Below are 57,671 nucleotides of genomic sequence, written 5' to 3'. Positions count from 1 at the left end.
GGTCGGCGTACTTGACCGTGGTGGAGCTGTCGCTGCTGCTGGGCGAGGCCCCGTCGGTGTTCGTCTCGGTCAGCTGGACCAGCTGGTGCTTGGCGTCCACCCAGAAGTCGCTGATCACGGTGGCGCCGCCGTCGCTGGCGACCGCCAGGGCCGCCTTGCGCTGCGCGTCGGTGAGGTTCGGGAGCTTGGCGACCAGGTCGGCGGCCTGCGCCGAGCTGCGGTAGTGCTGGGTGTCGGTGCCGCCCAGCTTCTCCGCCCCGACCTTGGTGAGGGTGCTGCTCTGCGAGCCGATGGTGAGCTCGTCGGCCGGGTTGATCAGCACGGCCAGCGCGGTGAACGGGTCGGCGAGCTGGCTGTCCGCGCTGTCCAGCTTCACCCAGTGCTTGCCGCTCAGCTCGGCGGCCTGGCTGTCGCCGACCCCGAGGTAGGAGCCGCCGTCCACCAGGCGGAACTTGATCGTCTTGCCGGACTCCTGCTCGGCGAGGTCCAGCGCCTGCAGGCCGCTCCAGCCGTAGACGCCACTGCCGCTGCCCGCGCTGCCGTCGTTGGAGCTGAGGGTGATGTCGGCGCTGGCCGCCTTCTGCATCACCGCGGCGGCCGCGATCAGCTCGGCCTTCGGGCCGAGGTCGGGCAGCGCGGGCACGCCCGCGGCGGCGCCACCGGGCTTGGTACCGGTGGCGGCGGCCGGCTTGGCGCTGCTGCCGCAGGCTGCCAGCGAACCCGCCAGCAGGGCCGGCACGGCCAGCGTCGCCGCGATCCGCACGATTCGCACGATTCCCCCTTTTGTACTTCTCTCCGATGACCTGCGGACTCTAACCGACCATGAGGACAGGCTGAAAAGGGGTTTCGGTTCCGCCCGGGAACGGGTCAGGGCCCGCGCTCCTTGCGGAGCACGGGCCCTGACGGTGCGTCAGACCGGTGACGGCTGGACCGGTGAAGGTCGGACCGTGACGGCTGGACCGGTGAAGGTCGGACCGACGAGGTGCTTGCGGGCTGGTCCTGACGACTCGCTCGCAAGCTCGCTCGACGTCAGACCGACGAGGTGCTAGCGGGCTGGTCCTGACGACTCGCTCGCAAGCTCGCTCGACGTCAGACCGACGCCGGGTCCTCCTCGGTGAGGAGGTTGCGCGTGCGGTTCGGGTCCACCAGGATGCCGGGGCCCATGGTGGTGGAGACCGCGGTCTTCTTGATGTAGCGGCCCTTGGCGGCGGACGGCTTGGCCCGCAGGACCTCGTCCAGCGCCGCGGCGTAGTTCTCGACCAGCTGCTCGTCGGTGAAGGAGGTCTTCCCGATGATGAAGTGCAGGTTCGAGTGCTTGTCGACGCGGAACTCGATCTTGCCGCCCTTGATGTCCGTGACAGCCTTCGCCACGTCCGGGGTGACGGTGCCGGTCTTCGGGTTCGGCATCAGACCACGGGGACCGAGCACGCGGCCCAGGCGGCCGACCTTGCCCATGAGGTCCGGGGTGGCGACGACGGCGTCGAAGTCCAGACGACCCTTGGCGACCTCGTCGATCAGCTCGTCGGAGCCGACGATGTCGGCGCCCGCAGCCTCCGCAGCCGCGGCACGGTCACCGGTCGCGAAGACCAGGACCCGGGCGGTCTTACCGGTACCGTGCGGCAGGTTGACGGTGCTGCGGACCATCTGGTCGGCCTTGCGCGGGTCGACACCCAGGCGCATGGCAACCTCGACGGTCGCGTCGAACTTGGTGGTGGAGGTCTCCCGGGCGAGGCGGATGGCCTCGAGCGGGGCGTACAGGCGGTCGCGGTCGACCTTGAGGTCCGCGGCCTTGAGAGCCTTGCTGCGCTTCACTGCTGCTCCTGAGTTCTTGGAGTCGTGGTGTCCCGGGCCGCGCTGGGCCCTACCACTGAAAGGCGGAAGAAGGGGTTCAGCCCTCGACCGTGATGCCCATGGACCGGGCGGTGCCCGCGATGATCTTCTCCGCGGCGTCCAGGTCGTTGGCGTTCAGGTCGGGGAGCTTCGTCGTGGCGATCTCGCGCACCTGGGCCGAGGTCAGCTTGGCGACCTTGGTCTTGTGCGGCTCGCCGGAGCCCTTCTCGACGCCCGCGGCCTTCAGGATGAGGCGCGCGGCCGGCGGGGTCTTGGTGATGAAGGTGAAGCTGCGGTCGTCGTAGACCGTGATCTCCACCGGCACGACCATGCCACGCTGCGACTCGGTCGCGGCGTTGTAGGCCTTGCAGAATTCCATGATGTTGACGCCGTGCTGACCCAGCGCGGGGCCGACCGGCGGGGCCGGGTTGGCCGCACCGGCGTTGATCTGGAGCTTGATAAGCCCCGTGACCTTCTTCTTCTTGGGAGGCATGTCTCTCCGGGTCCTTCCTTCGATGGACGTGCGCACGACTCCGGGGCGACACCCGGGTACGCGTACACACAGCGGACCAGGCTAACGCGGATGCGGCGCCTGGCCAAAACGGGTTGGGGGTGGGGCCGCGGCCCCACCCCCAACCCGAAGACTGGGATCAGTTCTTCTGGATCTGGTCGAACGACAGCTCGACCGGGGTCTCGCGGCCGAAGATCTCGACCAGACCCTTGACCTTCTTCGAGTCGGGGTTGATCTCGTTGATGGTCGCCTGCAGGGTCGCGAAGGGGCCGTCGGTGACGGTGACCGAGTCGCCGACCTCGAAGTCGAGCACCTGGATCTCGCTCGGCTTGATCGGCGAGGGCTTGCCGGCCTCCTTGGCGGCGGCGCGCTCGACGTCGGGGGCGAGCATCTTGACGACCTCGTCCAGGGTCAGCGGGTACGGGTCGTAGGCGTTGCCGACGAAGCCGGTGACACCCGGGGTGTTGCGCACCACGCCCCAGGACTCGGCGGTCAGGTCGAGGCGGACCAGCACGTAGCCGGGGAGCTTGTTCTGCCGGATCGTCTTGCGGTCGCCGTTCTTGATCTGGACGACCTCCTCCTGCGGCACCTCGGCCTGGAAGATGTACTCCTCGACGTTCAGCGAGACGGCGCGCTGCTCCAGGTTCTGCTTCACCCGGTTCTCGTAGCCCGCGTAGGTGTGGATCACGTACCACTCGCCGGGCAGGGTGCGCAGCTCCTCGCGGAACTTGGCGACCGGGTCGACCTCCTCGGCCGGCTCCTCGGCGGCCTCGGCGTCGTCCTCATCGGTGGCCTCGTCGGCGCTGTCGGCGTCGGCCTCGCCCTCGGCGGCCTCGTCAGCGTCGTCGGCGTCGTCGGCGGCCTGCGCGATCTCGGCCTGGGCCTCGGCGAAGGCCTCGTCGGCCTCGGCCTGGGCGTCGTCCACCTCGTGCAGCGCGGCTTCCTCGGCGGGCAGGCCGGCCTCGGCGTCCGCCTCCTCGACCTCGTCCTCGTCGCTGTCGACCGCGTCGGTGATCTGCTCGGCGTCCTCGGAGAAGTCTGCGCCCTCCGCGTCGGCGGCCTCGACGTCGGCAGCCTCGGCCGCGTCCAACTCGGCGGCGACATCCGCCTCGCGGATGGGCTCGTCGGCGTCGTACAGGGGGGACTCAGACACGGTGGCTGCTTCTTTCCTGGAGGGGTGGAGATGGTACGGCTCCGGGTCGCGCAGGCCGCGGGCCCGGTGCGCGGACGCGCGGCGGCTGCGACCCGAAGTCCCAACAGTACCGACTCAACGGTAGCGGGCTCGTCCGCGCGGCGGCGACAGCTCGACCCGGGCGGTCCCCCGTTGGTGCTCGTCTGGGGACCGACCCGGGTCGGGGGGTGAAGCTGTGCGGCTACGGCTCAGCCGAAGATCCAGAAACTGCCCTTGGCGAAGCCCCAGTCGAGGGTGGCGACCAGGCCGATCATGACCACCACGAAGACCACCACGACGCTGGTGTAGTTCATCAGCTCGCTCTTGGTCGGCCAGACGACCTTGCGGAGCTCGGCGATGATCTGCCGGTAGTACAGCGCGGTGCGGGCGAAGAGGCCCTGCTTGGCGCGCTTGCCGGACGTCTTGCCACCCTCGCCGGCTGCCTTGTTGGCACGCTTGCGCTCGCGGCGCGAGAGGACCTTGCCCTCATCGACCTCAGTGCCCTCGACAGCGTCCTCGATCAGCGCCGCGTCCTCGGCGCTCTCGGGATTGCCGCTCTCAGGCGTTGCGGTGGAGCCCGTGGTCTCCGTCACTCGTCCTCACCTGAATCCGGGTCCTGCCGAAGGTCACTGGCGTGCCATGGGAGCACGGGCGATCCGGCGCAGTGCTGGCAAAAAAGTCTTGCTGGAACAACCTGGAAGAACCAGAGAAAACATGGCGCCCGCTCCGCATCAAGCCCGCTCGCTCTTGTGGAGCGAACGGGCTGGACGAGGATCAAGCAGCAGGGCACGAGGGACTTGAACCCCCAACCGCCGGTTTTGGAGACCGGTGCTCTACCAATTGAGCTAGTGCCCTTCGGCGCCTGGCGGTGCCGGAGTCGACGCTTAACCTACCCCATCTCCGAGCCCGCATGTTGAACGCTGCGGGTCTTCACGGTGGCGGGCGCTGCCGTCGATCAGTGAGTGTACGGGTTCAGCGGCGTTTGGTCGAACCTCTTCACCGGGCGGACGTGACGCGCACGGATCGTGAAACGCCGGGGCGCCGGGTCCGCGGCTTCTGCGACCATGCAGGTATGAGCGACTCCACCCCCGCCAACGTCAGCCCCGTCGATCGCCGGGTGTCCGCCCGCATCGGCGCCATCGCCGAGTCCGCCACCCTCGCCGTCGATGCCAAGGCCAAGGCCCTCAAGGCGGCCGGCCGCCCGGTGATCGGCTTCGGGGCCGGTGAGCCCGACTTCCCCACCCCGGACTACATCGTCGAGGCCGCGGTCGAGGCCTGCCGGGACCCGAAGAACCACCGGTACACCCCGGCCGGCGGGCTGCCCGAGCTCAAGGCGGCCATCGCGGCGAAGACCCTGCGGGACTCCGGCTACCAGGTCGACGCCTCGCAGGTGCTGGTGACCAACGGCGGCAAGCAGGCCATCTACGAGGCCTTCGCCGCCATCCTCGACCCGGGTGACGAGGTCATCGTCCCGGCCCCGTACTGGACCACCTACCCCGAGTCGATCCAGCTGGCCGGCGGCGTGCCGGTCGAGGTGGTGGCCGACGAGACCACCGACTACAAGGTCTCGGTCGAGCAGCTGGAGGCGGCCAGGACCGCGAACACCAAGGTGGTGCTCTTCGTCTCGCCGTCCAACCCGACCGGCTCGGTCTACACCGAGCCCGAGGCCGAGGCGATCGGCCGCTGGGCGCTGGAGCACGGCCTGTGGGTGCTGACCGACGAGATCTACCAGCACCTGGTCTACGGCGACGCCACCTTCACCTCGCTGCCCGCGCTGCTGCCGGAGCTGGCCGACAAGTGCATCGTGGTCAACGGGGTGGCCAAGACCTACGCGATGACCGGCTGGCGGGTGGGCTGGCTGATCGGGCCCAAGGACGTGGTGGCCGCCGCCGCCAACCTGCAGTCGCACGCCACCTCCAACGTGAGCAACGTGGCCCAGCGGGCCGCGCTGGCCGCGGTCAGCGGTGACCTGTCGGCCGTCGACGAGATGAAGGTGGCCTTCGACCGCCGCCGGCAGACCATCGTGCGGATGCTCAACGAGATCGACGGCGTGTTCTGCCCCGAGCCGCTGGGCGCCTTCTACGTCTACCCGTCGGTCAAGGGCCTGCTGGGCAAGGAGATCCGCGGCAGGCGCCCGCAGACCTCCGCCGAGCTGGCCGCGCTGATCCTGGACGAGGCCGAGGTCGCCGTGGTCCCGGGCGAGGCCTTCGGCACCCCCGGCTACCTGCGGCTCTCCTACGCGCTGGGCGACGCGGACCTGGCCGAGGGCGCGAGCCGGATGCAGAAGCTGCTCGGCGAGGCGCAGGCCTGACCGGAGCCCGCGATCAGCGGGAGGCACCCCGCCCCTGTCACTCCTTCGAGGGATGAGACAGGGGCGGTTCCCGTTCCGGGGGTCGATGCGGCAGGATTCGGCAATGGAACAGCATGCAGTGGAACAGCGAGACGTCCGGGCGCTGCCGAAGGCCCATCTCCACCTGCACTTCACCGGATCGATGCGCCCCGCCACGCTGCTGGAGCTGGCCGACAAGCACCGGGTCCGGCTGCCGGAGGCGCTCAGCTCCGGCACGCCCCCCAGGCTGCGCGCCACCGACGAGCGCGGCTGGTTCCGGTTCCAGCGGCTCTACGACACCGCCCGCTCGGTACTGCGCGATGAGCAGGACATCCGCCGGCTGGTCCGGGAGGCCGCCGAGGACGAGGTGGCGGACGGCTCGCGCTGGCTGGAGATCCAGGTCGACCCGACCTCCTACGCGCCCCGGCTCGGCGGCCTGATCCCGGCCCTCGAACTGATCCTGGACGCGGTGCGGGAGGCGTCCGCCGCCACCGGCGTGGGGATGCGGGTCCTGGTCGCGGCGAACCGGATGAAGTCGCCGATGGACGCCCGCACGCTGGCCCGGCTCGCGGTGCGCTACGCCGACGACGGCGTGGTCGGCTTCGGGCTCTCCAACGACGAGCGGCGCGGGCTGGCCAGGGACTTCGACCGGGCCTTCGCGATCGCCCGCAAGGGTGAACTGCTGGCCGCCCCGCACGGCGGCGAGCTGGCCGGGCCCGGGTCGGTGCGCGACTGCCTGGACGACCTGGGCGCAGGCCGGATCGGCCACGGGGTGCGGGCCGCCGAGGACCCGCGGCTGCTCCAGCGGCTGGCCGACCGCCAGATCACCTGCGAGGTCTGCCCCGCCTCCAACGTCGCGCTCGGCGTCTACGAGCGGGCGGCCGCCGTACCGCTGCGCGCCCTCTTCGACGCCGGGGTGCCGCTCGCGCTCGGCGCCGACGACCCGCTGCTCTTCGGCTCCCGGCTGGCCGCCCAGTACGACCTGGCCCGCTCGGTGCACGGCTTCTCCGACGCCGAGCTGGCCGAACTGGCCCGTCAGTCGATCCGCGGCTCACGGGCGCCGGAGGGCGTGCGCAAGGAGATCCTCGCGGACATCGACACCTGGCTCACCAAGCCCGGGGTGGTCGTGGAAGGCTGACGCCCCATGAGCTCGCATCACTCCAGCAGTCACGGCAGCAGCCACACGACGCACACCACGACGACCCACACCACGACCCATCACGTGGTGCACCACGTCACCGTGGTGCACCACAGCTACTACTACCGGAGTACCCACGGATCGGGCCTCGGCCTGTCCCTGGTGCTGGTGCTGATACTGGTGGCGCTGGTGGTGTGGCTGGTGGTGCGCAGCCGGCGCGCCTGAGGCGGGCCCGACTCAGAGCGAGACGCCCACCAGCACCGGCTCGTTGACCAGCCGCACCCCGAAGGCCTCGTGCACGCCGTCGCGGATCTCGCGGGCCAGCGCGAGCAGGTCCTCGGTGCTGGCCCGGCCGCGGTTGGTGAGTGCCAGCGTGTGCTTGCCGGAGAGGGTGGCGGGGCCGCCGCCGTAGCCCTTGGTGAAGCCGGCCTTGTCGATCAGCCAGGCGGCCGAGGTCTTGGTGCCCCCGTCCGGCGCCGCCCAGGCCGGGGCGGTCAGCGCGTGCGCGGTCAGCCGCTCCTGGAAGGCCCGGTACTGCTCGGGGGTGAGGATCGGGTTGGTGAAGAAGGAGCCGGCCGACCAGGTGTCGTGGTCCGTCGGGTCCAGCACCATGCCCTTGCCGGCCCGCAGCGCGAGCACCGTCTCGTAGGCGGCGCGCAGCGGCACCCGCTCCCCCGCCCCGGTGCCCAGGGTCTTGGCCACCTCGGCGTACTGGACCGGGCTGGAGGCGCCGGCGGCGTCCTCCAGGGCGAACCGGACCCGGAGCACCACGTAGCGGTCGGGGTCGGCCTTGAAGCGGCTGTGGCGGTAGGAGAAGGCGCAGTCGGCGGCGGGCAGGGTGACCGTCTCGCCGCCGAGCCGGTCGTAGGCGACCACCTCGGTGATGCTCTGGGCGACCTCCTGGCCGTAGGCGCCGACGTTCTGCACCGGGGTGGCGCCGGCCGAACCGGGGATGCCGGCCAGGAACTCGATGCCGGCCAGGCCCGCCTCGACCGTGCGGGCCACCGCCTCGGCCCAGACCTCGCCGGCCGCCAGCTCCAGCTCGGTGCCGGTCAGCGTGAAGCCGCTGGTGGCGATGCGCAGCACGGTGCCGGGGAAGCCGGCGTCGCCGATCACCAGGTTGCTGCCGCCGCCGAGCACCAGCAGCGGCTCACCGGCCGCGTCGGCGGCCCGGACGGCGCCGACCACCTCGGCGTCGGTGCGCGCGGTCACCAGGCGGCGGGCGGGGCCGCCGAGGCGCAGCGTGGTCAGCGGGGCGAGGGGGGCGTTCTCGGTCACGTGCACGCGCTCCACCGTAGTGGATGGCCTGTCGCGTACCCGTCCGAAGGGATTATGGAGAGGTAGGCTATCCATATGCGCGTCGGAGAACTCAGCAAGCGGACCGGGGTGCCGGTTCCCACGATCAAGTACTACCTGCGGGAGGGTCTGCTCCCCAGCGGCGAGCTGACCAGCCACAACCAGGCCCAGTACGGCGAGGAGCACCTGCGCCGGCTGAAACTGGTGCGGGCGATGACCGAGGTGGGCCGGCTGTCGGTGGCCGCCACCCGTGAGGTGCTGGCCGCGATCGACGAGCCGACCGTGGGCCTGCACCAGGTGCTGGGCATCGCGCAGGAGGCGGTCACCCCGCGGGTGACGCCCGGCGACGGCGAGTCCTGGACCCGGGCCAGGGCGCTGGTGGCCGGGCTGGTCGAGCGGCACGGCTGGCAGGTGCAGCCGGAGCACCCGGCCTGCCAGGTGCTGGCCCAGCTGGTGGTGACCATTCAGGACCTGGGGCAGGAGGACCTGCTGGAGGTCTTCGACGAGTACGCGATCGCGGCCGAGCGGCTCTCCGCCGCCGAGCTGGCGATGATCGGCAACCGGCCGGACGTGGACAGCAAGGTGGAGGGCGTGGTGCTGGGCACCGTGCTGGGGGACGCGCTGCTCGGCGCGATGCGGCGGCTGGCCCAGTCGGAGGCCTCGCACCGCGTCTTCGAGCCGACGGGCCGCGTGTAGTCCACGCGGCCCGCCGGCTCGGGGCGGCACTCGGGGCGGCACTCGGGGGCGCGATCCGGATCGGAGGGAGCGCCGGTGCCCGTCAGACCGCGGCCGGGACCTCCCGGTCGCCGGCCTCCTCGGTGGCTCCGGCGCCGCTGGGCACCGCCGCCGGGCGCGGCGGGCGCGGGATGAACAGGGCGCAGACGCCGCCCAGCACCACCACCACGACCCCGACCCAGACCGCCGGGTGCAGCCCGCGGACGAAGTCCTGGGCGTCGGCCGTGCTGCCGTGGGCCAGGAAGACGCTGCTGAGCACCGCGATGCCGAGCGCGCCGCCGATCTCCCGCACGGTGGTGTTGGCGCCCGAGGCCTTGCCCCGGTGCTCGGGGCCGACCGCGCCCAGCACCACGGCGGCGGTGGGCGCGATCGCGAAGCCCATCCCGGCGCCGCCCAGGATCATGCCGCCGACCATGTGCGAGTACGGGGTGTCCGTGGTGGCCACCAGGTTGATCCAGGTCAGGCCGGCGGCCTGGAGGAAGAGGCCGAGCGCCATCAGGCGGCCGCCGCCGACCTTGTCGGTGAGCGCGCCGGCCACCGGGGCGATGAACATCGGCATCAGCGTCCAGGCCAGGGTGAGCACGCCGGCCTGCAGCGGGGTGCGCGGCGGGGCGATCTGCAGGTACTGGGCGAAGAAGAAGATCGAGCCGAAGACCCCGAAGTACATAGCGGCGGAGACGATGTTGGTCAGGGTGAAGGCGCGGACGCGGTAGAAGCCGAGCGGCAGCAGCGGGTGCGGGGCGCGGCGCTCCCAGAGCACGAAGGCGGTGAGCAGCACGGCGCCGGCCGCGAAGGCGCCGACGATCCGGCCGGCCGTCCAGCCGTCGGTGCTCCCGTTGACGATGCCCCAGACCACGGCCAGCAGGCCGGCGGCGGCCAGCAGCATGCCGGCCAGGTCGAGCTTGACCCGCTCGCCCTTGCTCTCCCGCAGCACCCTGAGCACGAGCGGGATGGCGACGATGCCGACCGGCACGTTGATCCAGAAGATCCACTGCCAGGCCAGACCGTCCACCACCGCGCCGCCGACCACCGGACCGAAGGCGATGGCCAGGCCGCTGACCGCGCCCCACAGGCCCAGCGCCAGGCTGCGCAGCCGCTCGGGCACGGCCTGCGAGAGCAGGGTGAGCGAGAGCGGCATCACGGCCGCGGCACCGAAGCCCTGCACCGCGCGGGCCGTGATCAGCTCGCCGCTGGTGCTCGCCATCCCGCAGGAGACCGAGGCCAGGGTGAAGATCGCGATGCCGATCGCGAAGACCTTGCGGCGCCCGAAGCGGTCGCCCAGGGCCGCGCCGATCAGCAGCAGGCAGGAGAAGCTGAGCACGTAGGCGTTGACGAACCACTGCAGGTCGGTGGTACCGGCGTGCAGCTTGACGGCCAGGGTGCGCAGCGCGGTGGAGACCACCAGGTTGTCCAGCGCCACCATGAACATCGGGACGCTGCAGGCGACGATCGAGAGCCAGAGCGGCACTTTCGGCCGGTCGGGGGTGGTGGACATGACGGTCCCCTCCTTGGGAACTTCGTTGCTGCTCAACGGGGGTCGCAGCTCAACGCGGGCTGCTCAATGGGGGTCGCAGCTCAACGCGGGCTGCTCAACGGGGGATCGCCGTTCGACGGAGGCGGGTCAGCCCTGGGCCGCCGCGTCGGCGCGCTGCTGCTCGGCGAGCTTGGCGCGGGCGTCGGGCCAGCGGATCGGGAGCTCCTCGACGGGGACGTCCCAGAAGGTGAAGACGGACTCCTTCACGGTCGAACGGAGCGAGGTCATCACGGACTTGTGCGGTTCGGCCTTGGCGTAGGCGTACAGCGCCTCGCGGCTCTCCCAGGCGGAGAGGGTCCAGAAGGTGCGCTTGAACGGCTGGGCCACCAGGGAGGCGCCGACCGCGCCGGGCGCGCTCTTCACCTGGCGCCAGGCGGCGAGGGACTTCAGGAAGAAGCGGGGCACGTCCTTGAGGGAGGTCACTTCCAGCCGCGAGGCCATGACCAGGGCCTGGGTCTGCGGTCGGGGCGGGTTCGGAGTGGTCCAGGGCAGCGTGGGCATGGTCGAGCTCTCCTCAGATAGTGGAACCTGACACTATCCATTATGCCGGATGGCGGCGGCCTGAAGCCAGTGGGTATTCCACCGCTGCCCCGACCACTGCCCCGGCCGCCTACCGGCCCAGCTCGCGCAGGAGTTGGGACCCCGCCTCCTGGCCGGCCGAGAAGGCCGCCTCGTGCGAGCCGATCTGGTCGTGGTGCAGCTGCTTGGAGTGGAAGTACGAGCCGCAGAGCTTGATCCGGCTGCCCTCGTTGACCTGGTAGATGGTCTGCTGCAGGGTGCGCAGGCCCAGGTCGATCACCGGGTGCTCGTAGCGCAGTTCGCGGATCACCAGCTCCTCGCGCAGCTCGCGCGGGTAGTCCAGGGTGACGAAGTAGTCCCGCTCGGCCTCGAAGCCGTGCAGCCGGTTCATGTAGTACGCCACGTACGGACGCACCGCGCCGTCCAGGACGACCTTGCCGTAGTTCCAACTCTCCCAGCGGGAGCGGTCGGTGGGCAGCACGGACGGGTCGGTGTGCAGCACCGCCGTCGAGGCGTTGTAGCGGATCCGGGCCAGCGTCGCGCGCTGCGCCTCGTTCGGGTCGGTGAGCAGCGCGCGGGCCTGGTCGCCGTGCACCGCCAGCACCGCGTGGTCGAAGTGCTCGACCCCGGTGGCGGTGGCCACGCTCACCCCCGCCGCCTCCTCCCGCACCCCGGTGACCGGCTCGGCCAGCCGCAGCTTGGGGTCGATCGCGGCGATCGCCCTGCGGACGTAGGAGATCGAACCGCCCTCGACGGTGCGCCAGTCGACCCGCCGCCCGCCCAGGCCGCCCTCGTCGTGGGCCAGGAAGAAGGCGATCACGGTGGTGGCCGGCATCTCCCAGATCAGCTCGGCGGGCACCGACCAGACCGCGGTGCAGAGCAGGATCACGTAGCCGTGGCGGAACTCCTGGCTGTAGCCGCCGCGGTCCAGGTACTCCCCCAGCGGGAGGTCGGTGCGCTTGCGGAAGAAGTCGCGGCGGCCCTCGGTGTGGAAGCGGCGGGCCTCGTGCCAGAGGGTGTTGAACTCCGCCGGGTAGCGCCGCGCCACCTCCTCCTGGGGCAGCGCCAACTCGGCGCTGCCGTACTGAAGTCCGGAGTCCAGGTCGAAGAAGTTGAAGCCGCCGGCGTGCTCCTTGGTGGCCACACCCAGCTCGTCCAGGAAGCGGCTGAAGTTGGGGTAGCTGGGGCGGTTCATCACCACGAAGGCGGTGTCGATGCCCAGGGTCCGGCCGGCCTCCTCGACCTCGATGGTGTTGGCGTGGCCGCCGATCCGGTCCTCGCGCTCGAAGAGGGTCAGCTCGGCGTGCTCGCGCAGCCGGTAGGCGGCGGACAGGCCGGCCACGCCGGCGCCGATCACGGCGATCCGGGGCTTGCGGGTGGTGGTCATGGCGGAGCCTTCCTAGGCGGTGAGGAGGGTGCGGTGCAGGCGGCCGCCGCGGCCGTGCTCGACGGCGGCGGCGAGCACGAAGCCGGGGGCGGGGTGCAGCAGTTCGAAGCGCCAGGCGGCCGGGGTGCCGGCCGGGTCGGTCAGCTCGATCGGGCCGGCCTGCGGGGGCGAGAAGGCGAAGCCGGCCAGGTCGCGGCGAAGCCCCGTGCCGAGCGCCTTGAGATAGGCCTCCTTGAGCACCCAGTAGGCGGCCAGCGCGGCGGGTCGGGCGGCGGGCGGGGCGGCCGCCAGCGCGGCGCGCTCGGCGGCGGCCAGGTAGCGCGGCAGGTGGCGCAGCGCGTCCTGGCCGACCGGGGTCCGCTCGACGTCCACCCCGCAGGAGGCGGTCTCGGTGACCAGGCAGGCGAGCATCCCCTCGGTGTGCGAGAGGTTGAAGCGCAGCCCGTCGGCCGGTGCCTGCGGCTCCGGGCGGCCGTGCGGGCCGGTGCGGAACCGCCAGGCGTGCGGCGGGCGGTGCGAGCGGGCGCTGAGCGCGTAGCGGCAGAGCACCCGGGCGCCCAGGTAGCGCCGCCGGGCTCCCGGGGTGCGGCGGCGCGCCAGTTGGGCGCGCTCGTCGGCGGTGAGCAGCGCGGGGCCGCCGTACCGGGCGGCGAAGGCCTCGACGGCGGGCTCGGGCAGCAGGTAGAGGTGCGCGTCGGTCACCGGGGCTCACCGGTGAGTTCGGCGAGCGCGCCCAGGCCGAGAAGGTGGCGCAGCCAGTCGGTCAGCTCCTCGCGCAGCCGGGAGCGGCAGGCGGGGCAGAGCGGCAGGTCGCGGTCGAGGTGCCGGGCGGGGATCGGGTGGGCGCAGCGGGGGCAGGCGAACATCGGGGACCTCCTTGCCGATCGCGGGGCAGTGGTGGGGCAGTCGTACGGCGGTCGCGGGGCAGCGGCGGGTCAGTGGCGGGGGCAGTGGCGGGGCAGCGGCGGGTCAGTGGCGGGGGCAGCGGCGGGGCAGCGGCGGGGCAGCGGCGGGTCAGTGGCGGGGGCAGTGGCGGGGCAGCGGCGGGTCAGTCGAGGGCGCCGGTCGAGCCGGTGCGCTCGGCGAGTTGGAACTGCCGGAGCGAGAAGAGCCGGTTCTCCTGGTGCAGCCGGCGCAGCACCGCCATCGCCTCGTCCACCACCGCGCCGTCGGTGACCGCCTCGTGCGGGTGCCACTGGCGGCGCAGCCGCTCCAACTGGAGCAGCAGCAGCGCGGGGGTGAGCAGCGACTCCCCGGCGGGGGCGTGCAGGTAGGCGTGCAGGCAGGCGGCGACCGCGTGCAGCAGGCAGTACTCCTTGGCCAGGTCGAAGAGCTCGGCCGACTGCCCGTACTCCCGCCCCAGCTCGGCCCGCAGCGCGGTGCAGCGGGCGTGCAGCGCACCGCGCTGGTCGAGCAGCTCGCCGGCGACGGCGGCGGCCCCGCGCAGCCGCTCCCGCTCGGGTCCGGCGGCCGCCTCCGCCCTGGACCGCAGTTCGCGCAGCGCCGCGGGGGCGGCGAGCAGCGCGTCGTCCCGGCCGCGACTGTAGAGCTGCTGGTCCCAGGGCCGGTAGAGCGGCAGTTGCCGCTCGGGCCCGTAGAGCACCGGCGCCCGCCGTTCGGCCGCCGCGACCGGCGCCGCCTCGGGCTCGGCGAGCGCGGCCAGCAGACCGTCCAGTTGCAGGGCCAGGTTCTTCAGGTTGACCACGGTGTTGCCGTCGGCGAAGTTCGCCACCGGCAGGTCGCGCAGCATCTTCTGATGGATGCCGTAGTGCGGGGTGGCGCGCAGGAAGAAGCGGGCGCCCAGCACGATGTTCAGCTGGGACATGGTGCGCTCCAGCAGGGTCGGCACGAAGTACTTCACCACCGAGGACCAGACGCTGGCCTGCTCGGGGAGCAGCTGCAGGCTGCGCACCGCGCCCAGGCTGACCGCGTCGGCGATCAGCAGGTCGGCGAAGCTCTCGACCAACTGCCGCCGGGAGTACGGGATGTCGCTGACCTTGCGGCCGAAGATCTCGCGCTGCTCGGTGAAGTCGAGGGTGACCCGCAGCGCGGTGTCCACCGCCGAGAGCGCGATGCCGCCGATCAGCGTGCGGGCCACCTGGGAGGTCTGCAGCGCGATCTCCAGGCCCGCACCCTCGGCGCCGATCAGCGCGCTGTCGGGGACGAACACCCGCTCCAGCCGCACCCCGCTCATGTCGAGCGCGCGCAGCCCGTGCAGCCGCTCGTTCGGCAGTTCCTCGACGCTGCCCGCCGGGGTGCGGCGCTTCTCCAGCAGGAAGATCGAGTAGCCGGCCGGGCCCCCGGCGGGGCGGGTGCGGGCGAAGAGCACCAGGCCGTCGGCCACCCGGGCGTTGCCGATCAGCCACTTCTCGCCGGTCAGCAGCCAGCCGCCGTCGGTCCTCTCCGCGCTCAGCTCGTTGGCCAGCACGTCGCTGCCGTGGGCGCGTTCGGACAGGCCCCAGGCGTAGCGGCTGCCCTGGCGCATCGTGTCGGCCAGGTACCGCTTCTGCTCGGCCGTGCCGGCGATCCAGGCGGGCATGAAGGCCAGGCTGCTGATGATCAGCGCGGTGGCGGTGGTCGGGTCGCGGCGGGCGATCAGCCGCAGCAGGTTGAAGCCGGTCTCCACGTCGCCGGCCCGACCGCCCTGTGCCTCGGGGATGTTGTACTCGGGCACGCCCCAGCGCTGGAGCAGGTTGACGAAGACGTACGGGTACTCCTCGCGCTCGTCCAGATCCAGGATCCGGGTGAACGGCAGGCGGCTCGCGGGATCGTGCGGGTCGCCCAGGTGCGCCTCCAACTCGGCGGCGAGCTTGGCTAGTTCTTGGTACGGCACAGCCTCTCCTGAGGGCTAGCGGGGGTGGGCGAGCGGGACGGGCAGCGCGGAGAAGAGCCGGTGGCCCTCGCGCAGGCCGAGCACCAGGTCGAGGGCGGGCGCCGCCGGCCCTGCCGCGCGGCGCGGCGCGGTGCCCTCGGCGCGGGCCAGCAGGTAGCCGAGCACGGCGCCCAGCCAGCCCGGGTGGCCCGGCTTGCCGCCGAACAGCGGCAGGTGCCGGTTGGCCCACCACAGGTGCAGACAGCAGGCGGCGGCGTGCAGCCAGGCGAACCGCTCGGCCAGGTCGACGAGTTCGACCCCGGGCCCGGCCGCCCGCGCCTGCTCGGGCAGTTGCCGCACGGCGGCGAGCAGTTGCTCGGCCAGGGCGGCCACGGCCGGGGCGCCGGCCTCGGCGAGCTCACCCGCGGCGGGCTCGGCGACGTCGGCCAGCGTGGCGGTGACCAGGTCCCGGCCGCGGGCTGCCAGTTCGAGCCGGGTCGGGTCGTAGGGCGGCAGCGGGGCGTCCAGCGCGAAGACGGTGCGCAGGGCCGCCGGATCGGCGCCCGCGCCGGTGAGAGTGGGCAGCTGGCCGCTGAAGGAGCGCAGGTTGGCCAGCGTGCTGGTGTCCACCACCCGGACCAGGGCGGCGTCCCGCTGCAGCTTCTGGAAGAGGCCGCCGCCCGGGCCCTCACCGCGCAGCACCGAGCGGGTGGCCAGGGTGGCGCCGCAGCGGGCGAGCAGCTCCTCCACCGACTCGGCCACCACGTGCTTGGCCACGCAGCCCCAGACGCTGAACTGCTCGGGCACCACGTGGATCCCCCGGGCCGCCGCCAGCGCGACCGCGTCGGCGGCCAGCAGCGCCGTGGCGGCCAGCGCCAACTCGCGGCGCTGGTAGGGGGTCTCCAGCAGGGTGGTACGGCCGGTGCGGCGCTCGGCGGCGAAGTCGAGGGTCAGCCGCAGCCCGGTGTCGGCCAGGCCCAGGCTGCCGGCGGTGCTCATCAGCCGCACCACCTGCTGCGCCTTGACGGCCACCTCCAGCGCCTCGCCCTGACGTCCGACCGGTTCGCCTTCGAGCGTCGTGAACTGATCGAACGTCAGATGGGCGAAGTCGATCCCCCGCATGCCGCTGGTGCGCACCGGCGCCCCGCGCTCCAGGCGCCCGGGCCGCGCGGCGGTGAGGTCGAGCAGCAGGGCCGAGAAGGCGCCGGGCCCGCGCAGCGGCGCGCCCTGGGCCGAAGGCCGGCCGACGGTGCGCGCCACCAGGTAGAGCGCCTCGCAGCGCTGTCCGAGGCCGACCATCCACTTGGTGCCGTTCAGCTCCTGGCCGCCCGCCCCGTCCGGGGTCAGCCGCGCCTCGTTGGCCAGCAGGTCGCTGCCGTGCGCGGCCTCGGAGAGCGCGAAGCCGATCGCGCCGCCGCCGCACAGCAGTTCGGCGGCGCGGGCCTGCTGCTCGGGCGAGCCGTGCAGCCGCAGGCAGGTGGCGGCGGTGATGCTGAACATGGTGGCCGGCATCACCGCCAGGTCCCGGCGGGCGGCCGTGCGGACCAGCTGCAGGCTGCGGTCGAAGGACTCGAAGCTGCCGCCCCAGTGCGCGGGCAGGTGGTCGAGGTGGAAGCCGGCCGAGCGCAGCAGCTCGGCGAAGGCGGCCGGGAACTCCTCGCGTTCGTCGCGGCGGGCGGCCGCGGCGAAGCCGTACGGGTTGGCCGGGTCCTCGGCGTCGCCCAGCAGCAGTTCGAGCGCGGCGGCCTTGCGGGTGAGCTCCTCGATCACAGCGCACCGGCCGGACTCATCAGGGCGGCCTCCAGCGGGACCGGGCGGTAGTCGCCCGCGGCCGCCGGGATCTGCACCCCGGCGGTGCGCAGCGCGGCCAGCCGGGTGTGGAAGGCGGCACCGCGCATCAGGTGGTGAGCGACGTCGGCCACCCGCCGGTTGCCGGGCGCCTTGAGGTAGCTGGCGGTGACCCAGTCGTTGAAGCTGCCCATCGCCGGGCCGCACCAGATCTGGTAGTCCAGCGTGCGGTCCGGGTCGCCGGCCACCGACCAGCGCGAGCTCATCCCCAGGTACCAGCGGAAGACCAGCGCCATCCGCCGCTTGGGGTTCTCGGCCGCGCGGGCCAGTTGATCCGGGTCGCGGCGCTGGAAGTAGCCGACGCACTCGCGCCAGACGTCCTCCAGCGGGCGACGGAAGAGCTGCGCCTCCAGCCGGGCCCGCTCGGCGGCCGGGATCGCCTCCAGTCCGTCGTGGGCCTGGTAGAGCTCGTAGAGCTTCTTGGCCCGCATCGGGAAGAGCGTGCCCTTCTTCAGCACCTGCAGCTCGACGCCGAGTTCGAACATGTCGGCGGCCGGGGCCATCTCGCAGTCGGCGATGCCGGCTTCCGCCAGCAGCGCCTTGGTGGCCTTGGAGGCGCCCGACTCCACGCAGGACTGGTTGACCGAGCCGGTCACCACGTAGGCAGCCCCCATCGCGAAGGCGGCGGCCACCGCGATCGGGCTGCCCAGCCCGCCGGCCGCGCCGACCCGGATCGCCACCGGGTAGCGGTGCTCGCGCTGCACCGCGTCGCGCAGCCGCAGGATGCTGGGCAGCAGCGCGGGCAGCGGGCGCCGGTCGGTGTGGCCGCCGGAGTCGGCCTCCACCGTGATGTCGTCGGCCATCGGCACCTGCCTGGCCAACTCGGCCTGCAGCGACGTGATCCGACCCTGCTTCAACAACTGGTCGACCAGCGCGGCGGGAGCCGGGCGCATGAAGCGCTCGGCGGTCTCGGTCCGGGAGATCTTGGCGATCACCCGGTGCTCGGCCACCACCCGCCCGCCGGCGTCCCGGCGCAGGCCGGTCAGCCGGTAGCGGACGATGTGCGGCGTGAGCGCCATGAAGGCCGAGGCCTCCACGCAGCGCACCCCGTGCTCGATGAAGAGGTCGACCGCCTCCCGTTCCAGCCGCTCCTCACTCGGGCTGTGGATCAGGTTGACGGCGAACGGCAGACCCGGGATCTCGGCCGCGAACCGGGCCAGCGCCTTGGCGATCGCCTCGGGCAGCAGGCCGGCGGCACCGAAGGAGGCCAGGAAGCCCTCCCGGGCCAGCGCGATCACCAGGTCGGCGCTCGCGATGCCGCCGGCCATCGCGCCCGCCAGGTAGGGCTGGCGGACCCCGTGGGCGCTCAGGAAGGCGGCCGAGCCGAGCCGCGCGGGCGGCAGCGGGGCGGCGGCGGCCAGCAGCGGCAGGCCGCCGGGCGCGCTCGCGGCGGGCACGGCGGAGCCGCCGGAGACCGCCCCGATGCCGCCCGGGGTGCGGACGACGAAGCAGGGGCGGGCCAGGTCGGCCAGCACCTGGTACACACCGGCCGGGTCGGTGCTCGGGTACGCGGCCCCCTGCCAGTGCAGTGGCGTGGGCGGGTGGGTCATGGGGGAACTCGTCTCCTCGGGCGGCGGTGCGGGGGTCATTGGGCGCGGACCTCGATGGCCACGTCGGTCAGCTGGTAGATCCGCAGGCCCGGCTTCCACAGCTCGGCGTCCGCGATCAGCACGATCCGGTCGGCCTCGCGCCGGATCTCCTTGAGGTGCACGTCGAAGCGCAGCTCCCGGTCCTCGCGCAGGATCTGGCCCCGGTACTTCCAGCTCATCTCGATGTCGGTGGCGAGCGCGAAGCACGGGTCGGCCAGCCCCTCGGCCAGGCCCTGGTCCAGCGCGAAGAGGCGCAGCGCCTGGAGCACCGCCTCCACCCCGAGCGAGCCGGGCATCACCGGGTCGCGGTGGAAGTGGCAGTCGAAGTACCACTCGTCGGGGCGCACCGCACGGGTGCCGTGCAGGTAGCCCCGCCCGTACCGGCCGCCGTCCGCCACCAGGTCGACCCGGTCCACCAGATCGAAGTGGCCGCCCGGCAGCCGCAGGCCGGTGTCCTCGAACCGCGGCACGTCGTTGGGCAGTTCGATCCGCTTGGCGAGCGCCTCCGGGTGCTCCTCCAGCCAGGGGGCCACGTAGCGGCCCGCGTCCAGGCCGGCCTGGTTGGCGAGCGCGGCCTGGCTGAAGTAGCCGAAGAGCGACTCGCCGGTGTAGAACACCTCGCCGTCGGCGGAGAGTTCGTAGCGGAAGTTCTGCAGCACCGCGCCGGAGACCGCGCTGGTCATCAGCAGGGTGGAGCGGTGCCGGATGGTCCTGCCGCGCAGGTCCAGGTCCTTGACCAGGGTGGCCCGGCCGTCCAGGTTGCGGATCGCGTACTCGGTGTCCGGCTGCTTCAGGGTCGCGCCCAGGTAGTAGCCGAGCAGGATCGCGGCCTGCAGCGAGGTCTCCATGAGCACCGCGTTGGGCAGGTGCGGATGGGAGTTGTGGGTGTAGTACCAGGCGTCGGCCGGTGAGTCGTACTCGGTCACCATCTCGGCGCCGGGGGCCAGTTCGCCCCGGGTGCCGGTGAGCGACATGATCCGGTCCACGAACTGGAAGTCCCCGTTGGGGATGTAGGGCGCGCGGTGATCGCGGTAGACGTCGAACTCCGGGCCCATCGCGGTGCCCAGGTCGCCCTTGGCGGCGTGCGCCAGGTGCAGTTCGTTGATCATCGCGGGCTCGCCAGAGCGGTTGCGCCGGCCCAGGAAGGCCGGGACGCCGCCGGATTCGGGCCGGTACGGGGTGCCCTCCTTCTCCCGGATCTGGATGCCGAAGTCGCGCATCCGGATCACCGGCTTGTCGCCCAGGTAGACCAGCACGTCGGCGACGACCGAGGGGCGCGGCAGCAGGGTCAGCTCCCGCACCTCCAGCTCGTAGCGGATCTCGCGGTGCGCCGGGGTGATCTGCCCGCGCACCTGCACCTCGGTCTGCAGGCCGATGATGGTCTGGAACCGGGCGTCGGGCAGCACCAGGTGCATGCCCTGGTGCAGCAGGTAGGCCTGCAGCACCTGCACGGCGCCCTCGGCGACCAGCGAGCCGGCCAGCACCGGGTCGTCGGGGAAGTGGCACTCGAAGTACCAGGCGTCCGGGTCCAGCCGCTTGACCGCGCTGAGCGCGCCCAGGCCGCGCGGGCCGCCGGTGCGGTCGATGCTGATCTCGTCCACCATCCGCAGCCGGGCGTCCGGCAGCCGCAGCGCCGGGTTGAGGCCCTCGTCCTGGGCGTGCTCGGGGCCGAAGACGGCACCCGGGCGGCCCTGGGCGAGCAGTTCCAGGTCGGCGGTGGTGAGCAGGTTCTTCGTGGTGCGCGCCAGCGGCTTGAACCAGGTCCTGGTCAGCGCCGCGCGGGCGGCCTTCTCCTTCTCGGTGATCACCACGCCGAGCGGGGTGTCCAGCTCCGCCTGCGAGAAGAAGCCGGCCGAGGCGTCCTTCAGTTCGAGGATCAACTCGCCGTCGGCGTAGCAGAGGTAGCTGAAGAAGAAGAGCGTGGTGTCGCCCTGGGTGACGAAGCGGTTGATCGAGATGTCGTAGCGCAGCGTCTGGCCGGCCCTGGGCAGGTCGCCGTGGAAGACCAGGGTGCTGTCCAGCAGGCGGTAGACCCGCTCCCCCTTGTTCCGGAAGTCGATGCCCAGGTAGCTGATCAGCAGCAGGTCGCACTGCCCGGCCTCGATCGCCACCGCCGGCGGCACCCCGCCGTCCACGGTGTACCAGGCGTCCTCGGGCACGTCGTACTCGGTGCGGATGAACGAGGGCTGGTAGACCCCGGTCTCCGCCTCCAGCGCGGTGACCCTGGTGACGAAGTGGTACGGCGGCGCGGGCAGCCGCACCCGCTTGGCGTAGCCGTCGATCTCGGCGAAGCGCGGGCCGAAGACCTTGGCCAGCGAGCCGGTGGCGAACTCCAGCAGGTCCGCCTGGTCCCAGAGCACGCCCGGGGCCTGCGGCGCCGGGGTGAGCGCGAGCGGCTCGGCGGGGGCGGGCCGCAGCACGGCGGGGGGCGGGGCGGCGGCGGGCTCGGCGAGCAGGGACTCGGCGCGGGCCAGGGTGCTCTCCTGCAGCACCCGCTGGGTCTCCATCACCACGGAGTGGGTGCTCATCAGCTGCTCGCGCAGCTCCCGGACCAGGGCGGCTGCGGTGGTGGCGGCCGGGGCCTGGGGGCGCGCGGTCCGGCCCGCGACAGCCACCGCGGCGGGCGGGGCGGGGAGCTCGGCGGCGGGGACGGCTGCGGACCCGGCGACGGGCTCGGCTGCGGGCTCGGTCCAGGGCAGGAAGGCGATCGGCTCACCGTCGAAGGCGATCGCCTCCGGGTCGGCGACGGACGGGTCGGCAGGCATCGGGACGGGCTCCTCCAGCGGAAGACGGGCGGCCGGTCGGGGGGCGGGCAGCGGGGCGGGCAGCGGGACGGGCAGCGGGACGGACCGGCCCGTGGCCCCGGCCCCCACCAGGACGGGTTCAGCGGGCACGGCGACCCGCGCGCCCAGCACCGCGCGGGCGCCGGCCGCGACCCGCTCGGGGATCGAGGCGCCACCGCCCACCGGCACCAGCAGCCGGGCCGGGCGGCCAGCGGCAGTGGCAGCGGTCGCGGTCGCGGTCGCGGTCGCGAATACGGATGCGGATGCGGAGGGCACCGGCTCGCTGCCGAGCAGCGCGGCCAGGTCCACCGGCACCCCGTGCGCGACCAGCCTGGCCACCAGCTGGGCCACCGCGCGCACCGTCGGCACGCCCCGCCGGTCGGCGCAGACGGCGACGTGCGCCGCCTCGCCGAGGGTCTCGCGCACCCAGCGGGTGCAGGTGGCGCTCGGGCCGACCTCGATGAAGTAGCGGAAGCCCCGGTCGTAGGCGGTGCGCACCAGCTTCGGGAAGTCGATGGTGCTGCGCAGGGTGTGCGCGATCCGGTCGGCGAGCCGCGCCTGCTCGATCCGCGAGACCGGCGCGTAGTCGTAGGCGCTGAGTAGTTCCAGGCCGCCGGGCACGGTGCCCCCGGGGCCGGTCGGGTGGCTGTTCAGCTCGGCCAGGGCGGCCAGTTCGCCGTCCACGACCGGGCAGTGCATCACACCGCTGACCGGTGAGCGGGCCGCCGGGCAGCCCAACTCCTCGATCAGCGCCCGGCACTGCGCCGGGTCGCCGGCCACCACCAGCTCGCCCGGGGTGTTGACGTGGGTCAGGAAGACCCGGTCGTGGCGCGGCAGCGCCGCACGGACCGACCCGGCGTCGGTGAGCAGCACGAAGCTGCGCCAGACCGCCGCGTCGGGTGTGCCCGCCGGCAGGTCCCACAGCTCGCGCACGGTGCGGCGCGGCCCGTTCAGCCGGTCCTTGAAGAGCGGGGTGGCGCTGATCCGGTCGTCCCGGCGGGCGTCGCGCCGCCAGGCCCCGGTGGCGAAGAGCATGCTGGACTCGCCCAGGCTGTAGCCGAAGGCGCCGTGCACCCGCACCCCGAGGATCTCGCGCACCAGGTCGGTGTGCAGCATCGCGAAGGTGGTGCCGGTGGCCAGCATGAACGGCAGGTCCTCGGCCAGCTCCGCCTCCAGCGCCATCAACTCGCGCCGGCCGGGTGTCACCTGGCCGCGCGGGTGCAGCCGGGCGGTGCGGAAGGTCAGGTCCGGGGTGGCCGCCTCGGCCTCGAAGCGCTCCAGCAGCCCGGGGAAGGCCCGGAACAGGTCGCGCCCCAGGCCCGGGTAGGAGTTGACCGCGCCCGGGTAGACCAGCGCGACCTTGCCCTCGGGCCCGATCGGGCTGGCCGCGAAGAAGCTGCCCGCCGGGGTCGCCCAGTCCTCACCCTTGGCCAGCGCCTGCGGCAGGTCCCGCAGGGCGGGCTCCAGTTGGCCCAGCAGCTCGGCGTTGTCCCGGCCGACCAGCACCACCCGCGGGCCGTTCGGCACCAGGTGCCCGGCGGCCTGCCGGGCGAGCGCGAACGGGTCCGCGCCCTCGGCCAGCAGCGCGCGGTGGCGGTCCAGTTCGGCGAGCAGTCCGTCCGGGTCGGCCGCGCCGAGCGCCAGCAGCACCGGGCCGCCGGCCTGCTGCCAGCGGCTCTCTTCCAGCGCGCCGCTGGTCCGCTCGGCGGAGAGCACCAGGTGCCCGTGCGCGCCGCCGGCCCCCAGGAAGGAGACCGCCGCGTGCCGCCGCCCGTCCCGGTGCGCGCGCAGCCAGGGCCGCGAGCGCTCCGGCAGGTGGCCGCCGCCGCGGGCGAGCAGCTCGGCCAGCTCGGGCGCGGGCCGCTCCCAGCCGGGCACCCCGGGCAGGTAGCCGTGGTGCAGGCAGAAGACCGCCCGCAGCAGCCCGGCCATCGCGGCCGCGCCCTGGGTGTCGCCGAGCTGCGCCTTGGCGCTGCCGAGCGCGAACTCGGCGCCGCCGGCCGGGTAGACCCGGGCCAGCGCGGTCAGTTCGGCCCGGTCCTGGGCCTCGGTGCCGCCCGCGTGCGCCTCCAGGTAGCCGATCGCCGAGGCCGTGATCCCGGCCTCGGCCAGCGCCTCGGTGGCGGCCGAGGCCAGCGCGTCGGCGTCCGCCTCGGGCAGCACGCCGGCCACCGGCTCGGCGTGCCGCACGGCGACCGCGTCCAGCCGGGCGTAGGCGGGGCGGGCGCCCTCACCGGGGCGGGTGAGCAGCACCGCGCCCGCGCCCTCGCCGATCCGCCAGCCCCGGCTGCCCGCCCCGAAGCTCAACCCGGCCCCGTCCACCGGGGCGGTGGCCCGCAGCAGCAGGCTCTCCGGCGAGCCGGCCAGGTCGACGGCGCCGACCAGCACCGCCTCGACGCTCGGATCGAGCAGCAGCAGCCGGGCACTCTGCAGCGCTTGCGCGGTGCCGGCGCCCTCGGCGGAGAGGGTGAAGCTCGGGCCGGTGAAGTTCCACAGCGCGGAGATCCGGCTGGCCATGATGTTGCCGATGTAGCTGAGCACCTCGTTGGCGACGATCGGCTCGTGCACGCCGTCCCTGGCCAGTGCGACCAGCTTATCGAATTGACGCTCCGTCAGTTCGATCCCGGCGGCGGCCAGCCGCTCGCCCAACCGCTCGCCCAGGCCGTGCCGGGCCAGGTGCAGATGGGCACTCGGCTCGATCTCCATCGCGATCACCACCGCGACCCGGCGCGGCGCGGGGGCACTCTGCCCGGCGGCGGGCGCGCGGCTGAACCCGGCGTCCAGCAGCGCCTCGTCGGCGACCTCGGAGATCAGCGCGTGCTGCAGGTTGTAGTTGCGCAGGTCGGCGGGCGGGATCCGGTGGTCCACCGGGTCCAGGCCCACGGAGTCCACGAAGGCCCCCGCGGGCAACGTCCGCCGGCTCAGCCCGGCCCGCTCCAGCGCGCCGCCCGTGGTGGCCTCCAGGCCGCGCCAGCGCCGCTCGGGCAGCGGGCCGAAGGCGTCCAGGCCGTCGTGCACGGCGCGCTCGAACGCGGCCGCGGTGGTGAAGGAGCCGAAGTGCGCGCCCACGCCGACCACGTCGAGCGCGGAGAGCACCGGGTGCTCGGCCGCCGGTGCGTCGGTGCGCGGTGCGTCGGTGCGCGGTGCGTCGGTGCCCGGGGCGTCGGTGCCCGGGGCGTCGGTGCCCGGGGCCGGGTCCGGGCCCGGCGGCACCGCGTCGGCGTCGGCGCCCCGGTCCGTGAGCACCACATGGGCGTTGGTGCCACCGAAGCCGAAGGCGGAGACCGCCGCCCGGCGCCCGCCGGGCCCGGCCGGCCACGGGCGCGCGGCGCGCACCAGGGTGCCGGCCGACTCGATCGGCTCGGTGACCCCGATGGTCGGCGGCAGCTCGCCGTTGCGCATCGCCAGGATCACCTTGAGCATGCTGCTCACCCCGGCCACCGTGAGCAGGTGGCCGAGGTTGCCCTTGACAGAGCCCAGCGGCGGCAGTTCGCCGTGCGGGCCGAAGAAGGCGGCCACCGAGGCGGCCTCGGTGCTGTCACCGATCGGGGTGCCGGTGGCGTGGCACTCCAGGTAGTCGAGCTCACCCGGGGCGGTGTCCGCCTGGGCGTAGGCGAGTTCGTAGGCGCGCTGCTGGCCGGCGCCGCTGGGGACCAGCAGGTGGCGGCCCGCGCCGTCGTTGGTCAGCCCGATGCCGTCGATCACCGCGTGGATCACGTCGCCGTCGCGCCGGGCGTCCGCGAGGCGGCGCACCGCGAACATCCCGGCGCCCTGGCCGGTCAGGATGCCGGCCGAGCGGGCGTCGAAGGGCTGGCTGAAGCCGCTCTCGGGGTAGGCGTGCAGGTCGGAGAAGGAGAGGTGGATCAGGGTCGGGTCCGGGGCGCAGACGCCGCCGGCCAGCATCAGGTCGGCCTGCCCGGTGGCCAGGTGGTCGCAGGCCAGCTTGAGCGCGTAGAGCGCCGAGGAGCAGGCCGCGTCCAGCGCGTAGCGCGGGCCGCCGAGGCCGAGCGCGGCGGCGGTGATCCGGGCCGGGGCGCCGCTGACCCGGGCCTCGGCCGGGTCGGCCGGTGGCTGCCAGGGCGCCTGGGGCAGCTCGGCGCCCGCCCGGCGCAACCCCTCGTGCACCGCCTGGTCCACCAGCGGCACGCTGATCCGGGCCGAGGAGGGGGTCGGGAAGGAGTAGTTGCCGAGCACCAGGCCGGTGCGCCCGAGCAGCTCGGTGCGCTCGGCGTGCCCGCTGTCCCGCAGCGCCTCGCGCGCCACCTGCAGCGACCACTGGAAGACCGGGTCGAGCCCGGCCAGTTGCTCGGCCCGCAGCCGGTAGCCGCTCGGGTCGAAGGTGAAGTCGCGGACGAAGCCGCCCTTGGTGCAGTAGATCCGGTGCCGCGGGTCGGCGTCCCGGGGGTCGGTGGGGCCGAAGACCGACGGGCCGCCCTCGGTGCGGCTGTCGGTGCCGGAGCTAAGGTTCTGCCAGAAAGCCTCCGGGGTCGCGGCGCCCGGGAAGAGGCAGGAGAGGCCGACAATGGCGTACTTGCTCATGGGAGTTCTGTCCCTCCAGGGGTTCGGCCGGTCCCGGCCGACCGCTCCCGGCGAAGGCCGGAGCAGGTCGGACCGGGCCGGTCGAGTCGGGGCATCAGCTCGCGGCGGGCGCGAACTTGGCGGCCAGCTGCGGGGTGGAGACCAGGTTCACGCCGGTCAGCCGGGCCAGCACGCGCCCGTCCAGGGCCACGGCGGTGACTGTCAGGCTCGCCGAACTACCCTGGGGACGTGCCCCGTTGGTCTCCGACGGTTCGACCACCACGAGGAACGGGCCGCCGTCCGGCAGCGGCTGGTGGAACTCGGCCCTGGCCACCGAGAGCGGCAGGCTCGCGGTCCGCTCGAACCGGCGCATCCAGACCAGTCCCGCCTGCAGCAGCAGGTCGGCCGTGCCGGGCGCGTACAGCCGCCCGCCCCAGGCCCCGCCGGCCGGCCGGTGTTCGACCAGCTCGCACTCCAGCACCAGCCGGGACCGCTCCTCGGCCAGCACCCGGCGCACGCCCTGCAAGGAGGCGCCGTGGAAGAGGGTTCCGTCGCGGTAGAGGCCGCTCGCCTCCTGGCCGCCGCCCGCCGCGGGCAGACCTCCGAGCACCGGTCGGCCGAACTCGTCGGCCGGGTCGGCGCCGAGCACCACCGTGGCCGCGTAGTGCGGGCGCGGCGCGCCGTCAACTGCCTGCGAGCGGATCACCACCTCGGTGGTGGCCCCGTCGCCGGCCGGGGTGGCGGCCAGCTGCAGCCGGGCCGGCTCGGTGCCGTCCAGGACCACGCCCTTGTGGACCGCGAAGTCGCGCACCTGGCGGACCGTGCCGCCGCTGAGCCGCTCGACCGCGCCGATCGCCCAACCGAGCGCGAGCGCGGCCGGCAGCACCGGCACGCCGCCGATCCGGTGGTCGGTGACGATCGGCTCACCCGCGACCTCGGACAACTCCCGCTCCAGCACGGCGCCGTGCGCCACAGCGGCGCTCTCGCGGACGGAGAGCGGGGTGGTCGGCCCGAGCACGGTGACCACGTCGTGGCCGCGCTCGGGGTCGAACTGGCCGGTGAACAGCGCCGTGCCCCGCTCGGCCGGGATCAGCGTGATGCCGCGCTCCTGGAAGACCGCCTTGACCTGCGGCGAGACCATGCCGCTGTCCCAGGCGCCCCAGTTGAGCGCGCTCACCCTGGCCCGCGGGTGGCGGCGCTTGAGGGCGGCGGCCCAGGCGCTGAGCACCTCGTTGGCCATCGCGTAGTCCGACTGCCCCTGGTTGCCGAAGAATCCGGCGACCGAGGAGAAGAGCAGCAGGTGCCGCAGCCGCTCGGGCTCCAGGGCGGCCAGCACCGAGCGCAGGCCGGTGAGCTTGGCGGCGAAGACCCTCTCGATCTCGGCCGGCTCCTTCCGCGCGATCAGCTGGTCGGCGAGCACACCCGCGCCGTGCACCACGCCGGTGACCCGGTGCGCGTAGGGCGCGAGGGCCGCGGCGGTGGCGGCGGGGTCGGTGATGTCCACCGCGAGGTACTCGGCGGCGCTGCCCGCGGCGGCCAGCTCGGCCAGGGTGCCGCGCACCTCGCGCCCGCCGGTCACGGCCTGGAAGAGCTGCTCGACCCGCTTGGGGGTGGGCTTCTCGCCCACCGCCTTCAGGTGCTCGGCGGCGGCGGCCTTGAGCGCGGCCGGCTCGGTGTGCCCGGCGGCCCAGGCGGGCTCCGCGCCCGGCTCGGTGCGGCCGAGCAGCAGCAGGGCCGGGCGATGGGTGCCGGCCAGGTCGATCACGCAGCGGGCGGTGATGCCGCGCGCCCCGCCGGTGACCACCAGCAGGTCCGCCTCGGTGGGGGCGGGCACCGGCCCGTGCTCCTGGTGCGCGAGCGCCGCCGGCCGTTCGCCGAGGGTGAGGGCGAAGCGGCGGCCCGCCGCGTCGCGGGCCACCTGCGCGGGCACCTGGACGGCATCGCGCAGCTCCGCCAGCACCAGCGCGGCGGCCCGCTCGGCCGACAGCTCGGGGGCCAGGTCGACGGCACGGCAGAACAGCTCGGGCGCCTCGACCGCGAGCGTCTTGACCAGGCCGCCGTAGCCGCCGGCCGGGACCAGCTCCTCGTCCACCCCGGTCAGTCCGAAGGCGCCGTCCAGCCGGGTGACGGTGATGAAGCCGGCCCGTCCGGCGGCCGCGGCCCGGGTCAGCGGCTCGACCACGTGCTTGGCCAGCAGCAAGGTGTGCGCGAGCCGCCGCACGCCGTCGGCCCAGTCGCTGTCGGTCCGGGTACCGAAGGCGACCACCAGCGAGAGCGGCCCATCGGCGAACAAGGCTGCCCGCGCGGCGAGTTCGGCCGGGTCCCAGCCGGTGAGGGTGAACTCCTCGGCGCTCGCCACGGTGCGGGTGACGGACGGGAGGCGGAGCACCCGGACCCGCCAGTCGGCGGCCAGCAGACGCTCGGCGACCAGCGGGGTCAGCTCGCCACCGTCGTCGAGCAGCAGGGCGGTGGCGTGCGCCGGGTAGGCGGACACCAGGGTTTCGGGAGAAGGGAGTTCGGCGAGCACGGCGTGCGCGCGGCCGATCACCGCAGCGGAGCGGGCGGCGGGCCCGGGCGCCGGGGCGTCCGGGGCCGGGGCAGGCACGGCCGGGGCAGGCACGTCGGCAGCGTCGGGCGCTCCCACGGCACCGGCCATGAACTCCACGATCTGGCCCAACGTGCGCAACTCACCGAGCTGCTCAGGACCCACCGCGACCTCACTGGGGAACTGCTCCGAGAGCACCCCCAGGATCTCCACCCGCTTGATCGAATCAATGCCGAGATCCGCCTCGACATCCATCCCCAACTCCAACATCTCCACCGGATAGCCCGTCTTCCGCGCCACCACCGCCAACAGCGCGGCGGCAACGGCGGACGCGTCGACCTGCCCGGCGGCCGGGGCCGGAGCGGGCCCGTCGGCAGCGTCCGGCGCGCCCACGGCACCGGCCATGAACTCCACGATCTGGCCCAACGTGCGCAACTCACCGAGCTGCTCAGGACCCACCGCGACCTCACTGGGGAACTGCTCCGAGAGCACCCCCAGGATCTCCACCCGCTTGATCGAATCAATGCCGAGATCCGCCTCGACATCCATCCCCAACTCCAACATCTCCACCGGATAGCCCGTCTTCCGCGCCACCACCGCCAACAGCGCGGCGGCGACCTGGTCGGCCGTCACCCCGACCGACGCGGTGGGCGCCGCGGCGGGCGCCGGCACGGGTGCCGGGGCAGTGGCGGGCGCCGGGGCAGACGCAGCAGCGGCCGGCACGGCAGGCAGCGCGACCGGCAGCGCCGGAGCGGCCACCGGCGTCGGCCCGACAACCGGCACCACGGCCGGCCCCGCAACCGGCTGCGCAACCGGCTGCGCAACCGGCTGCGCGGGAGCGCTCCCCGACGCGAACTCCATCGCCGCCAGGTCCCGCAGGATCTCGTTGGCTCTCAGGTGCGTGCGCCCGATCGCCAGACCGTGCTCCTTCACCGCGGTCAGCCCGGGCAGCACCTCGTCCACCCGGCCCTGGTCGGCCGCGTCCTCCAGCAGTCCGGCCAGTCGCTGGGCACTGCGCAACTGTCCGTTGAGGTAGTCGTCGTGCAGCGCCAGGTGGTCGGCGATCAGGTCGGCCAGCCGGCCGTCGTCCTGGGGCTCGCGGGGCTGCTGGGCCACGGTCGGGTTCTCCTGCACATCGACGACGGGGACAGGGCGGCGGGGAGCGGAGCGGCGGGGACACCGGCCGGAGGCGCGGGAACCGGAGGCGCGGGAAGAGCGGCAGCAGCGGGAGCGGCAGGCGCGGGGACCGGCCCCGGCAGCTCGACCCGGTACCCGTGCTCCAGGGCCTGCCGGTAGGCGGCCTTGCGCGGCTCGGAGACGTGGTTGATGCCGTTGAGCAGCACCGTCATGCCCTTGGCCGGCAGCTCCGGCGCCACCGGGGCCACGTACCGGTCCTCGGTGCGCACCGGCAGGCCGAGCACCGCCAGTTGGGCCAGCGCGCGCTTCATCGCGAGGTCCGCGTCGCCGCCCGGCCCGGCGTCCAGCCGCACCGCGTGGTGCGGGCGCTCACCCAGGATCCGGCTGACCAGCTTGCTGAGCACGCCCTGCGGACCGAACTCGACGAAGGTGCGGTAGCCGGCCGCGTACATCTCCTCGACCCGGTCCGCGAAGTGCACCGGATTCACCAGCTGCTCGGCGAGCAGCGCGGCGTTCGCACCGGGGTCCGAACCATAGGCCCCGCCAGGCGTGTTGGCGTACACCGCACGCCGCGGCTCGCGTACCTCCACCCGCGCGACGGCCGCTCGGAAGGCCTCGACCGCGTGCGCCACGAACGGGGTGTGGAAGGCCGCCGAGACCGGCAGCCGGCTGATCCGCACACCCGCCGGAGCGGCGGCGAGCAGCCGCTCGATCGCCGCGCTCGCGCCGCCGACCACGACCTGGTCCGCCGCGTTGCGATTGCACACCGCCAACTCGGGGTGTGCGGTGAGCAGTTCGGCCACGGCCCGGTCGTCCGCGCTGACCGCGGCCATCGCGCCCGCGTCGAAGCCCGGTTCGGTGGGTGGCGCCATCGCCGCGCCACGGGCCCTGGCGAGCGCGAAGAACGCCTCGTCACTCAATGCGCCGGCCGCCCAGAGCGCGGTCAACTCGCCAAAGCTGTGGCCCAGATGGCCATCGGGCCGGAAGCCGAGCTCGCTCAGGTAGCGGAACTGGCCGACCGCCAGCGCGCCGATCGCGGGCTGCGCGTACTCGGTGCGCCGCAGCGCCTCCTCCTGCGCGGCGCGACCGGCGGCGTCGAAGGCCGGCGGCGGGAAGGCCACCCGGCTCAGCAGCTCGGCGGCGCCCTCGAAGTGCCGGTTGGCCTCGTCGAAGGCGGCCCGCAGCGGCGGCAGCGCGAGCACCGCCTGCCGCCCCGGGTTCACGTACTGGCTGCCCTGGCCGGCGAAGAGCGCGCCGATGAGGCCGGCCTCGGCGGCCCGGCGGCGGTACCAGACACCCTTGGGGTGCGCCCACTGCTCGGCCCGCGGCGCGGCGCGCAGCTCCCGCACCGCCAGCGCGCGCAGCTCGGCGAGCTCCTCGGCACCGCGCGCGGCCAGCGCCACCCGGGCGTTCCCGGCGGGCACCGGCCCCGGCTGCGCCGGCGCGTCGGCCTCCACCAACTCGGCCAGCCGCTCGGCGTCCGCCGCGTGCCACACCCGGGTCCGCGCGACCGGGAAGAGCACCCGCAGGTCGTCCCCGCTGCCGTACTCCTCCAGCACGAAGTGGAAGTTGGTGCCGCCGAAGCCGAAGGAGGAGATGGCGGCCCGGCGCTTGTCCCGCGCGGGGTCCTTGAGCCAGGGCCGGGTCTCGGTGTTGACGTAGAACGGGCCGTTCTCGAAGTCGATGGCCGGATTGGGCTCGGTCACGTTGATGGTCGGCGGCAGCAGCCGGTGGTGCAGGGCCAGCGCCAGCTTGATCATCCCGGCCGCGCCGGCGGCCGCCTTGGTGTGCCCGAACTGCGACTTCACGCTGCCGACCGCCGCGTACCGGCGCTCCTCGGTGCTCTCGGCGACCACGGCGGCCAGCGCGGAGAGCTCGGTGGCATCCCCGACCGCGGTGCCGGTGCCGTGCGCCTCGAAGAGCTCGACGCTCGCGGGCGAGAGCTCCGCGTCCTCGTAGGCCCGGCGCAGCGCGACCATCTGGCCTTCCTTGCGCGGGGCGTAGATCGACTTGAACCGCCCGTCGCTGGACGAGCCCAGGCCCCGGATCACGGCGTAGATCTCGTTGCCGTCGCGCTCCGCGTCGGCGAGCCGGCGCAGGGCCAGCATCCCGATGCCCTCACCGATCAGCGTGCCGTCCGCGTCCTTGTCGAACGGGCGGATCCGGCCGACCTTGGAGAAGGCCGGGGTCTTGCTGAAGCAGAGGTACATGAAGATGGTGTTCTCGGCGTCGCAGCCGCCGGCCAGCATGGTGTCGGCCCGGTGCTCCAGCAGTTCGCTGATCGCCGCCTTGGTGGCGGCCAGCGATGAGGCGCAGGCGGCGTCGATGGTCATGTTGGTGCCGCCGAGGTCGAGCCGGTTGGCGATCCGCCCGGCCACCACGTTGCCGAGCATGCCGGGGAAGGAGTTCTCCTCCCAGGGGGCGAAGGCCAGCTTGAACTTCTCGGCGATCTCCTCGGCATCCCGCTCGCTCAGCCCGCAGCTGCGCACCACCTCCTTGAGCACCGGGGTCTGCAGACGCGCGGAGAGCGGCTGGGTCAGCTGGTTGGCGCCGGTGACGCCGAGCACCACGCCGGTGCGCTCCGGGTCGTACCAGGCACCCTCGGCCCCGGCGTCCTTGAGCACGTCGCGGGCGACCACCAGGCTGAGCAGCTGCAGGACGTCGGTGACCTCCAGGGTGTTCGGCGGCAGGCCGAACTCCATCGGGTTGAACGCGACGGGCGGGATGAAGCCGCCACGCTTGGCGTAGGTCTTGTCGGGCGCGGCCGGGTCGGGGTCGTAGTGCTCGGCGACGTCCCAGTGGGTGCTCTGGACGTCCTCGATGCAGTCGGCCGCGGCCACCACATTGCCCCAGAACTCGCGCAGGTCACGGGACTTGGGGTAGAGCGCGGAGAGGCCGACGATGGCGACGGGGTTCCTGGCGAGCCGGCGGTCGAACTCGTCGGCCGAGACGGACGAGACGGGCGGGGCAGGCGAGACGGGCGGGACAGGTCGCGCGGGCTCAACGGACTGGGCGGGATCAACGGGCTGCGAATCGTTCACGGCAGGGGCTCTCTTGTGATCGACGGGCCGGGGGTTTCGACCCAGGGCAGGGAGCGGGGCGGGCGGCGCCGGGACTGCGGGGCGGCCTGCCTCAGCGGTGGCCGGCCGGCCGCAGGAGACGGGCGAGCAGCGCCGCCGCGTCCGGCCGGGTGAGCATCGTGTAATGGTCGCCCGGCACCTGATGGATCGTCAGGCCGGCGCCGGCGAGCTGGTCCCAGCCGAGCGTGCGATCGCCCGGCAGCAGGCTCCGCTCGGCGGTGACCAGCGCCAATGGGATCGAGGAGGGCGGCGGGCGGTGGCCCGCGGTCAGCCGGTTGTTGCGCAACAGGCCGTCCACATAGGTGTCGTAGAGCTTGCGCAGTCCGGCCGGCGGAGTGTCGGGGAGCAGCGCCCCGGAGGCCACCGCCGCGTCCAGCACCAGCAGCAGGCCCTGCTCGGTGTCGCAGCCGGCCGGCCGATCGGCCGGCAGCGCCACCGGGCGGCCCCGCTTGGCACCCAGGTACATCGCGAACCAGCCCAACAGCAGGGAGGGTTGGAGCGCTTCGTCGGGCTGCTGGTAGGCCGCGACGGGCGCGATGCTGTCCAGCAGGACCAACGCGGCGGGGCGGTCGGCGACCGCCTGGCGCTCGACCATGGCCTGGGCCACCACGCCGCCGAAGGACCAGCCGGCCAGCGTGTACGGGGGTGCCTCGCCCGCGGCCGGCAACTCGGCCAGCAGCCGGTCGGCCAGCTCGTCGATGCTGGTCTCGGCCCGGCCGCCGGTGAGCGCGGCCTCCCAGTACCGCGGCAGGCCGGCCAGGTCGAGCACGGTCAGGCCGTCGCCCTCGGGCAGCGCCGCCGCCAGCGTGCGGTGCACGGTGGCGGGCAGCGCCCCGGGGTGCACCAGGTGGACGGTGCCGTGCCCTGGGGCCGCCTCGCGCAACCGGTGCACGGCCGCCGGGCCGCCGCCCTCACGCCGAGGCCGCATGCCGTCCCTCGGTGCGCGCGGCGGACTCCTCGGCGATGTGGGCGGCCAGGTCCTTGACCGTGGGGTGGTACCAGAGGGCGGTGGTGCCCAGCTCGAAGCCGAGCCAGCTCTCCAGCTCACCGGCCAGGATCAGGGCCTCGGTGGAGTCCAGGTCCAGCTCGTCGAAGTACTGCTCGGGGGAGACCTCGCTCTGCGGCACGCCGAGGCGGTGGGCGATCTTCTCGACCAGCCACTGCTGGGCCTGGGCCGCGGACACTACGGACACGGGGTGGTCCTTTCCCGATCACCGGCCGCTCTTTCGCCGGCGTGATCTGACGGGGGAAGTGGGTTCTGACGGGGGAAGCGGGGTGAGGAACGGAGGGCAGCCGCGGCGGCGTAGCGCGACGGGTGCCGGCCGCCCGGCAGCGGGCGCGGTCGACCAGGGAGCGACGAGGATCCGATGGGCCGTCCGAACACGGACGGTCAGCGCCAGGGCACGCCGGTGCCCGGCGACCGGTCGGCCGGAAGGGATGCGGAGGGCAGGGTGGCCGCCCGCGCTCGGCCGGCCAGGAGACGGTGCCCGGCTCCCGCCCGGTCGGCCTGACCGGCCGGGATGTCCCGGACTCCGTGCTTCCGGTGCAGGACCGTACGCGGCGGCCACGGAGCACGCAACCAACTGCCGATCAACGGGCCGCGCCGGCAGGGCCGTTCGTCCGACCGCGGCCGGTGACCCTCAGCAAGCTGACACTCTGTCACCAGTACGATGCCACGTCAGGCGCCGTGTTCCGTGCCCCATCGAATCCCGGCCCGCCCCGGACCACGCCGGGGGCATATTCAGTACAGCGTTCAACTGTGTAGCGGAACATCCGCCGGCCGCCCTGCCGGACGGCCTGCCGGGAACCCGCCGGTTGAACCCGATGCCCGCCCGCCTGACGCCCGAGCCCCGAGCCCCGCCCGGGAACGCGAAAGGCGCCGCCCCCGGAATCCTCCGGGAACGGCGCCGCCGAGCCTCGCTCAGGCCAGCTGGACCACCGCGCGGGACATCCCGAGCACCTTCTGGCCGGCGCTGGTGACCAGCAGGTCCACCCGCACCCGGCGGTCCTCCAGCAGCTTGGCCACCGTGCCGGTGACCTCGATCACAGCGCCCTCGTCGTCGTTGGGCACCACCACGGGCTTGGTGAACCGCACGCCGTACTCCACCACCGAGCCGGGATCGCCGGTCCAGTCGGTGACCACCCGGACCGCCTCGGCCATGGTGAACATGCCGTGCGCGATGACGTCGGGCAGGCCGACCTCGCGGGCGAACTTCTCGTTCCAGTGGATCGGGTTGAAGTCGCCCGAGGCACCCGCGTAGCGCACCAGTGTGGCGCGGGTCACCGGAAATGAGCGGCCGGGCAGTTCGGTCCCGACCTCGACCTCGTCGAAGCTGACAGCCATCGTGCTACTCCCCCGCCGCTTCGTCGGCCGCCCGGGCGACCAGGGTCATGATGGACGTCACCACGTGCTCGCCGTCCTCGGCCGCGATCTCGCCCCGGACGGTGAGCACGTCGTTGCCCGCCAGCGACCTGATGTTGTCGATGGTGATGGCCACCCGCACCCGGTCGCCGGCCCGCAGCGGGCGGGTGTAGGCGAACTTCTGGTCCCCGTGCACCACCCGGCCGAAGTCCAGCCCGAGCTCCGGGTCGGCCACCACCTGGGCGGCGGCCGCGTAGCTCAGGGCGAACGGGAAGGTCGGCGGCGCGATCACGTCCGGGTACCCGAGCGCCTGGGCCGCCGCCGGGTCGGTGTAGACCGGGTTGGCGTCACCGACCGCGACGGCGAACTCCCGGATCTTCTCCCGGCCCACCTCATAGGGATCGGTGGGCGGGTAGGACCGCCCGATGAAGGAGGCGTCGAGCGCCATGGGACTCTCCTCGAGTGAACGGATGCGGAAACGACTTCAGGCCGCACCCCCGAGGGGGTACGGCCTGAAGTCGACGACCTGAAAGCCAGGCCCGGCGACGCCCTACGGGGTCAGCGGGTCTCGCGGTGCGCGGTGTGCGAGTTGCAGCGGGGGCAGTGCTTCTTCATCTCAAGACGGTCCGGGTCGTTACGCCGGTTCTTCTTGGTGATGTAGTTCCGCTCCTTGCACTCCACGCAGGCCAGCGTGATCTTCGGGCGGACATCGGTGGCAGCCACGGGAGTGCCTTCCTTGGACAATGGGTGATGACACGACAAGAGTAGCCGATCGGGAGTGCGATCTCCCGACCGACTACGCGGGGTAGCGGTGACCGGACTTGAACCGGTGACACAGCGATTATGAGCCGCTTGCTCTACCAACTGAGCTACACCGCTTTGGTGATCAGGATCCGACGAGCGGAGTCCCGTTCACCAGAGCCCCCATGCGGAATCGAACCGCAGACCTTCTCCTTACCATGGAGACGCTCTACCGACTGAGCTATAGGGGCGAACCGGTTGAACGAGGAAGAGATTACACGGTTCGGGGCCAGAGGCGAAATCCGTATCCGGGGCACAAGATCGCAGGTCGGCGGCCCGCACGGGCTGGCGACCCGGGGTCTGGCGTTCGACCGCGGCCCCGGTCCGACACCTGCGGCCCGCGCCGCGAGCCTCCCCGCTCGGCGCCCGCCCTGACCATAGGCTCGACCGCCAATGATCTTCCGGACCAGGAGGAGCCGACCGATGAGCCCGGAGAGCGCGCCCCCCGACGGTCCGCACCCAGGCCCGCCCGGCTCCGGCCCCTCGGGGGGCGCGGTCTCCGGTGGCGGCGGCGGCAATCCGCTCGGGCACGGCCCGGTGCTGCTGCTGAGCGGTGCCCGGCTGGCCGACGGCCGAGTGGTCGACGTGCGGATCAGCGGCGACCGGATCCAGGCCGTCGGCACCGCCGGCAGCCTGGGCCCGCTGCCGCAGTCGGCACTGCCCTCGGGCGCGGCGATCGGCTCCGAGCCGGCCGTGACGGCGGGCGCCCGGATCGACCTGACCGGATACCTGCTGCTGCCCGCTCCCGTCGAACCGCACGCCCACCACGACACCGCCTTCACCGCCGCCGCGCCGGGCCCGGCCGCCGGGCCCGCCGGCCCGGCGCCGGAGAACACGGGCGAGCTGGTCCGCCGGGTCACCGAGGCCGCGCTCACCTCGCTCGGCTACGGCGCCACCGCCCAGCGCACCCACGTGCGGATCGGCGACGCGCACGGGCTGCGCCGGCTGGAGGCGGTGCTCACCGCCCGTCAGGCGCTGCGCGGGCTGGCCGAGCTGCAGGCGGTGGCGGTGCCCCGGCTGCTCACCGGGACGGCCGGGGCGGACGGCCGGGCCGCGCTGCGCGAGGCGCTGCGGATGGGCGCGGACGTGGTGGGCGGCTGCCCCGAACTGGACCCCGACCCGGACGGCTACGTGCGGGCCGTGGTGGCAGCGGCGACGGAGTTCGACTGCCCCGTCGACCTCCACCTGCGCGGTGCCGACCCGGCCCGCCTGGCCCGGCTCGGCACGCTGCTGGCGCCGCTGCGCCCGCGGGTCGCGGTGGGCCCGTGCGACCGGCTGCCGGAGGGCGGCGGCGCGGTGCTGCGAGCCGCCGGGCTGCGGGTGTGCTGCCTGCCGCAGAACGGCTCCTGCTGCGCGACCGACGGGCCGCCGACCGGCCTGGGCCCCGCGGCGGTACGCGAACTGACCATCCATCAGATTCCGCTCGCGGCCGGCAGCGGAGCGCTGCGGGACGCGGCCAACCCGGTCGGCCGGGCCGACCCGCTGGAGGCCGCCTACCTGCTGGCGGCCGGCGGCATGCTGGGCGCGACCGCCGCCTACGAGGCGGTCAGCGGGCAGGCCAGGCTGCTGCTGGGGCTGGCACCGGTGCGGGTGGACGCCGGCTTCCCGGCCGAGCTGCTCGCGGTGCGCGGCGACAGCCTGACGGGCGCGCTCTCCGGCGGCCACAGCCGCCTGGTGGTGCACGCCGGACGGGTGGTCTCCCGCACCAGCGCGGTACGGGAGTTCGCCGACACCGTGGCACTCGCCCTGCCCCGGCAGAGCGGCCACCACTGACGCGGCCCCGGGCCCGGGCCGCCGCCCGCGCCGCCGTCAGCGGTACTCGCGCAGCCGCGGGCGGACCGCCAGCAGCGTCAGCGCCAACGCGCCCGCCAGCAGCAGGCCGCAGGCCACGACCGCGCCGGTGCCCAGGGCGGCGTCGCTGTCCGCGATCGAGGAGTCGAAGGCCTGCTGGTTGATCGCCACCACCCGGTCGAAGGCGTCGCTCAGCTTGCTGAAGTCACCGTCCGACTGGCCGGCCGCCGTGCCGGTGTCGAAGGCGATGGCGTCGCCGAGCCTGCCCTGCTGGGCGAGCGTGCGGATGGTCCGGTCGTCCTGCTGGTAGGTCCGGAAGTCGGCCAGCACCTGGTCGGCGGCCTGCTGCTCGCCGGGGAAGGTGATGTTGCGCTCCTCGTCGCCCAGGTAGCCGCCGAAGTCCACCTTGGCCGCCGAGGCCTGGTGGTCGGCGATCGCCGTGTCGAGGGCGGCGTCGTAGCTCGCGAGCGTGCTGCCGTCCAGCTTGACGACCTGCCGGCTCTTGTCGAGGAAGGCCTGCTGGTAGCTGTCGGCCCGGCTCGGGTCGCTCAGCCAGCGGCTCTCGTCGGCGTTGCTGTCGTAGGCCACCGCCTTGGCCCGGCTCAGCGCCAGCACCGAGTCATAGGCATCGACGGTGGCGGTGTGCAGCCGGTCCCGGGTGTCGGAGGCCAGCGAGAGCCCGTACCCCAGGCCGATCACCGCCAGCAGCGCGGCCGCGACCAGCGGCGGGCTGATCGTCCTGCGGTAGCGGACCGCCAGGGTGCGCTGCAGCGCGGCCAGCGCGCCCAGCGCCAGCAGGCCGGTGAGCAGCAGCCACCACCAGCCGGAGCCGAGGTCGGAGCGCTGCGCGCCGTAGGCGGCGGCCACCTTGGCGGCGTTGGCGTCGGCCACCTGGTCGGCGTCCGGCAGCAGCTGACTGCGCAGCAGGTCGGTGGCCTGCTGGTAGGAGGCCAGCGCGTCGGCGGGCGGCTTGCCCGGCAGCGCCTTGGCGGTGGACTCCTGCAGGTCGGAGCGGGCCACCAGGGCCTCGTACCGGCCGAGCGCGTCCAGCTCGTCCTGGACCGCCTTGCGCCCGGCGCCGTCCCCGGCGAGCGCCTCGGTGGCCGCCTCCAGGTCGCCGTCGGCCTGGGCGCGGCGCTGGTCGTAGGCGTCGTGGACGACCGAGCGCTTGGCGTAGTCGGCCTCGTCGGCGCCGACCAGCAGCAGGTTCGCGGCCTGGGCGTCCAGGTCGCCGAGCGCGAAGTAGAGGTCGGAGGCCCGCTCGGCCTGCGGCGCGGCGCGGTGGCCGATCACGTCCACGCTCGCCCGGGCGCCGCTGAGCACCGTCCAGGCCACCCCGGCGAAGAGCAGGACGGCGGCCAGCGCGGCCGCCGTCAGCGCGCGGACCCGGCGCGGGGTGGTCCAGTAGGCCCGGGTGAGCAACCGGGCGAGACCGGTCGGTGCCGACCGGGCGGGTGAGGTGCGCGCGGTCGGCGCCGCGGTGCCCGAGGAGGCCGCGGCACGGTGCGTGCGCGGCCCGGGGGGATCGGCGGCTGCCGGGCCGGTCCGTTCGGACGAGCCCTTCCCCGGTGCGACCGGCGGTCTCACTCCCGTTGCCATGGCCGTGCGTCCCCTCCCCGTCAGCCGGGCGCGCCGGGGTGCCCGGCCCGCTCCGACTCCTGTCCCGGCGGTGCGCCGGGCTCCCCCGTGGAGCGGAGCGGAAGCGCTTCCTCGCAGCTGACGCCGGCCCCATGGCGTGACGATTCTGCGCCGATCCGAGGCGCCTTTGGCCCTCGGGGCTCCGGTCTTGACGGATCATTAGCGCCCCATCCCCGACCCCACCCCCGACCCCACCCCCGACCCCGACCTGACCCCGACCTGACCCCGACCCGACCCCACCCCCGCCCCACCCCCCGGCCGCCCGGCCGGACCACCCGCGCGCACCCGCCGCTACGGCTCGTAGCGGTACCCGATCCCCGGCTCGGTGATCAGGTGCCGGGGCCTGGCCGGGTCGCGCTCCAGCTTGCGGCGCAGGCCCGCGAAGTAGACCCGCAGGTAGTTGCCGCGCTCCTCGTGGCCGGGTCCCCAGACGGCGCGCAGGATCTGACGCCCCGGCAGCAGCCTGCCCGGGTTGGCCAGCAGCATGGTGAGGATCTTCCACTCGGTCGGGGTCAGCCGCAGCGGCGGCCCCGCGCCGTCGGTGCGCAGCACCGTGCCGGCCGTCAGGTCGATCGCCCAGTCCCCGAGCACGGCGGCGGTGATGGCGCTGGTGGCCACCGGGCGGCGCAGCACGGCGCGCAGCCGGGCGAAGAGCTCGTCCATCAGGAAGGGCTTGGTGACGTAGTCGTCGGCGCCGGCGTCCAGCGCCTGGATCTTGTCGTCCGCGCCACTGCGCCCGGAGAGCACGATGATCGGCACCGGGCCGCGCCCGCGCAGCCGGTGGATCACCTCGACCCCGTCCAGGTCCGGCAGTCCGAGGTCGAGCAGCACCGCGTCCGGCCGCTCCCGCTCGGCGGCCTCCAGCGCGGCGGCGGCGGTGGCGGCGCTGGCCACCTGGTAGGCCCGGGCCCGCAGGTTGATCCGCAGCGCGCGCAGCAGCTGCGGCTCGTCGTCGACGATCAGGATGTTGCTCACGGCGCCTCGTCCTCCTCGGTCGCCATCGGCAGGGTGAGCAGCATGGTGGTGCCGCCGCCCGGGGTGTCCTCGACCTCCAGGGTGCCGCCCATCGCCTCGGCCAGGCCGCGGGAGAGCGCCAGGCCCAGGCCCACCCCGGTGGTGTTGTCGGTGTCGCCCAGCCGCTGGAAGGGCAGGAAGACCCGGTCGCGGTCGGCGGTCGGGATGCCGGGGCCGCGGTCGGCGATCCGGATCTGCACCTGCTCCCGGTGCGCGCTGGCGCTGACCAGCACCGGCGCGCCGGGGGCGTTGTGGCGCAGCGCGTTGGTGATCACGTTGGCCAGCACCCGCTCCAGCAGCGGGGCGTCGGCCAGCACGGCGGGCACCAGCTCCAGGTCGAGCGGCTGCACCGGGGCGTCCGGATCGGAGAGCGAGTCCAGCGCCCGGGGCAGCACCTCGTCGATGTGCACCGGGCCCAGGTGCAGGGTGAGCGCGCCGGCCTGCAGGCGGCTCATGTCGAGCAGGTTGTCGACCAGGCGGTTCAGCCGGATCAGCGACTCGTCGGCGGTGGCCAGCAGTTCGGCCTGGTCCTCGGGCGAGAACTCGACGTCGGGGCTGCGCAGCGAGCCGACCGAGGCGAGCGCGGCGGCCAGCGGGGTGCGCAGGTCGTGGCTGACCGCGGCGAGCAGCGCGGTGCGCATCTTGTCGGCGGCCTTGATCGGCTCGACCTCGGCGGCCACCGCCGCCAGCCGGTCGCGCTCCAGCGCGGCGGCGACGTGGGCGGCGAAGGCGCCGAGCAGCCGCTGCTGGTCGGCGGGCAGCCGGCGGCCGGTGAGGATCAGCAGGGCGTCGGAGCCGACCGGGACCTCGGTGCTCTCCCGGTCGGCGGCGCCGTCCCCGGCGGAGTCGCTGCGGGCGATCACCTCGCCGCTCTCCCGGGAGAGCAGTGCCACCGAGTCCAGGCCGAAGGTGTTGCGGGAGTGCGCCAGCAGGGTCGGGATCGCCGAGCCGCCGCCCTGGCCGGCGTCCTGGCTGCGCAGCACGGTGCCGGCCAGCGCGGAGAGCGTCTCGGCCTCGGCGGTGGCCCGCGCGGCCCGCCCGGTCAGCCGGGTGGCCCGGTCGACCACCGTGGAGACGGTGAGCGCGACCACCGCGAAGACCAGCAGCGCGATCACGTTGTTGGGCTCGCCGATGGTGAAGGTGTGCACCGGCGGGATGAAGTAGTAGTTGAGCAGCAGCGAGGCGGCCAGCGAGGCCACCAGCGCGGAGACCGCGCCGCCGAGCAGCGCGACCGCCACCACGCCGAGCTGGAAGAGCAGCGCGTCGGTGGTCAGGTTGAGCGGGTGGTGCAGCTGGGAGAGCGCCCCGGTGAGCGCGAAGGGCAGCAGCAGGCCGGAGGTGAAGCCGGCCACCGTGCGCCGCCGGGAGTGCCGCCGACCCAGCTTGGGCAGCCGGCCGCGCCCGGTGAACGCGTGGGTGACCATGTGGACGTCGATGTCCTCGGAGGCGTCGACGGTGGTCTCGCCGATGCCCGGACCGGTCAGGAACCGGTTGATCCGGCCGCGCCGGCTGGTGCCGAGCACCAGCTGGGTGGCGTCGTTGGCGCGGGCGAAGCCGAGCAGCGCGGTGGGGATGTCGTCGCCGACCACCACGTGGTAGCTGCCGCCGAGCGCCTCGACCAGGCGGCGCTGATCGGCCAGCGCGCCGGGCGAGGCCCCGGCCAGGCCGTCGCTGCGGGTGACGTGCACGGCCAGCACCTGGCCGGCGTTGGTGCGGTCCGCTATCCGGGCGGCGCGGCGGATCAGCGTCTCGCCCTCCGGCCCGCCGGTGAGCGCGACCACGACCCGCTCGCGGGTCTCCCAGACCCGGTCGATGTTGTGCTCGGCGCGGTAGTCGCGCAGCCCTTCGTCGACCCGGCCCGCCACCCAGAGCAGGGCCAGTTCCCGAAGGGCCGTCAGGTTGCCGACCCGGAAGTAGTTGGAGAGCGCGGCGTCCACCTTCTCGGCCTTGTAGACGTTGCCATGGGCCATCCGGCGGCGCAGCGCCTGCGGGGCCATGTCGACGAGTTCGATCTGGTCGGCCCGGCGCACCACCTCGTCCGGGACGGTCTCCCGCTGGGGCGTGCCGGTGATCTTCTGGACGACGTCGTTGAGGCTCTCCAGGTGCTGGACGTTGACCGTGGTGATCACGTCCAGGCCGGCCGCCAACAGCTCCTCCACGTCCTGCCAGCGCTTGGCGTTCCGGCCGCCGGGGATGTTGGTGTGCGCCAGCTCGTCCACCAGGACCACGGCCGGGCGGCGGGCCAGCAGCGCGTCGACGTCCATCTCGGTGAACTCGGCGCCCCGGTAGCTGCGGTGCAGCCGGGGGGCCACGTCCAGCCCTTGCAGCATCGTCTCGGTGTGCCTGCGGCCGTGGCACTCGATGTAGCCCACCACGACCTCGGCTCCGCGCTCCTGTCTGCGCCGGGCCTCGTCCAGCATCCGGTAGGTCTTGCCGACGCCGGGGGCCGAGCCGAGGTACACCCGCAGCCGGCCGCGCCGGGGCGGGGCAGCGGAGGCGAGATCGCGAGCCATGGAGGGCTTCTTCTCTCTTCGCGAAGGGTGGGCAGTCTGTGGGCGGAGACAGGCCGGACCGGCCCGTGCGGGGCGTTCCCCCGCACGAGCCGGTCCGGTTACTCGATCTGACTATTCGTCACTTCAGCTCGTTCACTGCGTTGTTGAGCAGTACGACATTGACGCCGGGGTCACCGAGGAAGCCGAGCGAGCGCCCCTCGGTGTACTTGGCGACCAGCGCCTTGACCGCGTCCGCCGACACCCCGCGGGCCTTGGCCACCCGCTCGACCTGCTCGTCGGCGTAGGCGACCGAGATGTGCGGGTCCAGGCCGGAGCCCGAGGAGGTGACCGCGTCGGCCGGCACGGTGGCCGGGTCGACGCCGTCGAAGGCGGCGATCGAGGCCCGGGCGTCGTTGACCGACTTCAGCAGGGCGTCGCTGTTCGGGCCCAGGTTGGTGCCCGCCGAACCCTGCGGGTTGTAGCTCGCCGCGGAGGGGCGGGGCTGGAAGAACTTCGGGTCCGGCTGCGCCTGCTCGTTGGGGTCGTTCGGGTTCTTCTTCGGCAGGTTGTAGTTCTGCCCCAGCAGGCTGGAGCCGATCTCCTTGCCGTCGGCGGACTTCACGATCGAGCCGTTCGCCTTCTGGCTGAAGGCGACCTGGCTGATCCCGGTGACCAGCAGGGGGTAGGCGATCCCGAGGATCACCGTCATCACCAGCAGCATCCGCAGGGCGGAGAGGTGGGTGCGCACGGAGGTGGGCAGTGGCTTGGACATGAGAGGGATTCCTGTCGTTTCTCAGCGCAGGCCGGGGATGAACTGGACGATCAGGTCGATCGCCTTGATCCCGATGAAGGGGACGATCAGCCCGCCGAAGCCGTAGATCCCGATGTTCCGGCGCAGCAGCGAACTGGCGTCGGAGGGCCGGTACTTCACGCCGCGCAGGGCGAGCGGGATGAGGCCGATGATGACCAGGGCGTTGAAGATGATCGCCGAGGTGATCGCGGACTTCGGGCTGTGCAGGGCCATGATGTTGAGGTGGCCCAGGCCCGGGTACACGCTGGCGAACATCGCCGGGATGATCGCGAAGTACTTCGCGACGTCGTTGGCGATCGAGAAGGTGGTCAGCGCGCCGCGGGTGATCAGGAGCTGCTTGCCGATCTCGACGATCTCGATCAGCTTGGTGGGGTTGGAGTCCAGGTCCACCATGTTGCCGGCCTCCTTGGCCGCCATGGTGCCCGTGTTCATCGCCACACCCACGTCGGCCTGGGCCAGTGCCGGAGCGTCGTTGGTGCCGTCACCGGTCATCGCGACCAGCTTGCCACCCTCCTGCTCCTTCTTGATCAGGGCCATCTTGTCCTCGGGGGTGGCCTCGGCGAGGAAGTCGTCCACGCCGGCCTCGTCCGCGATCGCCTTGGCGGTCAGCGGGTTGTCGCCCGTGATCATGATGGTCTTGATGCCCATCCGGCGCAGCTCGTCGAAGCGCTCGCGCATGCCCTCCTTGACCACGTCCTTGAGGTAGATCACCCCGAGGGCGCGGGCGGGCTCGGCGCCGACCCTGCTCGCCACCAGCAGCGGAGTGCCACCGGCGGCCGAGATGCCGTCGACCAGCTCGGCGACGTCGGCGCCGACCGTGCCGCCGTTCTCGGTGACCCAGCGGGTGACCGAGCCGGCCGCGCCCTTGCGCACCGCGTGGACACCTTCCGCCTCGTCCAGGTCCACCCCCGACATCCGGGTCTGGGCGGTGAACGGGACCCAGGTGGCGTGCGTCAACTCGCCCTGGGCGCGGGCCCGCAGACCGTACTCGGTCTTGGCCAGCACCACGATCGAGCGCCCCTCGGGGGTCTCGTCGGCCAGCGAGGAGAGCTGGGCGGCGTTCGCCAGCTCCTCGGTCTCCACGCCCTGGGCGGGCAGGAACTCGGCGGCCTGGCGGTTGCCCAGGGTGATGGTGCCGGTCTTGTCCAGCAGCAGGGTGTTGACGTCACCGGCGGCCTCGACGGCGCGTCCCGACATGGCCAGCACGTTGCGCTGCACCAGGCGGTCCATACCGGCGATGCCGATCGCGGAGAGCAGCGCGCCGATCGTGGTCGGGATCAGCGCGACGACCAGCGAGACCAGCACGATCAGGGTCTGCGGGGCGCCGGCGAAGGCCGCCATCGGCTGCAGCGCGGCGACGGTGACCAGGAAGACGATGGTCAGCGAGGCCAGCAGGATGTTCAGCGCGATCTCGTTCGGCGTCTTCTGCCGCGAGGCGCCCTCGACCAGGGCGATCATCCGGTCGATGAAGGACTTGCCGGGCTCGGAGGCGATCTTGACCACGATCCGGTCGGAGAGCACCTTGGTGCCACCGGTGACCGCGGAGCGGTCACCACCGGACTCGCGGATCACCGGCGCGGACTCGCCGGTGATCGCCGACTCGTCGACGCTGGCCACACCCTCGACGACGTCGCCGTCGCCCGGGATGATCTGGCCGGCCTCGATGACCACGTGGTCACCGAGCCGCAGCTCGGTGCCGGCCACCTCCTCCTCGGCCTGCGAGGCGGGCCAATCGACCAGTCGCCGGGCCATGGTCTCGGTCTTGGTGCGGCGCAGCGTGTCGGCCTGCGCCTTGCCGCGGCCCTCGGCGACGGCCTCGGCCAGGTTGGCGAAGACCACCGTGAGCCAGAGCCAGACGGTGATCGCCCAGGCGAAGACCGAGGGCTTGGCGATCGCGTCGACGGTGGTGACCACCGAGCCGACCTCGACCACGAACATGACCGGGTTCTTGATCATGACGCGCGGATCGAGCTTCTTCACCGCGTCCGGCAGCGCGGCCACGATCAGCTTGGGGTCGAGCAGGCCGGACGAGACGCGGTGCGGCTGCTGGCCCTGCGCCTGGTCGGCGGGGGCGGGGGAAAGGGTGGACGACATCAGTGCAGACCTTCCGCGATCGGCCCGAGAGCCAGGGCCGGGAAGTAGGTGAGGCCAACCACGATCAGGACGACGCCCGACAGCAGGCCCACGAAGAGCGGCTTGTGAGTGGGCAGGGTGCCCTTGGTGGCGGGGACCGGCTGTTGCTGGGCGAGCGAGCCCGCCAACGCCAGCACGAAGATGATCGGCAGGAACCGGCCGAACACCATCGCCAGGCCCAGCGCGGTGTCCCACCAGGGCGAGGTCACCGTCAGGCCGCCGAAGGCCGACCCGTTGTTGTTCGCCGCGGAGGTGAAGGCGTAGAGCACTTCGGAGAAGCCGTGCGGACCGGAGTTCTCCATGTTCGCCCGCTCGCCGCCCAGCGCCATCGCGAGACCGGTGCCGATCAGGACGATGACCGGGGTGGCCAGGATGTACATGGAGGCGAACTTCATCTCCCGCCCACCGAGCTTCTTGCCCAGGTACTCGGGGGTGCGGCCGACCATCAGACCGGCGACGAAGACCGCCACGATGGCCAGGATCAGCATGCCGTAGAGGCCGGAGCCGGTGCCGCCGGGCGCGATCTCGCCGAGCATCATGTCGAAGAGCGCCACACCGCCGCCGCCCGGGGTGAGCGAGTCGTGCATGCCGTCGACCGCGCCGGTGGAGGTCAGCGTGGTGGAGGTGGCGAAGAGGCTGGTGCCCCAGAGGCCGAACCGGACCTCCTTGCCCTCCATCGCCCCGCCGGCCGCCTTGAGCGCCGCACCCGCCGGGTGGGTCTCGAAGAAGGTCATCAGGCTGGCCGAGGCCACCCAGAACAGGCCCATGACCGAGACGATCGCGTAGCCCTGGCGGTTGTCGCCGACCATCTTGCCGAAGGTGCGCGGCAGCGAGAAGGAGATCACCAGCAGCAGGAAGATCTCCAGCCAGTTGGTGAAGCCGGTCGAGTTCTCGAACGGGTGGGCCGAGTTGGCGTTGAAGAACCCGCCGCCGTTGGTGCCCAGCTCCTTGATGACCTCCTGCGAGGCCACCGGACCGCCGGGGATCGACTGGGTGTCGCCGGTGATGGTGGTGAGGTCGTGGAAGCCGTGGAAGTTCTGGATCACGCCGTTGGCCACCAGGACCACGGCGAAGACGATGGAGAGCGGCAGCAGCAGGCGCAGGCAGACCCGGGTGAGGTCCACCCAGAAGTTGCCGACCCGGTCCGTCCTGCTGCGGGTGAAGCCACGGATCAGGGTGGCGACCACCGCGATGCCGACGGCGGCGGAGACGAAGTTCTGCACCGCCAGGCCGGTCATCTGGACCACGTGGCCCAGGGTCGCCTCACCGGCGTAGTCCTGCCAGTTCGTGTTGGTCACGAAGGAGATCGCGGTGTTCCAGGCACCGTGCGCGTTGACGGCCTTGAAGCCGAGGCTGAGCATCAGGTGGTTCTGGATCCGCTGCAGCAGGTACAGGAAGAGGACCGAGACGAAAGAGAAGGCGAGCACCGAGCGCAGGTACGAGGACCAGCGCTGGTCGGCGTCACCGTCGACCCCGATCAGCTTGTACAGGCCGCGCTCGGCCTTGAGGTGCTTGGCGGTGGTGAGCAGCTTGGCGATGTAGTCGCCCAGCGGCCGGTAGCAGAGAGCCAGCGCGCCCACCAGGGCGAGGGCCTGCAGCCATCCCGCGAGAGTGGAACTCATGTCAGAACTTCTCCGGGTAGATCAGCGCCACCACGAGGTAGCCGACGAGGAGGACAGCGACGATCAGACCTGCGATGTTCTCGACGCTCACAGCTTCTCCACCCCCCGGGCGATCAGAGCGAGGACGGCGAACACGACTACCGTGAGGCCGACGAAGACGAGATCGAGCATGAGCTCCACCAGTTGCTTCAAGGAACCTGGCCGTGGGCGGCCAATGGGCTCCGCACGACACCGGTGGCAGACCGGCTCCAGTAGCAAATCGTGTGTTCGAGTCGGATCCGCCGCTCTTGACGTGCTCCATACGGGTGGACTGGGCTTGTTGACGGCCTCCATACGGCGCGTCGAGAGCCGGTCACGGCGCGATAACAGCGCGGCAACGGCGCCCGGCGGCAGGCAGGCGCGCACGCAGGCACGCGGGCGGGCGGGCCGGCACGCAGGCACAACACGCGGGCCCCGGGCGGATGGTGATCCGCCCGGGGCCCGCTCAGCGCTGCTGACCAGCCGTCAGGTCAGACGTTCTCCGGCGCCTCGATCTTGCTGCCCTGCTTGCCGCCGCCGGTCGGCTCGCCGCGGCGCACCGAGCCGGGCGCCCGGCGGGCCGGGTGGTCGGCGCGCGGCGCCGAGGCGAGCTGCCACGGCACGCTGATCACCATCACGCCGGGGGTGAAGAGCAGCCGGCTCTTCAGCCAGAGCGCCGACTGGTTGTGCAGGAAGTGCTCCCACCAGTGGCCCACCACGTACTCGGGGATGAAGACCGCGACGGCGTCCCGCGGGCTGGTGCGGCGCACCGAGCGGACGTAGGCCACCACCGGCTTGGTGATCTCGCGGTAGGGCGAGTCCAGCACCTTCAGCGGCACCCGGATGTCGAAGTCGGTCCACTGCTCCTTGAGCTCCTCGGTGGCCTCCTTCTCCACCGCGACGCTGACCGCCTCCAGGGTGTCGGGACGGAACGCCTCGGCGTACCCCAGCGCCCGCAGCGTGGGCTTGTGCACCTTGGAGACCAGCACGATCCCGTGCACCTTGGACGGGCGCACCGCCTCGGCGTGCGGGTCCTCGACCGACAGCTCGTCGGCGACCGAGTCGTAGTGCCTGCGGATGCCGCGCATCATCGCGAACAGCACGATCGCCGCGAGCACCGCGAGCCAGGCGCCCTCCAGGAACTTGGTCGCCATGACGATCACCAGGACCAGGCCGGTGGTGAAGGCGCCGAAGCCGTTGATCACCCGGGAGCGCTGAGCGCCGGACCGCACCTTGGCGTCGGTCTCGGTGGCGAGCACCCGGTTCCAGTGCTTGACCATGCCGATCTGCGAGAGCGTGAAGGAGGTGAAGACGCCCAGGATGTAGAGGTGGATCAGGTTGGAGACGTCCGCCTTGTAGCCCCACAGCAGCACGATGTTGACCACGGCCAGCGCGATGATGCCGTTGGAGAAGGCCAGCCGGTCGCCGCGGGTGTGGAACTGCCGTGGCAGGTAGCGGTGCTGGGCCAGGATCGAGCCGAGCAGCGGGAACCCGTTGAAGGCCGTGTTGGCGGCCAGGATCAGCACCAGGGCGGTGGAGGCCTGGATGAAGTAGAAGAGGATGCTGTGGTCGCCGCCGAAGATCGAGGACGCCAGCTGGGCGATGACCGTCGGCTGCGAGGCCGTGTGGCAGTCGCCCGGGTACCCCACCAGCTGGCAGGTGTCGGTGGTCTTGTGCACCTTGGTGATCAGCGCCAGCGCGGTGATGCCGATGAACATCACCACGGCGGTCAGGCCCATCACCGCCATCGTGGTGGCGGCGTTCCTCGACTTCGGCGCCCGGAAGGCCGGCACGCCGTTGGAGATCGCCTCGACACCGGTCAGCGCGGTGCAGCCGGAGGCGAAGGCCTTCAGGCCCAGCATGATCAGCGCGATCCCGGCCAGGCTGCCGTTGTGGTCGGTCGGCAGGATCGCGTACTGCGCGCTGGAGGCGACCGGGGTGTGCCCGAAGGCCATCTTGATGAAGCCGGTGGCGATCATCAGCAGTATGCCGAAGATGAACATGTAGGTCGGCGCCGCGAAGGCCTTGCCGGACTCGCGGACCCCGCGCAGGTTCATCGCGGCCAGGAGCGCCACGAAGAGGCAGGCCATCAGGACCCGGTAGTCGCCCAGGCCCGGGAAGGCCGAGATGATGTTGTCCACGCCGGACGCCACCGAGACCGCCACGGTCATCACGTAGTCGACCATCAGCGAGGCGGCCACCACCAGGCCGGACTTGGCCCCGAGGTTCTGCGTCACCACCTCGTAGGACCCGCCGCCGCCCGGGTAGGCGTGCACCACCTGGCGGTAGGAGAGGACCACCACCGCCATCAGCAGGACGACGCCCGCCGCGATCCACGGCGTCAGGTAGAGGAACGCGGTGCCCCCGACAGTGAGCACCAGCAGGATCTCCTCGGTGGCGTAGGCAACCGAGGAGAGCGGGTCCGAAGCGAAGATCGGCAGCGCCAGCCGCTTGGGCAGCAGCGTCTCGCCCAGCTCCTCGCTGCGCATGGCCTGACCGATCACGAGGCGCTTGAGCGCCGAGGGCACGTTGAACACAAGCGCGAGCGTATGCGGCCCGCGCGTATAGGCAATGGGCGACTCGCGGGGGTCCAGGGGCCTTCGACCAGCCGTTCGAGCCGACGTTTCCGCAGGCCAGGAGGGGTGAGCCCGCTCCGGCCCTGGGCCGTACGGGGGCGTTAAGAGAGGGTGTTAAGAGCCCGTCAAAATATCGAGCCGTTACCACACATATAGGCTAATCGTGACGTTTCGGCTCTGTTCGTACGGCCAAACGCCGTTACGACCCTTACAACCCCAGGCCTGCGGCCCGATATTCCCGAGGACGCCGAACGCCCGGCGGCACGGATGCCGTCGGGCGTTCGGGGGGTCCGGGCGGCCGGGGGTCCGGGCGGCCGGGGGTCCGGGCGGCCGGGCGGCCGGGGGTCCGGGCGGCCGGGCGGCCAGGTGGCCGTGCGACCAGGCGTTCAGGTGGCTGACCCGCCTGCCTCGGGCGCGGCGCTACATCCGCAGCCGCAGCCGGCAGACCACCGCGTCGGTGCCGCGGCGCAGCGCCCGGTCGATCAGCACCCCGCGCTGGTTCTGCAGCGCCCGCTGCCAGAAGTGCACCGGCTCCACCTCGGCGATCAGCACGGTGACCCGGTCGAAGCCGCCGTCCTCGGCCCGCGGCCGCTCGGCCAGGCCGTTGACGAAGGCCACCAGCGGGCGCCCGAGCCGCCGGTGCCCGTCCGTCACCTCGACCAGCGGCACACCCGGCTGCCACAGCTCCCAGTCGCGGCGCAGCGTCTCGGCGCTCTGCCGGTCCTCGGCGTCGGGCTCGGTGGGCACCACGGTCACCGCGAGCACCTCGTCGCCGAGCGTCAGCGCGGTGGAGAGCGCCTCCCGGGTCAGCCGGGTGATCGAGTGCACCGGGACGACGACCAGCGAGCGGCGCGCGGTGACCGGTCCGGGGATCCGGCCCAGCTCCAGCCGCTCGCCGATCCGCTCGTAGGCCCGGTGCACCAGCTCGAAGAACAGCACCAGCAGCGGCAGCGCGACCACGATGCCCCAGGCGCCCTCGGTGAACTTGGTGCCGGTGACCACCACGGTGGCCACCCCGGTGAGCAGCGCGCCGAAGCCGTTCAGCGCCGCCTTGCCGCGCCAGCCGGCGCACCGGGCGCGGGCCCAGTGCTTGACCATCCCGACCTGGCAGATGGTGAAGCCCACGAAGACGCCGATCGAGAAGAGCGGCACCAGGCTGTTCACGTCCCCGCCCGAGGCCACCAGCAGCCCGGCCGAGACCAGCGCCAGGAAGAGCACCCCGTGCCGGTGCACCTGGTGGTCGGCGCGCAGCGCGAAGACGTGCGGCAGGTGGTTGTCCCTGGCCAGCAGCCGCATCAGCACCGGCAGGCCGCCGAAGGAGGTGTTGGCGGCCAGCGCCAGCAGGACCACGGTCGCGAACTGCACCAGGTAGAAGCCGAATCCGTGGCCGAGCGAGGCGTCGGCCAGTTGGGCCAGCACCGTGACCCCCTCCACCGGCTGCAGGTGGAAGCGCCCGATCAGCACGGCCAGCCCGATCAGCATCACGCCGAGCACCGCGCCCAGCGCGAGCTCGGTGTGCTGCGCCCGCTTGACCCGCGGGCTGCGGAAGGAGGGCACCGCGTTGGCCACCGCTTCCACCCCGGTCAGCGCGGAGCAGCCGGAGGCGAAGGCCTTGAGCAGCAGCAACGCGCCGACCGAACCCGCGTTGGCGGCCAGCGTCGAGGCGTGCCCGGCGGCCGCCGCGGTGCTGGCCGGGGCCGAACGGAAGAGGCCGATCACGATGATCGCCATGATCGAGAGCACGAAGACGGCGGTGGGGACCATGAACCAGCGGGCCGACTCGGCGATGCCGCGCAGGTTCACCGCCGTCACCAGCACCAGCACGCCCAGGCAGAGCCAGACCCGGTCCGGGTAGAGCGAGGGGAACGCCGAGGTCAGCGCCGCCACACCGGCGGTGACCGAGACCGCGACGTTCAGGATGTAGTCGATCACCAGCGAGGCGGCGGCGGTCAGCGCCGTGCGCCGGCCCAGGTGGGTCTTGGCCACCGCGTAGGAGCCACCGCCGTCCGGGAAGGCCGCGATCACCTGCCGGTAGGAGGCGGTGAGCACCGCGAGCAGCAGGGCGATGGCCGCGGTGACCGGGAGGGTGAAGCCCAGCCCGTAGCTGCCGGCGGCGGCCAGCACCAGGACGATCGACTCGGGCCCGTACGCGACCGAGGCCATCGCGTCCAGCGAGAGGGCGGCCAGGCCGCCGAGCGCGCTGAGCTTGTCGCGGTCGTGGGCGTCCCTCCCGCCGCCCTCGGGGTCGTGGGCGCCCACGCCGGGCGCGGCGGCTCCGGTATGCGGAGGTTCGGCCTGGACGGCATCGGGGGTCAGGGACATCGGGAGGCTCCTGGGTGCTCGGCTGCGCTACGCGCATCGTCCCCGTGCGAGAGGAGCCCCCCCGCGTCCCGATACGTGTTCTTGACGCCGCCGTCGACGAACCTGACGTCCCGTTGACACCCCCGGGTCCACGTCCTGCTCCGCATCGGATCCAGGTCGGCGCCGCGTCGGCCCCGCAGCCGTGCTGTGCGACGCCGCGTCGACGCCGTCTCAGCTCCGTGCCGGTCATGACCGTCCGACCGGCCGGCTACCCGCGTAAACCGGGACCCACCTGCCGCCTTTTCTATTCACTGTATTCCGTTGAATTCCCATTGAACGAACTTTCCCGACAGAGCCGTTGACCAGCGTTCACCGAATCTGGTTGGCTTCAGCCCGGCAGGCGGCGGACCACTGCCACAAGGTGACTACCCATCAGATCCTCCTGGTGCGTGCCAGGCCTGTGGCAGCTCCTTTCTCGGCCCTACCGGAATTCCCGGCGCCCTTCATCGGAATTCCGGTCGACTTCGTGATGACTGTCGCCGAATTCCCTACGGTCGCCCCGAGCCGGCGCGTGACCGCGGAATGCCGTCAGCTCCCGTCCATGCAACAGATCGACCGGCCGCCCAGAAGGCGGCCGGTCGATCGGCACGAGAGGCAACTCTCCACATGGGTCTTTCCCCCACCACTCGGCCCGCGCGCTACAGCGCCCTGGCCGGCCTCGCTTCGCTGACCCTGGCCACCGCCGGCCTGATAGCCGCCCCGGCGCAGGCCGCCGCGCCGGTCACCCCGGCCGTCTCGGGCCAGGCCCACCACGGCCTCGCCATGGCCGACTCCGGCATCAAGAACGAGTTCAACCCCTTCAGCTCCTCGCTCGGCGCCAGCAAGCTCCCGGGCATCCAGCAGTACGAGGCCAAGCGGCGGACGCAGATCGCGAACCAGGCGGCGGCGGCCGCGACCGGAGCCGAGACGCTCTCCTACGGCGGCGGCGTGGACGGCATCGGTGTCCAGAGCGGCCACTCCAAGGTCTACCTGGTGTTCTACGGCTCCCAGTGGGGCACGCAGACCACCGACAGCAACGGGAACGCGAAGTTCTCGGGCGACTCGGCCGGCGCCGCGAGCGCCACCCAGCAGATGTTCAAGGGCATCGGCACCAACAACGAGCTGTGGTCGGCCGACCTGACGCAGTGGTGCGACGGCCCGAACGTCGTCAGCGGCGCCACCAGCTGCCCGTCGAACGCCAACTTCGTCCCGTACCAGGCCGGCGGCGTGCTCTCCGGTGTCTGGTACGACAACGCGGCCGCCTCGCCGAGCGCGGCGACCGGCAACCAGCTGGCCCAGGAGGCCGTCAAGGCCGCCGGCCACTTCAACAACACCACGGCGGCCGCGAACCGCGACGCGTACTACATCGTCCTGTCACCGCACGGCACCGATCCGGACAACTACCAGGACCCGAACACGGGTTACTGCGCCTGGCACGACTGGAACGGCGACACCACGCTGACCGGCGGCGCGGCCACCTCGCCCTACGGCGACATCGCGTTCAGCAACCAGCCGTACAACATCGACCAGGGCCAGAACTGCGGCGTCGGCTTCATCAACTCGCCTGGTACCCTGGATGGTTACACGATGACCCTCGGGCACGAGTGGCACGAGATGATGTCGGACCAGAACCCGGCCGGCGGCTGGACCAACCACACGGGTGACGCCACCTACAACGGCCAGGAGAACTCCGACGAGTGCGCCTGGCTGAAGCCCGGCACCGCCGGCGGCGCCGCCAACGTCACCTTCGCCACCGGCACCTTCGCCGAGCAGGCCAGCTGGTCCAACGACACCAACGCGTGCTCCATCTCGCACCCGATCGTGAACGGCGGCGGCACCACCGGCGGCAACACCGTCACGGTGACCAACCCGGGCACCCAGTCCGGCACCGTCGGCACCGCGGTCTCGCTGCAGGTCAAGGGCGCTGACAGCGCCTCGGGCCAGACCCTGACCTACACCGCGACCGGCCTGCCGGCCGGCCTGTCGATCAGCTCCACCGGCCTGATCACCGGCACCCCGACCGCCGCGGGCACCTCCTCGGTGACCGTCACCGCCAAGGACGCCACCGGCGCCACCGGCTCGGCGACCTTCGGCTTCACCGTGGCCACCGGCTCCACCGGCTGCACCCCGGCCCAACTGCTCGGCAACGCCGGCTTCGAGACCGGCACCGCCGCCCCCTGGACCGCCAGCACCGGCGTGGTCGACAACTCCTCCTCCGAGGCGGCCCACTCGGGCAGCTGGAAGGCGTGGCTGGACGGCTACGGCTCCACCCACACCGACACCGTCTCGCAGAGCGTCACCATCCCGGCCGGCTGCAAGGCGACCTTCAGCTTCTGGCTGCACGTCGACACCGCCGAGACCGGCACCACGGCCTACGACAAGCTCGCCGTGACCGCCAACGGCACCAACCTCGCCACGTACTCCAACGTGAACGCCTCGACCGGCTACGTGCAGAAGAGCTTCGACCTCTCCTCCTACGCCGGACAGACCGTCACCCTGAAGTTCACCGGCACCGAGGACTCCTCGCTGCAGACCAGCTTCGTCATCGACGACACCGCTGTGAACGTCGGCTGACACCCACCTGAGCGAGGGACCGGGGGCGGGCCCGCGGGCCCGCCCCCGGTCTTCGTCTCCACCCGGTGGGATCCGAAGCCGCCCCTCGTGCGTCGGATCCCTGTCGAGCCGACCGGCCGACCATTGGAGGTAGACATGAACCGTCCCCGTCGCCTGCTGCCCGCCGCCGTGATCGGCCTGGTACTCACCGCCGCGCTGACGGCCTGCGGTTCGGGGGCCCAGCACGCCACCTCGCCGAGCAGCGCCGCGGTGCTCACCCTTGACGACAGCGCCAACCGCACCACCGTCCATGCCCAGGTCGGCTCGACGATCGAGATCACCCTGCACAGCACCTACTGGTCCGCACCTACCAGTTCGGCCCCCGGGGTCCTGGTGGCCGCCGGCACCTCCAGCGCCCCCAGTGCCTCGGCCGGCTGCCACCCGGGCAGCGGTTGCGGCACCATCGAGACCACCTTCCGGGCCGGCGCGGCCGGCACCGCGCGACTGACCGCGACCCGCACCTCCTGCGGTGAGGCCAAACCGTGCGCGCCCGACCAGAGCAGCTACACCGTCACGGTGCAGGTGGGCTGAACCGCCGTCAGCCGAGCATCAGCCGATCGGCTCCATCGGCTCCATCGGCTCCATCCGCTCCATCGGCAAGTGGCACGCGTTTCGTCGTTCGATCACCGCGAGTTCGCGCTGCAACGGCGGCCGAGGGACCGTCAGCACCGGGCATCCGGCACGCCGCACGCAGTGCCCGCTCACCGACGGACGCAGCCGCCACCACCGGCGCCCGCCCGCGCCCACGACCAGGACGTCCTGCGGCCCGTCCGCCAACGCGACAAGCGTCGACCCCGGCTCACCCCGCATCGCGAGGGCCCGCATCTCGACCCTCGCCGGTCCGATCGGGAACGCCTCGGCCAGCGCCGTCGTCAACCGCTCCACCGCGTCGGCGCGCCAGGCCGAGAGCAGCGGCGGACACGGTGCCCGGCGGAAGCCGGCCTCCCCGCCCGGCGGCGTCCAGACCAGCACCGCGAGCAGTTCGGCCCCGCGCTCCCTGGCCTCCTCGGCCCCCCGGTGCAGTGCCGCCAGACTCCCCAGCGACCCGCTGACCCCCACCACGACCCGCCGCCGCTCACCCATGGCCTGCCTCCTCCCCCACCACCCAACCCGCTCCGCCCTCCCCTGTCCCCACCCGCTGACACTTCCCTGACGCCGCCGCCCCTCATCCGAACGATCCCCTGACAGCCGCCGAACGGAGCCACCACGGCGGCCGGCGCGCTGGTGCTGCGCTTCGCCGAACCTGCGGGAGCGTCCGGTCTCGAAGACCCACTCGGGCCGGCGCTGCGTGCGCTGGAGGCGACCGACAGCAGGACTCGGGCCGGCTACGAGCGATGCGCCACGGCTCGGCGTCGTCCTGCATCGTGGGCACGACCGGCGTGAGCGCCTGACGCCTGGCACCTGGTCAGCACCCGGGCCGCCCTCGGTAGGTGGTCGAGCAGCCTCGTATGCCGCGCCGTCCCCGCACAACGAAAGAGCCCCCGACCTGCGTTTCCGCAGATCAGGGGCTCTTTCTCGATCCTGTGGCTGGTGCAGGGTTCGAACCTGCGTAGCTTGCGCGACAGATTTACAGTCTGCTCCCTTTGGCCGCTCGGGCAACCAGCCAGGATGTTCGTCGCGCGGGGTGATGCCCCGTTCGACTGGGTAAACCTTACCTGATGACAGGGGGTGCTTCGCCACTTGATTGGTCACGCGATGATCAAGGGGGTGGGGCGTGGTGTCGCTGGATAGGCTGGGGGCGTGAGTGCCCCGCACCGGTGGGGCTTGTGCTGCCGACATCGCAAGGAGACCACCACAGATGGCCGACTCCAGTTTCGACATCGTCTCGAAGGTCGAGAAGCAGGAGGTCGACAACGCGATCAACCAGACCTCCCGTGAGATCGCCACCCGCTACGACTTCAAGAACGTCGGGGCGACCATCGGGTGGTCCGGTGAGCGGATCGAGCTGAAGGCTGACGGCGAGGACCGGGTCAAGGCCATCCTCGACGTGCTGCAGAGCAAGCTGATCGCGCGCAAGATCTCGCTGAAGGCGCTGGACGCGGGCGAGCCGCAGCTGTCCGGCAAGGAGTACAAGATCTTCGCGACGATCAAGGAGGGCATCAGCCAGGACGATGCCAAGAAGATCTCCAAGATCATCCGGGACGAGGGTCCGAAGGGCGTCAAGGCGCAGATCCAGGGCGAGGAGCTGCGGGTCTCCTCCAAGAGCCGGGACGATCTGCAGGAGATCCAGGCCCTGCTCAAGGGCAAGGACCTGGACTTCGCGATCCAGTACGTGAACTACCGCTGACGACCGCTGACGACCGTGCCGATGACGGCCTCAAGGTGACCCACCTGGCGGGCCACCGGGCGACCCGCCAGGTGGCCGTCCGGATGGCCGATCGCTGTCAGCGATCCGAGTGACTCGAAGGGGCACCGCGCGAGCGGTGCCCCTTCGGCGTTCCGGTCGGGAGTTGGGGATGTTTCCTGAGAATTTGATGCATGTCCGCTGGACATTGGGGCACCGGCGCAAAGGGGCGGGAACCGGTCCAGTCCAGGCGAGGCAGTGCGCGAGGGGTATGCGCGGTGCTGTGAGCCGGGGCAGGATCGGGGGCGCGCGGGTCACTGGCCGGCGCCCGGGCTCAGTAATTCTTAAAAGTTGAGCATTACGGTGTCCCGGCTTGCCCCACCAGATCTCTCGAAGGGGACGCCACCGGTGACC

At 72.8% G+C, this 57,671-nt stretch carries 40 protein-coding genes, 4 tRNA genes and 1 pseudogene (2 of these 45 running past the window's edge); 9 read left to right on the top strand and 36 right to left on the bottom strand.

What is annotated here, in order from left to right:
* The 6 genes and pseudogenes from OG455_RS23500 to OG455_RS23475 form a co-directional block, all read right to left on the bottom strand.
* Positions 1-772, bottom strand: the 5' portion of a protein-coding gene (locus OG455_RS23500; RefSeq protein WP_266296773.1) for a hypothetical protein. The gene continues 89 nt to the left of window position 1, outside the view; the window shows 772 of its 861 coding nt (coding positions 1-772); it begins with the start codon at positions 770-772; its stop codon lies off the left edge, out of view.
* Between the two features lie 317 nt (positions 773-1,089).
* Positions 1,090-1,812, bottom strand: coding sequence for a 50S ribosomal protein L1 (rplA, locus tag OG455_RS23495; protein WP_266296771.1), 723 nt, complete (start codon positions 1,810-1,812; stop codon positions 1,090-1,092).
* Positions 1,813-1,888: 76 nt separating this feature from the next.
* Positions 1,889-2,323: a 50S ribosomal protein L11 gene (rplK, locus tag OG455_RS23490; RefSeq protein ID WP_266296769.1), complete on the bottom strand. Its 435-nt coding sequence runs from the start codon at positions 2,321-2,323 to the stop codon at positions 1,889-1,891.
* A 157-nt stretch (positions 2,324-2,480) separates the two neighbouring features.
* On the bottom strand, positions 2,481-3,356 hold the full coding sequence (gene nusG, locus OG455_RS23485; RefSeq protein ID WP_266300924.1) for a transcription termination/antitermination protein NusG: 876 nt from the start codon (positions 3,354-3,356) through the stop codon (positions 2,481-2,483).
* A gap of 365 nt (positions 3,357-3,721) precedes the next feature.
* Positions 3,722-3,928, bottom strand: a pseudogene (secE, locus tag OG455_RS42240) (preprotein translocase subunit SecE); the annotation flags it as partial.
* A 366-nt stretch (positions 3,929-4,294) separates the two neighbouring features.
* Positions 4,295-4,367 (bottom strand) — tRNA-Trp (locus OG455_RS23475).
* A 217-nt stretch (positions 4,368-4,584) separates the two neighbouring features.
* Between OG455_RS23475 and OG455_RS23470 the strand changes: the two genes are divergently transcribed.
* The 3 genes from OG455_RS23470 to OG455_RS23460 all read left to right on the top strand — a co-directional run bounded on the left by OG455_RS23470 (position 4,585) and on the right by OG455_RS23460 (position 7,204).
* Positions 4,585-5,823 carry a pyridoxal phosphate-dependent aminotransferase gene (locus OG455_RS23470; protein ID WP_266296765.1) on the top strand — a complete coding sequence of 413 codons (1,239 nt, stop codon included), beginning with the start codon at positions 4,585-4,587 and terminating at the stop codon, positions 5,821-5,823.
* Between the two features lie 103 nt (positions 5,824-5,926).
* Entirely contained in the window at positions 5,927-6,979 is a 1,053-nt protein-coding gene (locus tag OG455_RS23465; RefSeq protein ID WP_266296763.1) for an adenosine deaminase, read from the top strand.
* Between the two features lie 6 nt (positions 6,980-6,985).
* Entirely contained in the window at positions 6,986-7,204 is a 219-nt protein-coding gene (locus OG455_RS23460; RefSeq protein WP_266296761.1) for a hypothetical protein, read from the top strand.
* Between the two features lie 12 nt (positions 7,205-7,216).
* Here the strand turns inward: OG455_RS23460 and OG455_RS23455 are convergent, their stop codons facing one another.
* Positions 7,217-8,332, bottom strand: a complete 1,116-nt coding sequence (locus OG455_RS23455) for a UDP-N-acetylmuramate dehydrogenase (protein ID WP_266296759.1) — start codon at positions 8,330-8,332, stop codon at positions 7,217-7,219.
* On the opposite strand from OG455_RS23455, the gene OG455_RS23450 reads away from it, so the two are divergent.
* Positions 8,333-8,971, top strand: a complete 639-nt coding sequence (locus OG455_RS23450; protein ID WP_266296757.1) for a MerR family transcriptional regulator — start codon at positions 8,333-8,335, stop codon at positions 8,969-8,971.
* Positions 8,972-9,053: 82 nt separating this feature from the next.
* On the opposite strand, the gene OG455_RS23445 is transcribed toward OG455_RS23450, so the two are convergent.
* The 18 genes from OG455_RS23445 to OG455_RS23360 all read right to left on the bottom strand — a co-directional run bounded on the left by OG455_RS23445 (position 9,054) and on the right by OG455_RS23360 (position 36,116).
* Complete coding sequence (locus OG455_RS23445; protein WP_266296755.1) at positions 9,054-10,505, bottom strand: MFS transporter; 1,452 nt, start codon at positions 10,503-10,505, stop codon at positions 9,054-9,056.
* A 126-nt stretch (positions 10,506-10,631) separates the two neighbouring features.
* Positions 10,632-11,045 carry a DUF3291 domain-containing protein gene (locus tag OG455_RS23440; RefSeq protein ID WP_266296753.1) on the bottom strand — a complete coding sequence of 138 codons (414 nt, stop codon included), beginning with the start codon at positions 11,043-11,045 and terminating at the stop codon, positions 10,632-10,634.
* Positions 11,046-11,154: 109 nt separating this feature from the next.
* Positions 11,155-12,450 (bottom strand): NAD(P)/FAD-dependent oxidoreductase, encoded by a 1,296-nt coding sequence (locus OG455_RS23435; RefSeq protein WP_266296751.1) that lies wholly within the window; start codon positions 12,448-12,450, stop codon positions 11,155-11,157.
* A 12-nt stretch (positions 12,451-12,462) separates the two neighbouring features.
* Positions 12,463-13,152, bottom strand: a complete 690-nt coding sequence (locus tag OG455_RS23430) for a 4'-phosphopantetheinyl transferase superfamily protein (protein WP_266296749.1) — start codon at positions 13,150-13,152, stop codon at positions 12,463-12,465.
* Positions 13,149-13,316, bottom strand: coding sequence for a hypothetical protein (locus OG455_RS23425; protein WP_266296747.1), 168 nt, complete (start codon positions 13,314-13,316; stop codon positions 13,149-13,151). Before OG455_RS23425 ends, OG455_RS23430 begins: the two co-directional genes overlap by 4 nt.
* A gap of 182 nt (positions 13,317-13,498) precedes the next feature.
* Positions 13,499-15,283, bottom strand: a complete 1,785-nt coding sequence (locus OG455_RS23420) for an acyl-CoA dehydrogenase family protein (RefSeq protein ID WP_266296745.1) — start codon at positions 15,281-15,283, stop codon at positions 13,499-13,501.
* A 15-nt stretch (positions 15,284-15,298) separates the two neighbouring features.
* Entirely contained in the window at positions 15,299-17,032 is a 1,734-nt protein-coding gene (locus OG455_RS23415; protein ID WP_266296743.1) for an acyl-CoA dehydrogenase family protein, read from the bottom strand.
* Positions 17,029-18,660: a PfaD family polyunsaturated fatty acid/polyketide biosynthesis protein gene (locus tag OG455_RS23410; RefSeq protein ID WP_266296741.1), complete on the bottom strand. Its 1,632-nt coding sequence runs from the start codon at positions 18,658-18,660 to the stop codon at positions 17,029-17,031. Before OG455_RS23410 ends, OG455_RS23415 begins: the two co-directional genes overlap by 4 nt.
* A 35-nt stretch (positions 18,661-18,695) precedes the next feature.
* Complete coding sequence (locus tag OG455_RS23405) at positions 18,696-26,021, bottom strand: beta-ketoacyl synthase N-terminal-like domain-containing protein (RefSeq protein ID WP_266296739.1); 7,326 nt, start codon at positions 26,019-26,021, stop codon at positions 18,696-18,698.
* Between the two features lie 94 nt (positions 26,022-26,115).
* Positions 26,116-29,661 carry an SDR family NAD(P)-dependent oxidoreductase gene (locus tag OG455_RS23400; RefSeq protein WP_266296737.1) on the bottom strand — a complete coding sequence of 1,182 codons (3,546 nt, stop codon included), beginning with the start codon at positions 29,659-29,661 and terminating at the stop codon, positions 26,116-26,118.
* The gene (locus tag OG455_RS23395; RefSeq protein WP_266296735.1) at positions 29,610-32,723 is read right to left on the bottom strand and encodes a beta-ketoacyl synthase N-terminal-like domain-containing protein; all 3,114 of its coding nucleotides are present in this window, start codon (positions 32,721-32,723) and stop codon (positions 29,610-29,612) included. The genes OG455_RS23400 and OG455_RS23395 overlap by 52 nt, the downstream gene beginning before the upstream one ends.
* A 91-nt stretch (positions 32,724-32,814) precedes the next feature.
* Positions 32,815-33,690, bottom strand: a complete 876-nt coding sequence (locus OG455_RS23390; RefSeq protein WP_266296733.1) for a thioesterase domain-containing protein — start codon at positions 33,688-33,690, stop codon at positions 32,815-32,817.
* Entirely contained in the window at positions 33,674-33,955 is a 282-nt protein-coding gene (locus OG455_RS23385) for an acyl carrier protein (RefSeq protein ID WP_266296731.1), read from the bottom strand. Before OG455_RS23385 ends, OG455_RS23390 begins: the two co-directional genes overlap by 17 nt.
* Positions 33,956-34,683: 728 nt before the next feature.
* Entirely contained in the window at positions 34,684-35,106 is a 423-nt protein-coding gene (locus OG455_RS23380; protein WP_266296729.1) for a MaoC family dehydratase, read from the bottom strand.
* 4 nt (positions 35,107-35,110) lie between these two features.
* The gene (locus OG455_RS23375) at positions 35,111-35,572 is read right to left on the bottom strand and encodes a MaoC family dehydratase N-terminal domain-containing protein (protein ID WP_266296727.1); all 462 of its coding nucleotides are present in this window, start codon (positions 35,570-35,572) and stop codon (positions 35,111-35,113) included.
* Between the two features lie 110 nt (positions 35,573-35,682).
* Entirely contained in the window at positions 35,683-35,847 is a 165-nt protein-coding gene (rpmG, locus tag OG455_RS23370; protein WP_006604855.1) for a 50S ribosomal protein L33, read from the bottom strand.
* Positions 35,848-35,930: 83 nt separating this feature from the next.
* A tRNA-Met gene (locus OG455_RS23365) sits at positions 35,931-36,003 on the bottom strand.
* Between the two features lie 40 nt (positions 36,004-36,043).
* A tRNA-Thr gene (locus OG455_RS23360) sits at positions 36,044-36,116 on the bottom strand.
* 232 nt (positions 36,117-36,348) lie between these two features.
* On the opposite strand from OG455_RS23360, the gene OG455_RS23355 reads away from it, so the two are divergent.
* Positions 36,349-37,698: a hydrolase gene (locus tag OG455_RS23355; RefSeq protein WP_266296725.1), complete on the top strand. Its 1,350-nt coding sequence runs from the start codon at positions 36,349-36,351 to the stop codon at positions 37,696-37,698.
* A gap of 36 nt (positions 37,699-37,734) precedes the next feature.
* Here the strand turns inward: OG455_RS23355 and OG455_RS23350 are convergent, their stop codons facing one another.
* From OG455_RS23350 to OG455_RS23310, 9 genes are all read right to left on the bottom strand, one after another.
* A complete protein-coding gene (locus tag OG455_RS23350) occupies positions 37,735-39,315 on the bottom strand; it encodes a hypothetical protein (protein ID WP_266296723.1) in 1,581 nt (526 codons plus the stop codon).
* Positions 39,316-39,645: 330 nt separating this feature from the next.
* Positions 39,646-40,329, bottom strand: a complete 684-nt coding sequence (locus tag OG455_RS23345) for a response regulator (protein WP_266296721.1) — start codon at positions 40,327-40,329, stop codon at positions 39,646-39,648.
* Complete coding sequence (locus OG455_RS23340; protein WP_266296719.1) at positions 40,326-42,881, bottom strand: sensor histidine kinase KdpD; 2,556 nt, start codon at positions 42,879-42,881, stop codon at positions 40,326-40,328. The genes OG455_RS23345 and OG455_RS23340 overlap by 4 nt, the downstream gene beginning before the upstream one ends.
* 118 nt (positions 42,882-42,999) lie before the next feature.
* Complete coding sequence (gene kdpC, locus OG455_RS23335; protein WP_266296717.1) at positions 43,000-43,632, bottom strand: K(+)-transporting ATPase subunit C; 633 nt, start codon at positions 43,630-43,632, stop codon at positions 43,000-43,002.
* A 21-nt stretch (positions 43,633-43,653) separates the two neighbouring features.
* The gene (gene kdpB / locus OG455_RS23330; protein WP_266296715.1) at positions 43,654-45,765 is read right to left on the bottom strand and encodes a potassium-transporting ATPase subunit KdpB; all 2,112 of its coding nucleotides are present in this window, start codon (positions 45,763-45,765) and stop codon (positions 43,654-43,656) included.
* Entirely contained in the window at positions 45,765-47,426 is a 1,662-nt protein-coding gene (gene kdpA / locus OG455_RS23325) for a potassium-transporting ATPase subunit KdpA (RefSeq protein WP_266296713.1), read from the bottom strand. The genes kdpB and kdpA overlap by 1 nt, the downstream gene beginning before the upstream one ends.
* 1 nt (position 47,427) lies before the next feature.
* Entirely contained in the window at positions 47,428-47,517 is a 90-nt protein-coding gene (gene kdpF / locus OG455_RS23320; protein WP_266296711.1) for a K(+)-transporting ATPase subunit F, read from the bottom strand.
* Between the two features lie 418 nt (positions 47,518-47,935).
* Positions 47,936-49,981 (bottom strand): APC family permease, encoded by a 2,046-nt coding sequence (locus tag OG455_RS23315; protein WP_266296709.1) that lies wholly within the window; start codon positions 49,979-49,981, stop codon positions 47,936-47,938.
* Between the two features lie 459 nt (positions 49,982-50,440).
* On the bottom strand, positions 50,441-52,342 hold the full coding sequence (locus OG455_RS23310; RefSeq protein ID WP_266296707.1) for an APC family permease: 1,902 nt from the start codon (positions 52,340-52,342) through the stop codon (positions 50,441-50,443).
* A gap of 645 nt (positions 52,343-52,987) precedes the next feature.
* Here OG455_RS23310 and OG455_RS23305 point away from each other — a divergent pair.
* Both OG455_RS23305 and OG455_RS23300 read left to right on the top strand, forming a co-directional pair.
* Complete coding sequence (locus OG455_RS23305; protein WP_266296705.1) at positions 52,988-54,934, top strand: putative Ig domain-containing protein; 1,947 nt, start codon at positions 52,988-52,990, stop codon at positions 54,932-54,934.
* Between the two features lie 135 nt (positions 54,935-55,069).
* Positions 55,070-55,504: a protease inhibitor I42 family protein gene (locus tag OG455_RS23300; protein ID WP_266296703.1), complete on the top strand. Its 435-nt coding sequence runs from the start codon at positions 55,070-55,072 to the stop codon at positions 55,502-55,504.
* A gap of 18 nt (positions 55,505-55,522) precedes the next feature.
* On the opposite strand, the gene OG455_RS23295 is transcribed toward OG455_RS23300, so the two are convergent.
* Together OG455_RS23295 and OG455_RS23290 are read right to left on the bottom strand one after the other, a co-directional pair.
* On the bottom strand, positions 55,523-56,056 hold the full coding sequence (locus OG455_RS23295; RefSeq protein WP_266296701.1) for a universal stress protein: 534 nt from the start codon (positions 56,054-56,056) through the stop codon (positions 55,523-55,525).
* Positions 56,057-56,497: 441 nt separating this feature from the next.
* Positions 56,498-56,578: transfer RNA gene (locus tag OG455_RS23290), tRNA-Tyr, on the bottom strand.
* Positions 56,579-56,771: 193 nt separating this feature from the next.
* Between OG455_RS23290 and OG455_RS23285 the strand changes: the two genes are divergently transcribed.
* Positions 56,772-57,260, top strand: a complete 489-nt coding sequence (locus OG455_RS23285; protein ID WP_266296699.1) for a YajQ family cyclic di-GMP-binding protein — start codon at positions 56,772-56,774, stop codon at positions 57,258-57,260.
* 405 nt (positions 57,261-57,665) lie between these two features.
* Positions 57,666-57,671, top strand: partial view of a phosphatase PAP2 family protein gene (locus OG455_RS23280; RefSeq protein WP_266296697.1) — the 5' portion only. It continues 1,377 nt past the right edge of the window; 6 of the gene's 1,383 nt are visible here — the first part of the coding sequence; its start codon is at positions 57,666-57,668; its stop codon lies beyond the right edge, outside the window.

The sequence above is a fragment of the Kitasatospora sp. NBC_01287 genome (genome assembly GCF_026340565.1).
GTDB lineage: Bacteria > Actinomycetota > Actinomycetes > Streptomycetales > Streptomycetaceae > Kitasatospora.
This window is presented reverse-complemented; position numbering and strand designations above follow the sequence as displayed.

Excerpts from the sequence above, each read along its gene's own strand:
- OG455_RS23445 (WP_266296755.1), bottom strand. The coding sequence starts at position 10,505 with ATGTCCACCACCCCCGACCGGCCGAAAGTGCCGCTCTGGCTCTCGATC.
- OG455_RS23425 (WP_266296747.1), bottom strand. The coding sequence starts at position 13,316 with ATGTTCGCCTGCCCCCGCTGCGCCCACCCGATCCCCGCCCGGCACCTC.
- OG455_RS23455 (WP_266296759.1), bottom strand. The coding sequence starts at position 8,332 with ATGGATAGCCTACCTCTCCATAATCCCTTCGGACGGGTACGCGACAGG.
- kdpC (WP_266296717.1), bottom strand. The coding sequence starts at position 43,632 with ATGTCCAAGCCACTGCCCACCTCCGTGCGCACCCACCTCTCCGCCCTG.
- kdpB (WP_266296715.1), bottom strand. The coding sequence starts at position 45,765 with ATGTCGTCCACCCTTTCCCCCGCCCCCGCCGACCAGGCGCAGGGCCAG.
- OG455_RS23300 (WP_266296703.1), top strand. The coding sequence starts at position 55,070 with ATGAACCGTCCCCGTCGCCTGCTGCCCGCCGCCGTGATCGGCCTGGTA.
- OG455_RS23285 (WP_266296699.1), top strand. The coding sequence starts at position 56,772 with ATGGCCGACTCCAGTTTCGACATCGTCTCGAAGGTCGAGAAGCAGGAG.
- OG455_RS23460 (WP_266296761.1), top strand. The coding sequence starts at position 6,986 with ATGAGCTCGCATCACTCCAGCAGTCACGGCAGCAGCCACACGACGCAC.
- OG455_RS23310 (WP_266296707.1), bottom strand. The coding sequence starts at position 52,342 with ATGTCCCTGACCCCCGATGCCGTCCAGGCCGAACCTCCGCATACCGGA.
- OG455_RS23410 (WP_266296741.1), bottom strand. The coding sequence starts at position 18,660 with ATGACCCACCCGCCCACGCCACTGCACTGGCAGGGGGCCGCGTACCCG.
- OG455_RS23375 (WP_266296727.1), bottom strand. The coding sequence starts at position 35,572 with ATGGCGCTCGACGCCTCCTTCATCGGGCGGTCCTACCCGCCCACCGAT.
- OG455_RS23435 (WP_266296751.1), bottom strand. The coding sequence starts at position 12,450 with ATGACCACCACCCGCAAGCCCCGGATCGCCGTGATCGGCGCCGGCGTG.
- OG455_RS23450 (WP_266296757.1), top strand. The coding sequence starts at position 8,333 with ATGCGCGTCGGAGAACTCAGCAAGCGGACCGGGGTGCCGGTTCCCACG.
- OG455_RS23440 (WP_266296753.1), bottom strand. The coding sequence starts at position 11,045 with ATGCCCACGCTGCCCTGGACCACTCCGAACCCGCCCCGACCGCAGACC.
- OG455_RS23405 (WP_266296739.1), bottom strand. The coding sequence starts at position 26,021 with ATGAGCAAGTACGCCATTGTCGGCCTCTCCTGCCTCTTCCCGGGCGCC.
- OG455_RS23390 (WP_266296733.1), bottom strand. The coding sequence starts at position 33,690 with ATGCGGCCTCGGCGTGAGGGCGGCGGCCCGGCGGCCGTGCACCGGTTG.
- OG455_RS23380 (WP_266296729.1), bottom strand. The coding sequence starts at position 35,106 with ATGGCTGTCAGCTTCGACGAGGTCGAGGTCGGGACCGAACTGCCCGGC.
- OG455_RS23295 (WP_266296701.1), bottom strand. The coding sequence starts at position 56,056 with ATGGGTGAGCGGCGGCGGGTCGTGGTGGGGGTCAGCGGGTCGCTGGGG.
- OG455_RS23305 (WP_266296705.1), top strand. The coding sequence starts at position 52,988 with ATGGGTCTTTCCCCCACCACTCGGCCCGCGCGCTACAGCGCCCTGGCC.
- OG455_RS23350 (WP_266296723.1), bottom strand. The coding sequence starts at position 39,315 with ATGGCAACGGGAGTGAGACCGCCGGTCGCACCGGGGAAGGGCTCGTCC.
- OG455_RS23470 (WP_266296765.1), top strand. The coding sequence starts at position 4,585 with ATGAGCGACTCCACCCCCGCCAACGTCAGCCCCGTCGATCGCCGGGTG.
- OG455_RS23355 (WP_266296725.1), top strand. The coding sequence starts at position 36,349 with ATGAGCCCGGAGAGCGCGCCCCCCGACGGTCCGCACCCAGGCCCGCCC.
- OG455_RS23465 (WP_266296763.1), top strand. The coding sequence starts at position 5,927 with ATGGAACAGCATGCAGTGGAACAGCGAGACGTCCGGGCGCTGCCGAAG.
- kdpA (WP_266296713.1), bottom strand. The coding sequence starts at position 47,426 with ATGAGTTCCACTCTCGCGGGATGGCTGCAGGCCCTCGCCCTGGTGGGC.
- rplK (WP_266296769.1), bottom strand. The coding sequence starts at position 2,323 with ATGCCTCCCAAGAAGAAGAAGGTCACGGGGCTTATCAAGCTCCAGATC.
- OG455_RS23340 (WP_266296719.1), bottom strand. The coding sequence starts at position 42,881 with ATGGCTCGCGATCTCGCCTCCGCTGCCCCGCCCCGGCGCGGCCGGCTG.